General features: G+C 45.1%; 55 protein-coding genes, 1 pseudogene and 1 other annotated feature (2 of these 57 cut by a window edge). Of the genes and pseudogenes, 4 read left to right on the top strand and 52 right to left on the bottom strand.

Going from position 1 to position 57,671, the window contains the following annotated elements; all coding sequences use genetic code 11:
* The 10 genes from smc to AA84_RS0115225 form a co-directional block, all read right to left on the bottom strand.
* Window positions 1-1,436, bottom strand: the 5' portion of a protein-coding gene (gene smc, locus AA84_RS0115270; protein WP_028977929.1) for a chromosome segregation protein SMC. The gene continues 2,134 nt to the left of window position 1, outside the view; only the first 1,436 of its 3,570 coding nucleotides appear in the window; it begins with the start codon at window positions 1,434-1,436; its stop codon lies beyond the left edge, outside the window.
* Window positions 1,437-1,600: 164 nt separating this feature from the next.
* Window positions 1,601-2,329, bottom strand: a complete 729-nt coding sequence (gene rnc / locus AA84_RS0115265; RefSeq protein ID WP_028977928.1) for a ribonuclease III — start codon at window positions 2,327-2,329, stop codon at window positions 1,601-1,603.
* A 115-nt stretch (window positions 2,330-2,444) separates the two neighbouring features.
* Window positions 2,445-2,687 carry an acyl carrier protein gene (acpP, locus tag AA84_RS0115260; RefSeq protein WP_010023240.1) on the bottom strand — a complete coding sequence of 81 codons (243 nt, stop codon included), beginning with the start codon at window positions 2,685-2,687 and terminating at the stop codon, window positions 2,445-2,447.
* 114 nt (window positions 2,688-2,801) lie between these two features.
* Window positions 2,802-3,548, bottom strand: a complete 747-nt coding sequence (fabG, locus tag AA84_RS0115255) for a 3-oxoacyl-[acyl-carrier-protein] reductase (RefSeq protein ID WP_028977927.1) — start codon at window positions 3,546-3,548, stop codon at window positions 2,802-2,804.
* Window positions 3,549-3,550: 2 nt separating this feature from the next.
* Window positions 3,551-4,498 (bottom strand): ACP S-malonyltransferase, encoded by a 948-nt coding sequence (gene fabD / locus AA84_RS0115250; RefSeq protein WP_028977926.1) that lies wholly within the window; start codon window positions 4,496-4,498, stop codon window positions 3,551-3,553.
* A gap of 63 nt (window positions 4,499-4,561) precedes the next feature.
* Window positions 4,562-5,137, bottom strand: a complete 576-nt coding sequence (gene fapR, locus AA84_RS0115245) for a transcription factor FapR (RefSeq protein ID WP_028977925.1) — start codon at window positions 5,135-5,137, stop codon at window positions 4,562-4,564.
* 258 nt (window positions 5,138-5,395) lie between these two features.
* On the bottom strand, window positions 5,396-7,444 hold the full coding sequence (gene recG / locus AA84_RS0115240) for an ATP-dependent DNA helicase RecG (protein ID WP_236628103.1): 2,049 nt from the start codon (window positions 7,442-7,444) through the stop codon (window positions 5,396-5,398).
* A complete protein-coding gene (sdaAA, locus tag AA84_RS0115235; RefSeq protein ID WP_028977923.1) occupies window positions 7,444-8,343 on the bottom strand; it encodes an L-serine ammonia-lyase, iron-sulfur-dependent, subunit alpha in 900 nt (299 codons plus the stop codon). The genes recG and sdaAA overlap by 1 nt, the downstream gene beginning before the upstream one ends.
* 33 nt (window positions 8,344-8,376) lie before the next feature.
* Window positions 8,377-9,039 (bottom strand): L-serine ammonia-lyase, iron-sulfur-dependent subunit beta, encoded by a 663-nt coding sequence (sdaAB, locus tag AA84_RS0115230; protein ID WP_028977922.1) that lies wholly within the window; start codon window positions 9,037-9,039, stop codon window positions 8,377-8,379.
* 15 nt (window positions 9,040-9,054) lie between these two features.
* Window positions 9,055-9,453 carry an Asp23/Gls24 family envelope stress response protein gene (locus AA84_RS0115225; protein WP_028977921.1) on the bottom strand — a complete coding sequence of 133 codons (399 nt, stop codon included), beginning with the start codon at window positions 9,451-9,453 and terminating at the stop codon, window positions 9,055-9,057.
* 250 nt (window positions 9,454-9,703) lie between these two features.
* Here AA84_RS0115225 and rpmB point away from each other — a divergent pair, with 250 nt between their 5' ends.
* Complete coding sequence (gene rpmB / locus AA84_RS0115220; protein WP_010023250.1) at window positions 9,704-9,892, top strand: 50S ribosomal protein L28; 189 nt, start codon at window positions 9,704-9,706, stop codon at window positions 9,890-9,892.
* Window positions 9,893-10,021: 129 nt separating this feature from the next.
* Here the strand turns inward: rpmB and spoVM are convergent, their stop codons facing one another.
* The 16 genes from spoVM to AA84_RS0115140 form a co-directional block, all read right to left on the bottom strand.
* On the bottom strand, window positions 10,022-10,102 hold the full coding sequence (gene spoVM, locus AA84_RS18100) for a stage V sporulation protein SpoVM (RefSeq protein WP_010023251.1): 81 nt from the start codon (window positions 10,100-10,102) through the stop codon (window positions 10,022-10,024).
* A 100-nt stretch (window positions 10,103-10,202) separates the two neighbouring features.
* Window positions 10,203-10,844, bottom strand: coding sequence for a thiamine diphosphokinase (locus AA84_RS0115210; protein ID WP_028977920.1), 642 nt, complete (start codon window positions 10,842-10,844; stop codon window positions 10,203-10,205).
* Window positions 10,845-10,888: 44 nt separating this feature from the next.
* Window positions 10,889-11,779, bottom strand: a complete 891-nt coding sequence (gene rsgA / locus AA84_RS0115205; protein ID WP_028977919.1) for a ribosome small subunit-dependent GTPase A — start codon at window positions 11,777-11,779, stop codon at window positions 10,889-10,891.
* Between the two features lie 32 nt (window positions 11,780-11,811).
* Window positions 11,812-13,785: a Stk1 family PASTA domain-containing Ser/Thr kinase gene (gene pknB, locus AA84_RS0115200; RefSeq protein ID WP_028977918.1), complete on the bottom strand. Its 1,974-nt coding sequence runs from the start codon at window positions 13,783-13,785 to the stop codon at window positions 11,812-11,814.
* A complete protein-coding gene (locus AA84_RS0115195) occupies window positions 13,782-14,531 on the bottom strand; it encodes a Stp1/IreP family PP2C-type Ser/Thr phosphatase (protein ID WP_028977917.1) in 750 nt (249 codons plus the stop codon). Before AA84_RS0115195 ends, pknB begins: the two co-directional genes overlap by 4 nt.
* Window positions 14,532-14,553: 22 nt before the next feature.
* A complete protein-coding gene (gene rsmB, locus AA84_RS0115190; RefSeq protein ID WP_028977916.1) occupies window positions 14,554-15,909 on the bottom strand; it encodes a 16S rRNA (cytosine(967)-C(5))-methyltransferase RsmB in 1,356 nt (451 codons plus the stop codon).
* A complete protein-coding gene (fmt, locus tag AA84_RS0115185; protein WP_028977915.1) occupies window positions 15,906-16,850 on the bottom strand; it encodes a methionyl-tRNA formyltransferase in 945 nt (314 codons plus the stop codon). The genes rsmB and fmt overlap by 4 nt, the downstream gene beginning before the upstream one ends.
* Before the next feature lie 90 nt (window positions 16,851-16,940).
* A complete protein-coding gene (gene priA, locus AA84_RS0115180; RefSeq protein ID WP_028977914.1) occupies window positions 16,941-19,361 on the bottom strand; it encodes a primosomal protein N' in 2,421 nt (806 codons plus the stop codon).
* A complete protein-coding gene (gene coaBC, locus AA84_RS0115175; protein ID WP_028977913.1) occupies window positions 19,358-20,554 on the bottom strand; it encodes a bifunctional phosphopantothenoylcysteine decarboxylase/phosphopantothenate--cysteine ligase CoaBC in 1,197 nt (398 codons plus the stop codon). Before coaBC ends, priA begins: the two co-directional genes overlap by 4 nt.
* Window positions 20,555-20,640: 86 nt before the next feature.
* On the bottom strand, window positions 20,641-21,018 hold the full coding sequence (locus tag AA84_RS0115170; protein WP_028977912.1) for an iron chaperone: 378 nt from the start codon (window positions 21,016-21,018) through the stop codon (window positions 20,641-20,643).
* A gap of 147 nt (window positions 21,019-21,165) precedes the next feature.
* Window positions 21,166-21,360 (bottom strand): DNA-directed RNA polymerase subunit omega, encoded by a 195-nt coding sequence (rpoZ, locus tag AA84_RS0115165; protein WP_028977911.1) that lies wholly within the window; start codon window positions 21,358-21,360, stop codon window positions 21,166-21,168.
* Window positions 21,360-21,983, bottom strand: coding sequence for a guanylate kinase (gmk, locus tag AA84_RS0115160; protein WP_028977910.1), 624 nt, complete (start codon window positions 21,981-21,983; stop codon window positions 21,360-21,362). The genes rpoZ and gmk overlap by 1 nt, the downstream gene beginning before the upstream one ends.
* A 34-nt stretch (window positions 21,984-22,017) precedes the next feature.
* Complete coding sequence (locus AA84_RS0115155; protein WP_028977909.1) at window positions 22,018-22,905, bottom strand: YicC/YloC family endoribonuclease; 888 nt, start codon at window positions 22,903-22,905, stop codon at window positions 22,018-22,020.
* Window positions 22,906-22,980: 75 nt separating this feature from the next.
* The gene (locus AA84_RS0115150; protein ID WP_028977908.1) at window positions 22,981-24,708 is read right to left on the bottom strand and encodes an Rqc2 family fibronectin-binding protein; all 1,728 of its coding nucleotides are present in this window, start codon (window positions 24,706-24,708) and stop codon (window positions 22,981-22,983) included.
* A 114-nt stretch (window positions 24,709-24,822) separates the two neighbouring features.
* A complete protein-coding gene (locus AA84_RS0115145; protein WP_028977907.1) occupies window positions 24,823-27,018 on the bottom strand; it encodes a sensor histidine kinase in 2,196 nt (731 codons plus the stop codon).
* A complete protein-coding gene (locus AA84_RS0115140; protein ID WP_028977906.1) occupies window positions 26,996-27,688 on the bottom strand; it encodes a response regulator transcription factor in 693 nt (230 codons plus the stop codon). Before AA84_RS0115140 ends, AA84_RS0115145 begins: the two co-directional genes overlap by 23 nt.
* Window positions 27,689-27,892: 204 nt before the next feature.
* Here AA84_RS0115140 and AA84_RS0115135 point away from each other — a divergent pair, with 204 nt between their 5' ends.
* Together AA84_RS0115135 and AA84_RS0115130 are read left to right on the top strand one after the other, a co-directional pair.
* Window positions 27,893-28,675, top strand: a complete 783-nt coding sequence (locus AA84_RS0115135; RefSeq protein ID WP_028977905.1) for an RDD family protein — start codon at window positions 27,893-27,895, stop codon at window positions 28,673-28,675.
* An 11-nt stretch (window positions 28,676-28,686) separates the two neighbouring features.
* The gene (locus AA84_RS0115130) at window positions 28,687-29,010 is read left to right on the top strand and encodes a PadR family transcriptional regulator (protein WP_028977904.1); all 324 of its coding nucleotides are present in this window, start codon (window positions 28,687-28,689) and stop codon (window positions 29,008-29,010) included.
* 1,943 nt (window positions 29,011-30,953) lie between these two features.
* Here AA84_RS0115130 and AA84_RS0115120 read toward each other — a convergent pair.
* The 23 genes from AA84_RS0115120 to spoIIGA all read right to left on the bottom strand — a co-directional run bounded on the left by AA84_RS0115120 (window position 30,954) and on the right by spoIIGA (window position 53,958).
* A complete protein-coding gene (locus AA84_RS0115120; protein ID WP_328286239.1) occupies window positions 30,954-31,328 on the bottom strand; it encodes a hypothetical protein in 375 nt (124 codons plus the stop codon).
* Window positions 31,329-32,285: 957 nt separating this feature from the next.
* On the bottom strand, window positions 32,286-32,930 hold the full coding sequence (gene pyrE / locus AA84_RS0115115; protein WP_028977901.1) for an orotate phosphoribosyltransferase: 645 nt from the start codon (window positions 32,928-32,930) through the stop codon (window positions 32,286-32,288).
* Window positions 32,912-33,640 (bottom strand): orotidine-5'-phosphate decarboxylase, encoded by a 729-nt coding sequence (gene pyrF, locus AA84_RS0115110; protein ID WP_028977969.1) that lies wholly within the window; start codon window positions 33,638-33,640, stop codon window positions 32,912-32,914. Before pyrF ends, pyrE begins: the two co-directional genes overlap by 19 nt.
* Window positions 33,637-34,545 carry a dihydroorotate dehydrogenase gene (locus AA84_RS0115105; protein ID WP_028977900.1) on the bottom strand — a complete coding sequence of 303 codons (909 nt, stop codon included), beginning with the start codon at window positions 34,543-34,545 and terminating at the stop codon, window positions 33,637-33,639. Before AA84_RS0115105 ends, pyrF begins: the two co-directional genes overlap by 4 nt.
* Window positions 34,542-35,327 (bottom strand): dihydroorotate dehydrogenase electron transfer subunit, encoded by a 786-nt coding sequence (locus AA84_RS0115100; protein ID WP_028977899.1) that lies wholly within the window; start codon window positions 35,325-35,327, stop codon window positions 34,542-34,544. Before AA84_RS0115100 ends, AA84_RS0115105 begins: the two co-directional genes overlap by 4 nt.
* Window positions 35,324-38,563, bottom strand: a complete 3,240-nt coding sequence (carB, locus tag AA84_RS0115095; RefSeq protein ID WP_028977898.1) for a carbamoyl-phosphate synthase large subunit — start codon at window positions 38,561-38,563, stop codon at window positions 35,324-35,326. Before carB ends, AA84_RS0115100 begins: the two co-directional genes overlap by 4 nt.
* Window positions 38,556-39,647, bottom strand: coding sequence for a glutamine-hydrolyzing carbamoyl-phosphate synthase small subunit (gene carA, locus AA84_RS0115090; protein WP_028977897.1), 1,092 nt, complete (start codon window positions 39,645-39,647; stop codon window positions 38,556-38,558). Before carA ends, carB begins: the two co-directional genes overlap by 8 nt.
* 54 nt (window positions 39,648-39,701) lie before the next feature.
* The gene (locus tag AA84_RS18095; RefSeq protein WP_037563895.1) at window positions 39,702-40,625 is read right to left on the bottom strand and encodes an aspartate carbamoyltransferase catalytic subunit; all 924 of its coding nucleotides are present in this window, start codon (window positions 40,623-40,625) and stop codon (window positions 39,702-39,704) included.
* A 266-nt stretch (window positions 40,626-40,891) separates the two neighbouring features.
* On the bottom strand, window positions 40,892-41,431 hold the full coding sequence (gene pyrR, locus AA84_RS0115080) for a bifunctional pyr operon transcriptional regulator/uracil phosphoribosyltransferase PyrR (protein WP_028977896.1): 540 nt from the start codon (window positions 41,429-41,431) through the stop codon (window positions 40,892-40,894).
* Window positions 41,432-41,674: 243 nt separating this feature from the next.
* On the bottom strand, window positions 41,675-42,595 hold the full coding sequence (locus AA84_RS0115070; RefSeq protein WP_028977895.1) for an RluA family pseudouridine synthase: 921 nt from the start codon (window positions 42,593-42,595) through the stop codon (window positions 41,675-41,677).
* Entirely contained in the window at window positions 42,592-43,050 is a 459-nt protein-coding gene (gene lspA, locus AA84_RS0115065; RefSeq protein ID WP_028977894.1) for a signal peptidase II, read from the bottom strand. The genes AA84_RS0115070 and lspA overlap by 4 nt, the downstream gene beginning before the upstream one ends.
* A gap of 115 nt (window positions 43,051-43,165) precedes the next feature.
* The gene (locus AA84_RS0115060; RefSeq protein ID WP_028977893.1) at window positions 43,166-43,834 is read right to left on the bottom strand and encodes a TraR/DksA C4-type zinc finger protein; all 669 of its coding nucleotides are present in this window, start codon (window positions 43,832-43,834) and stop codon (window positions 43,166-43,168) included.
* 116 nt (window positions 43,835-43,950) lie between these two features.
* On the bottom strand, window positions 43,951-46,722 hold the full coding sequence (gene ileS / locus AA84_RS0115055) for an isoleucine--tRNA ligase (protein ID WP_028977892.1): 2,772 nt from the start codon (window positions 46,720-46,722) through the stop codon (window positions 43,951-43,953).
* 60 nt (window positions 46,723-46,782) lie between these two features.
* Window positions 46,783-47,012: a binding site (T-box leader), on the bottom strand.
* A 69-nt stretch (window positions 47,013-47,081) separates the two neighbouring features.
* On the bottom strand, window positions 47,082-47,606 hold the full coding sequence (locus AA84_RS0115050; RefSeq protein ID WP_028977891.1) for a DivIVA domain-containing protein: 525 nt from the start codon (window positions 47,604-47,606) through the stop codon (window positions 47,082-47,084).
* A gap of 36 nt (window positions 47,607-47,642) precedes the next feature.
* A complete protein-coding gene (locus AA84_RS0115045; RefSeq protein WP_028977890.1) occupies window positions 47,643-48,416 on the bottom strand; it encodes a YlmH family RNA-binding protein in 774 nt (257 codons plus the stop codon).
* A gap of 9 nt (window positions 48,417-48,425) precedes the next feature.
* Window positions 48,426-48,689 (bottom strand): YggT family protein, encoded by a 264-nt coding sequence (locus AA84_RS0115040; protein WP_028977889.1) that lies wholly within the window; start codon window positions 48,687-48,689, stop codon window positions 48,426-48,428.
* 19 nt (window positions 48,690-48,708) lie between these two features.
* Entirely contained in the window at window positions 48,709-49,134 is a 426-nt protein-coding gene (locus AA84_RS0115035) for a cell division protein SepF (RefSeq protein ID WP_028977888.1), read from the bottom strand.
* Between the two features lie 15 nt (window positions 49,135-49,149).
* A complete protein-coding gene (locus AA84_RS0115030) occupies window positions 49,150-49,830 on the bottom strand; it encodes a YggS family pyridoxal phosphate-dependent enzyme (protein WP_028977887.1) in 681 nt (226 codons plus the stop codon).
* Window positions 49,831-49,833: 3 nt separating this feature from the next.
* Window positions 49,834-50,661 carry a peptidoglycan editing factor PgeF gene (pgeF, locus tag AA84_RS0115025; protein WP_028977886.1) on the bottom strand — a complete coding sequence of 276 codons (828 nt, stop codon included), beginning with the start codon at window positions 50,659-50,661 and terminating at the stop codon, window positions 49,834-49,836.
* Between the two features lie 80 nt (window positions 50,662-50,741).
* On the bottom strand, window positions 50,742-51,008 hold the full coding sequence (locus tag AA84_RS0115020; protein WP_028977885.1) for a YlmC/YmxH family sporulation protein: 267 nt from the start codon (window positions 51,006-51,008) through the stop codon (window positions 50,742-50,744).
* 338 nt (window positions 51,009-51,346) lie between these two features.
* Window positions 51,347-52,126 (bottom strand): RNA polymerase sporulation sigma factor SigG, encoded by a 780-nt coding sequence (gene sigG / locus AA84_RS0115015; protein WP_028977884.1) that lies wholly within the window; start codon window positions 52,124-52,126, stop codon window positions 51,347-51,349.
* A 173-nt stretch (window positions 52,127-52,299) separates the two neighbouring features.
* Complete coding sequence (sigE, locus tag AA84_RS0115010; protein WP_028977883.1) at window positions 52,300-53,010, bottom strand: RNA polymerase sporulation sigma factor SigE; 711 nt, start codon at window positions 53,008-53,010, stop codon at window positions 52,300-52,302.
* 24 nt (window positions 53,011-53,034) lie between these two features.
* Window positions 53,035-53,958, bottom strand: a complete 924-nt coding sequence (gene spoIIGA / locus AA84_RS0115005; RefSeq protein WP_172968964.1) for a sigma-E processing peptidase SpoIIGA — start codon at window positions 53,956-53,958, stop codon at window positions 53,035-53,037.
* A 329-nt stretch (window positions 53,959-54,287) separates the two neighbouring features.
* On the opposite strand from spoIIGA, the pseudogene AA84_RS18090 reads away from it, so the two are divergent.
* Window positions 54,288-54,530, top strand: a pseudogene (locus tag AA84_RS18090) (IS30 family transposase); the annotation flags it as partial.
* 117 nt (window positions 54,531-54,647) lie between these two features.
* Here AA84_RS18090 and ftsZ read toward each other — a convergent pair.
* The 3 genes from ftsZ to AA84_RS0114985 all read right to left on the bottom strand — a co-directional run.
* Window positions 54,648-55,808, bottom strand: coding sequence for a cell division protein FtsZ (ftsZ, locus tag AA84_RS0114995; protein WP_028977881.1), 1,161 nt, complete (start codon window positions 55,806-55,808; stop codon window positions 54,648-54,650).
* 37 nt (window positions 55,809-55,845) lie between these two features.
* A complete protein-coding gene (gene ftsA, locus AA84_RS0114990) occupies window positions 55,846-57,132 on the bottom strand; it encodes a cell division protein FtsA (protein WP_028977880.1) in 1,287 nt (428 codons plus the stop codon).
* A 401-nt stretch (window positions 57,133-57,533) separates the two neighbouring features.
* Window positions 57,534-57,671, bottom strand: the final stretch of a protein-coding gene (locus AA84_RS0114985) for a cell division protein FtsQ/DivIB (protein WP_028977879.1). 645 nt of this gene lie beyond the right edge of the window; only the last 138 of its 783 coding nucleotides appear in the window; its start codon lies beyond the right edge, outside the window; it ends in the stop codon at window positions 57,534-57,536.

Genomic DNA, 57,671 nt, shown 5'->3' with positions numbered 1-57,671 from the left:
ATTTGATCCACGGCATCACGCTCTTTCACATAGCGTTTTTGCCCTTTGTCAAGTCGTGTTTGACACCGCTCATAGTCCACTTGCAGCTGTTTCCCATTTCTTTGCATTGCTTCCAGTTTCTCAACAAGCGCCTTCTTTCGCTTCCCTGCTTGTTCAGCAACTTTCTTTACTTCTTCAGTATTCGTTTGAATGCGAGTCTTTTTCGTCTTCAAAGATTCAATTTGGTCCGTTAGGTAGCGGCGCTCATTGCGCATCGATGCTTGTTCATTCAGAATTTCAATATAGTCGCTTTTCAGTTTCTCGATTCGTTCATCTAAATTTTGTTCAAAGCCATGAAATTTTTTTTGTTTTTCAGACAGCTGCTTTTGAAGTTCTCTCTGAATCGATGCTTCTTGTTGATCCTTTGCAAAAGCCTCTTTGACGTGTCCTTTTTCGCGGACTAATTGTTCCTTTAACCGGGTGATCCGATCCTTCAATTCTTCAGCACTGCTTTGTGCATGTTTATTCCGTTCATTTAATACTTGCCGATTTCCAAGCAGCTTTTCCAGTTGTTCACCTGCCTCTGCCCATGCGGTTTGCTTTGCTTCAATCGTTCGATCAATTTGCTCAAGTGCCAAGCGATTGTCCCGATACATGTGATCATGCTGATCGATCTCAGTACTCAAAGCTTCTTTTTTTGTCTTTAATTCGTCAACCTGCTGCTTTGTTTGTGTCCATTCACGATGAAGTGTTTCAATATCATGAGCGAGCAGAGCAATATCAACCTCTTCAAGTTCGCTTTTTTTCGCTAAATAATCCTTGGCTACAGAGGCCTGCTGTTCTAGAGGTTCGAGTCGTTCCGCTAATTCATGCAAAATATCCTCAACACGATTCAAGCTGTCTTCAGATTCATTGAGTTGTTTTTCTGCAGCCTGTTTGCGTAATTTATATTTAAGTACGCCTGATGCTTCTTCAAAAATGCGCCGCTTCTCATCGGCTTTACTATTTAGAATTTCGTCAATTTTTCCTTGGCCGATCACTGAATACGCTTCTTTACCTAATCCGGAATCCATGAACAAGTCAACAATATCCTTTAAGCGGCAACTTTGGCGGTTGAGTTGAAATTCACTTTCCCCGGATCGAAAAACTCTCCGCGTTACACTAATTTCGCTGTAATCCATTGGAATGTAGCGATCACTATTCTCTAGAGTAAGGGTAACCTCAGCCATATTAACCGCTTTTTTGGCATCGCTTCCTGAAAAAATGATATCTTCCATCTTCGACCCGCGCAGGGATTTGGCCGACTGCTCCCCAAGCACCCAGCGGATCGCTTCAGTAATATTGCTTTTCCCGCTTCCGTTCGGCCCGACAACTGCAGTCACGCCTGGAACAAATGCAACCGTTGTCTTATTGGCAAACGATTTAAAACCTGAGACATCCAATCGTTTGAGGAACATCTCAATCCCTCCGTTTCATTCCGTCATTCATCTTCATTGATTTCGTCTGCTTCTTTCTTCCATGTGACAGAGCAAGTTGGGCTCACCATCAACTGCTCCTTTGAGCATACCCGATTCTCGCTTATCCTGTAACAAAAGCAGCCGAGATCTCCCGGCTGCTTTTGTTACTCGGCGAGATTTCTCAGCGCCTTTGATGCCGCGCTCTGCTCCGAGTCTTTCTTTGAGTGTCCCTTGCCCTTCCCGATCACTTCGCTATTGAGCAACACATGAGACGTAAACTCGCGATGATGGGCCGGGCCCTTTTCTGAAATCAGTTCATAATCCAGTTCACCAAGATTTTTTCGTTGAACGGTTTCTTGAAGCTGACTCTTGTAATCCATCACATGGGAAAAAGAACCGTCGCTGATTCTTGGATATACGACTTTTTCTAAAAACCGCTCAACCTCTTGAAGTCCCTGATCGAGATAAAGCGCACCAACAAATGCTTCGAATACATCCGCGAGCAACGAAGGACGTTTTCTTCCCCCGGTTACTTCTTCACCTCTGCCAAGAAAAATCATTTCTTCGAAGGAAAGCGAAGAAGCAAATTGAAACAAGCCCGTTTCGCAGACGATTGCAGCGCGAAGTTTTGTCATATCTCCCTCAGACAATTCAGGATAGTTCTTAAATAAGTGCTGCGAAATCAGTAGCTCTAATACCGCATCCCCAAGAAATTCGAGTCGCTCGTAATCATCCTGAGACTCTCGACGGTGCTCATTCACATAAGATGAATGCGTAAATGCTTGTTTTAATATTGATTCATTTTGAAAGGAAAAGGAAAAATCATCAAGAAAATGATGCAACCTTTTCGTTACTTCTTTTTCGTGGCTCAGTTCTTTTTTTGAACTTGGCACACACATCACCTCCGATAACAAACGCAAAATCCATTCTTCCCAATTCAATAAAAAATAAGAAGTCCCGCCCTTATAAACGGATTTATAAAAACGGGACCCATGGGTTTAGAGAATCTCAGGATTTATGGTTCTCTATGTAAGATACGACGTCACCGACGGTTTGAATCTTTTCCGCATCTTCATCGGAGATTTCCAAATTAAATTCATCTTCAAGTTCCATGACAAGTTCTACAATGTCAAGTGAATCTGCGTCGAGATCTTCTTTAAATGAAGCTTCAGTCTTCACGTCTGCTTCGTCTACGCCCAATCGATCAACAACGATCTTCTTGACACGTGTCAAAACATCTTCTGCTGCCATGTCTTCACCTCCTCTCGAGGGGCACCTTCCACCTGGAAAACATCTGCAGTTTCTTTCAGTGCGACATTTCTTCTGTTGCCCAAGCCTCTTTTTTTCAAGCATACCTCAATTATTTTATTGCATTGACATACCGCCGTCAATACTTAATGTTTGCCCCGTCATGTATTTGCTATCTTCTGATGCAAGGAAGGCGACAACATTAGCGACATCCTTTGGCGTGCCAAGTTGGCCAAGCGGAATCTCCTGTTTCATCTTGTCTTTTACTTCTTCAGGCAATTGATCCGTCATATCGGTGACGATAAAACCAGGTGCGACGGCATTAACCGTTATCCCACGAGACGCGACTTCCCGCGCTGTAGATTTGGTTAAACCGATGACACCCGCCTTTGCGGCAACATAGTTCGCTTGTCCGGCATTTCCTAAAATGCCGACGACAGAAGCTACATTAATAATTCTTCCCTGTTTTTGGCGCATCATTGGCCGAATAACCGCTTTTGTTGCTAAAAATACACCTTTTAGATTGGTATTCAAAACCGCATCCCAATCCGCTTCCTTCATGCGCATCAACAATCCGTCGCGCGTAATTCCTGCATTATTAACGAGTATATCGATCTTTCCAAAATGCGCTATCGCTGCTTTTATCATTTTTTGAACCGCTTGCTCATCGGCTATGTCACATTGCCAGACAAGCGCTTCGCTGCCTGTACTGCGGATTTCTGCTGCGGTGTCCTCTGCTCTTGTTTTGCTTCCTGAATAATTGACAATGACAGAAGCGCCGAGTTGCGCAAGCTTTAACGCAATTGCTCTGCCAATACCTCTAGAAGCGCCCGTGACGAGGGCAATCTTTCCTTCAAGTGCCATGTTTAGGATACACGCTCCTTCAGTTTTTCAACTGCATTTTGCAAACTTTGAACGTCATGAACTTGGATGGTCGTTGCTTTACGATTAATCTTACGAATTAAACCGGAAAGTACTTTCCCGGGACCAACTTCAACAAATGTATCAACGCCCAATTCAATCAGCCGCTCAACGCTTTCTGTCCAGCGTACCGGCGAATAAATCTGTTCAATTAAATGATGACGAATTTCATCCGCTTCCGATTCTTCTTTAGCCGTGCTGTTTGCAATAACAGCAATTTTCGCATTCTGAACCGGAAGGTGATCCAGAACGGCTCGCATGTTTTCGGCTGCCGGTTTCATTAAAGCGGAGTGAAAGGGACCGCTCACTGAAAGGGGAATCACGCGACGAGCACCGGCTTCGACTGCACGTTTGGACGCTTGCTCAACGCCTGAAACCGTTCCCGAAATGACAATTTGTCCCGGACAGTTAATATTCGCCGTTTGTACAGATTCTCCTGCTTTTGATACATCGGCACAAAGGGTGGATAATTGATTTGCATCAAGTCCTAAAACGGCTGCCATTGTTCCTTGACCTGCAGGCACAGCGGCCTCCATTAAGCGTCCGCGTTCTCTTACCGCCTGCACGGCATCCTCAAATCCAAGAACTCCGCCGGCAAACAACGCACTGTATTCTCCAAGGCTGTGACCGGCTAAGTAATCCGCTTTAATGCCTTGCTTTTTCAGCAATGTATATAGCACTGCACTTACAGTCAGTAGTGCCGGTTGTGTATTCTCGGTTTTCTTTAATTGATCATCGGGACCGTTCATGATCAGCTCGGTTAACGGAAAGGATAAACGTTTGTCGGCCGCTTCAAACATTGCTTTAGCTTCTGGATAAACATCCAACAAATCTGCACCCATGCCCACTGACTGTGATCCTTGCCCCGGAAAAACAAATGCAATCTTACTCACAACACATCAACCTCCACTAGAATGATTCATCGTGGCAAAACAAGCGAAAGAGCAGCTGAACGCTCACTCTTCCGCCCGCTCTTTTCCTCCGTGCGCACGAAACATCGTAAATACACCTTTAAAAACATGATCTCGACCAGAATAGCTATTGACTTCAACGATTGTTCGCACCCGTTCCTTACGCATGACCTTGGCTTTCGCGACCACGCGCTCACCGGATTTTACTGGCCGCATAAATTGAATTTCAGCTTTCGATGTCAGAGCCAATGCGTCATTAATCACTGCTACAGCAAGCGAATTGGCCTGTGCAAACAAATGATGTCCACGCGCGATCCCCGTTCTTGAAAAAACAAAATCAGGGGTAATCTCAAGAATCGAAATGGCACTTGCATCCAACTGTAGATCAAGGATATCTCCAATCACTTCTTCTTTATGAAGGGCTTTAACATCATCGAATTGCCGTTTGGCGACGTGTTTAATTCGCTCCCTGAGTTCAGGGATGGATAGTTCCATTCGATCAAGGCGAATCGTCTGTACACTCACCGAAAACTTCTTTGCCAGTTCATCATCAGTAATAAACGGATTCTCATCAATCGTTTTTTTTAACGTTTCCTGTCTGTCTTTCTTGCTTTTTCTCATCAACTGGCCACCGCCGTCTCGTCCTAACTGCCAGCAATTTGGAGTTAAGACTAGGTAATAATAGTTAGTATATCATAACAAGCGTACCGGTGACAGATTTCCAGTAAACAAGAAAATCTATCAACTATACGATACGCTTCCTCTATTGGTTTCATTTTTACCGGGCATTTTATTGATCCGTCGTGATTCTAAAAAGCTTTTCCACTTTACTTTCGCAAGCAGAGATTTAACTGGAACGTAAAAAATCTACGGATAGGCTTAATCTAAATGACTGGATTCCCCGAGGCCCATTTTTATGAGTGGCTCGCGCAGCAAACGAAAGGTGTCCGACTTCCAAAAAGCTTCAGAATGAACCAACCGGGCCGCATCATCTCGTGCCGCACTCAACGTTCGATAGTCATGTACGAGATCCGCAAGTTTAAAGGATGGCACGCCGCTTTGCTTTGTTCCAAAAAAATCTCCTGGACCGCGCAGCTTCAAGTCATAGCCGGAAAGCTTAAATCCATCCGTTGTCTCGGTCATCATGCGCATCTTTTCTCTACTCGTCTCAGATTTAGCATCTGCAAGCAGAACACAATAAGACTGTGCGCTCCCCCGTCCCACGCGCCCGCGCAGCTGGTGCAGCTGCGATAGGCCAAAACGGTCTGCATCATAAATGATCATAAGTGACGCATTTGGAACGTTGACACCGACCTCAACAACAGTTGTTGATACAAGAACTTGCGCTCGATGCTCTTTAAACGCTTCCATCACTTGATCCTTTTCTTCAGGAGTCAGTTTTCCATGCATTAAGGCAACCGAATAATCAGGCAGTGCCTGAGTCAGATACCCATGTACATCGAGTGCATTCTGTACATCGAGCTGCTCTGACTCCTCGATTAATGGGCAAATCACATAGGCTTGTCTGCCTTGATCGAGCTCGTGTTTCATAAAACGAATCACTCGGTCCATCGCATTGTCTTGGACCCAGTACGTTTTAATTGCTTTTCTCCCGCCAGGCAATTGATCGATGGTCGAAACATCCATGTCGCCAAATACCGACAAGGCAAGCGTACGAGGAATTGGGGTTGCAGTCATATAGAGAATATCCGGCTCTTTGCCTTTAAGCCGCAAAGCCCCTCGCTGGCCCACGCCGAATCGATGCTGCTCATCAGTGATTACAAGTCCCAACTGATGAAACTGAACCTCCGGCTGGATCAAGGCATGGGTGCCAATCAGAACTTGAACCGTTCCCGAGCGCGTCTGTTCAAGCAGTTCCCGTCTCTTTTTCCCGCGAACGCTCCCAGTCAGAAGACCAACAGAAATGGAAAAGGGACGGAACAGTTCACGCAGTGTTTCCGTGTGCTGCTCCGCAAGTATTTCAGTTGGCGCCATTAAAGCGCCCTGATATCCGGCACATACCGCCGCGTAGAGCGCTATGGCAGCAACAACCGTTTTCCCTGATCCAACGTCACCTTGAAGCAAACGATTCATCGGCGCAGCATGGGCCATATCGTGCAGTATTTCAGACAGCACCTTATCTTGCGCTTGCGTTAAGGGAAAAGGCAGAGACGTTATGAATGCCTGCAACCGTTTTGAATCGATAGAAAATGTAATTCCTGTTTCTGAAGCTCGCTTTATCCGTTTGTAGGCTTTCAATTTCAATTGATAGCTGAGAAATTCCTCATAGACAAGTCGTCTTCGCGCCTGATGTAAATGCTGCTGATCCTCGGGAAAGTGGATTGTATGGACCGCCTGCGCTTTTCCTGCTAATTTATAGGCTGCGCGCAGTGAAGCCGGGAGATTTTCCTCTATGAGGTCTGGAAATTGTTTAAATGCCTGTCTCACTAATGTACGGATGCGTTTAACAGAAACCCCTGCTTTTACCGGATAAACCGGAGCCCATTGGGCGTTTTGATCAGGTTCACCTTTGTGAAAATCAGTTGCAGTCAGTGTTGCACGATTGCGCTCCCATTTACCAGTAATTGTTACCTGATCGCCGATCGATAACATTCGTTTCAGATAAGGCCGATTGAACACGATTACCGATATCAAATAGCGCCCGGTCAAGACACGAACGCTCAATCGAGACTTTTTCTTCCCGTAATAATTGAGCAGCGGGTTGCTCTGCACTTTTCCTAAGACCGTGGTTTGCTCCTGATCTTGAACTTCAGCAAGATCTTTGATTTCATAATTGTCATAGCGATAGGGATAATAATTAAAAAGATCGTCAACGGTTCTGATTCCGAGTTGTTCCAGTTCTTCCGCCAGCCGCGCCCCGACACCGCGAAGCTCTGTAATTGGACATTTAGAACGCATCGCTTTCATTATTCTTTTGGCACAGACCGCTTGGCATTGATCCCGAAAATTCGTTCTTTCAGAGCACGGCCGGTCTTGGTGTCGGCAAGTCCTCCTAGCGCCGTCTCTCTCAAAGCGGTAGGCATCATTCGACCCACCCGGTACATCGCATCAATCACTTCATCACAAGGAATCACGCTTTTAATTCCAGCAAGTGCCAGGTCAGCGGCAACAAGGGCACTAGACGCACCGATTGCATTACGTTTCACACAAGGTGCTTCGACCAATCCAGCAACCGGATCGCAAATCAGTCCAAGCAGATTGCCTAATGCAATTGCCATTGCATGGGCGGATTGTTCCGCAGTTCCGCCAGCCATTTCGACCGCCGCTGCAGCAGCCATGCCTGTTGCCGATCCGACTTCTGCCTGACAACCGCCGGCCGCACCGGAAATGGACGCATTATTTGCGACAACAAAACCAAACGCCCCCGCCGTAAATAAAAAAGCGATCATTTGATCTCTCGTCGGATTTAGTTTAGGCTGCAGACCAAACAGAACGCCCGGTACAACGCCGGCCGAACCCGCCGTAGGTGTTGCACAAATTGTTCCCATGGCTGCATTGACTTCATTGGTCGCCATCGCTTTGCTCACGGCATCCAGTACAACCGATCCGGATAACGACTCATTGTGCTCGATATAGTGTTTCAAGAGTCGTGCATCACCTCCGGATAAACCGGAGCGTGACTTGATTTCTTCATGCAGCCCTCTCTGAACTGCTTTTTCCATAACGGTTAACTGACTGGACATTTTTTCGATAATTTCCGCACGATTTTTACCGGTTGTTTCAATCTCCGTTTGAATCATCACTTCAGATAAAGGCAAATTTTGACTGTTTGCCTCTTTTACTAGTTCTTCGACCGTTTGAAACATTGAAACATCTCCCCCTCCCGATACAACTCATGATCAAGTTAAAACAGCAACATTCAATATATTGGGAAGATGCGAAACCCCGGTAACTAAATCATCCCCGATTTCTTCATCCGTTTGAATCACCATGAGTGCTAAACTTCCTTTTTGTTTCCGTGACACCTGCATATAAGAGATATTCATTTCATAGGTTGCGATCATTCCAGCAACTTCAGCTACAGCACCGTAACGGTCATGATGCAGGACAAGCAGCGCCGGATTGCTCCCGGACAGGGAAACGGAAAAACCGTTCACTTCATTTATTTCTATTTTTCCGCCGCCAATTGATACCCCGACGATCTCCATCATTTCACTGCCATCAGTCAATGAGATGCGCACTGTATTCGGATGGTCAACAGGGGTTTGCTTATCTGCTGTAAATGTAATCTGCATGCCCTGTTTCTCAGCAATGCTTAATGAATCAGGAAGGTTTGGGTTACGCTCATCAAAGTCGAGCAGACCGGCCGCAATCGCCACATCCGTTCCATGTCCTTGATAAGTTTCAGCAAAAGATCCATAAAGGGTCACCGCTGCTTTAATGGGTACCGTGCCAAGCAGCTTTCTAGCAACTCGCCCTATTTTTGCAGCGCCCGCAGTATGGGAGCTTGATGGTCCCACCATTACAGGTCCGATAATATCAAAAACACTTCGATAGTTCATCTTATTTGACGCTCCTCATGCTTGCAAAGTCTGATTCTCTGACTGTTCTTGCTTCTCAACCAGTCGAACCCCTTGAACGAAGATGTTGATGGAGGCGGCATTGAGGCCGAGCATCTCGTTCAAACTTTCCTTTACTTTCGTCTGAACATTGCCCGCCACCTCTGAAATTCGCGTTCCGTAACTAACAATAATGAACATATCAATTAATAAGTTCTGTTCCTCGTCAAAACGGACAACAATCCCGCGGCTTAAATTATCTTTTTTTAACAGTTCTGTAAAACCATCTTTCAATTGGTTCTTTGATGCCATACCAACAATACCATAGCAATCCATTGCTGCGCCGCCGACAATTTTTGAAATGACATCAAGCGAAATGTCGATCTGGCCGTAGTTATTTGTTATTGAAACACTCATATATGCTGCCTCCAAATTCATTTTGCACTAAAACAAATGCGTCGGTCCACCGTGATTGGTGCGTTTCATCCACAAACCGATTTTACTTAACGTTATTTTACACTAGCCCAGACAAATTTTAAAGCAAAGGTCCCAAGTCCCCCGCTTGTCATCGAAAACAAGCGGACAGATTCAGTTGCGTGACATCTGCGATCGTGTTAGTATAGAGTTATTGCTTTATTGAATTGCTATGGTCAAGGAGGTCATATTAATGGGACGTCGATGCTTTGTAACCGGCAAAACAACGAAGTTTGGTCAAAACCGTTCATTTGCTGAAAATAAATCGAAGAGAACATTTAAAGCGAACTTGCAAAAAGTACGTATCTTGGTTGACGGAAAACCAAAACGAGTTTATGTTTCGACAAAAGCGCTTAAATCAGGCAAAGTTGAACGTGCTTAATCTGTAACAATAATGCATTGATGATCGTCAAAAGAGCCGAATCTTTTATAGCATTCGGCTCTTTTGACTAGTTGCTTTAGCAAAAAAAGACACCTCGTTTGAGATGTCTTTTTTTGCTCTGCGAGCCGATTATCCCTTCTTAAAAGAACCGAGGAGGGCTCTCACAATACTCGCTAAGAATCTTGGCAGCTTAATCGTATAAAATTTCATTGCACTGCTCCTCCTTGTCTCATGCGCCGACATCCATAATCACGTGCTTCTAAACTATATGAGTGGATGAGAAAAAGTATGCCCGGCTCCGGCAGCTCTTCTAATCGCGACATTGCATCATCAGCAGACAGCCTTTCGAAAAGGAAACGGTAAACGAATCTTCTTCGGTCTCATTGCTGATGCATCGGCTTGATCCCAAAGGAAGTACAGCATCTTGAAGCGGATACTTTAAACCGGACAATGTCAGCCCCACAACTTTTTCAGTCAGCGCAAGAAATGAAAGATAACGATATGATGAATTGCTCCTTATAGGGTATGTGCCCGGAGTCAATAATGTGATTCTGTTGTTCTTATCGACAATCGCCACATCAACCGATTGACTGACCGCCTTCATCAATAATTGCACGCTTGCCAGTGTATGATCCATTCGTCCGCCCGTCGCACCGAAGATTAAACAGTGCTCAGGCTTTCGGTTTAATGCCCAATCAAGCGCCAGCTCGAGATCCGTCTTGTCTTTTTCCGGAGCATAGGAGACAAGCAGCACGTGTTGTCCATTGACTTCCTCCCGCTCCTCGTCACTGAGTGAATCAAAATCACCGAATGCAATCATCGGTTTGATTTTCTGCCTTAATAAGACGATCGTCCCATGGTCCGCACCAATCCAATCATAATCCGAATATTCCGGTGCACGTAAATCGGGTACTAACACATCCGGTCCGCCAGCAACAATTGCTAGTTTCATACGTGTCTGCATCTCCTTATCGCAAATTCAAAAAAAACGAAGAATTATTGATATTTCTTTCGCTCACGCTCTTTAAGTTCCTGAAAAAATACACCGTAATGCGCATAGCGTGTTTGATCGATTTCTCCCGCAGAAACAGCTTCTTTCACGCGGCAATTCGGTTCCGCCAAATGGGTGCAGCCTCTAAAACGGCAGCCGTCCCGGTAAGCGGAAAATTCTGGAAAGTAGTTTTCCAAATCAACGGATGCAATCTCTGGAATTTCAAGGGAACTGAATCCCGGTGTATCGGCAATGTAGCCGTTTTCTGCAATTGGAATTAATTCAGTATGACGTGTCGTATGCTTTCCCCTGCCCAAAGCTTGTGAAATCGATTGGGTTTCAATGTTTAAGGAGGAATTAAGATGATTGAGCAGCGTTGATTTCCCGACACCGGATTGTCCGGTGACCACACTGATTCGCTGAGCCATTTGTTTCTTCACCTCGGAAATTCCTTCATTAGTGACACTTGAGATAAAAAAAACAGGATACCCGATACGTTCATATCGATTTATCTGCGCCTTGAACTTGGATAAATCATTCGCGGATAACAGATCCTTTTTTGTAAAACAGATCAGCGAATGAATTGCATGTGCTTCCATAGTAACGAGAAATCGGTCGAGCAGCTGACAGTCAAAAGACGGTTCCATTACTGAAAAGACAAGAATGGCTTGATCAATATTAGCAATTGGCGGTCGTTTCAATGCATTTTTTCGTGTCTGGATCGATAAAATGTAGCCATCGGTCGGCTTCTCTGCCTCATACGTAACGCGATCGCCAACAAGCGGACTAACCCTTCGTTTTCTGAAAATGCCGCGTGCTCGGCATTGAATATCCTGATCTCCATTCTTAATGTAATAAAAACCGCTTAAGGCTTTATAGATTATTCCTTCAGGCATCGGTAATCTCCTAACTTTTCGCTTACGCCCCATTAACGTGATCGCGGATAGTCAACTGTTCCTGTTTTTTGCTCTTTTTCATCAATTAATACACGGTAACTTCCTTTTTCATTCGGATTGATGGTGAACGGAATTGTATAGGTTTTCGTTTCCGTAATTTCTTCATCAATGAATGGAAATTCAGTATGGTTGGCATCGGTATAGTAGATCTGTACCCGGATCGGTGACGGGTTTTCTGATTGGTCGCTACTGTTTGGGTAAACCACTTTGATTGGCTGATCGATCTCTTTAGGCTTCAATTCGCTTCCTTTAGAAAGTGAAACATTGATCTCCGCTCCCTGGTTCACCTTACTTCCGGCATCCGGATCCTGTTCAAGCACACGGCCTTCTGCAACATCATCGGAATAGTCCCCCTCGGAAAAGTCGGCGACTAATCCCCGGTTTTCTAAGAGTTCAGAGGCTTCTGCTTTGGTCTTGCCCCGCAAATTCGGCACGGTTGCTTGCGGTGCTCCGGTGCTATACGTGAGCTCTAAAATTGTTTTTGACGGAATCACTTTTGTTCCCTTAACAGGATTTTGACGGATAATCTGATCAACAGGAATGCTTGTCGACTCCTCTTCATGCCAGACAACATCCTTATAGCCGGCATCTTTCAGCGCTTCTTCAACCGTTTCCTTGCTGTAGCCGACATAGTTATCCATCGCGACTTTAGAAGCTCCTTTACTTACCGTCAGCGATATTTCCGTGTTCTCCTTTACCTCAACACCTTTCCCAGGACTTTGACTGATCACCTTGCCCGATGCAATGGTTTCACTGACACGGTCCGTACGAATCACCTTTAGCTTCCGATTCATTAGCGTTTGCTTGGCTGTTCCATAAGTTTGTCCGGTAACATCAGGGACCTGAACATTGGATACATAGAATAGTTTCGGAAGGACTGTAATCCCAATAATTAGTCCAGCTGTGATCAATAAAATCAGTATTCCCGAAATGGTCAGCCATTTCTTCGCTCCTGATTTCTTTTTTCCTTCATCCTGCGTCTTTTTGGATGAAGGCTTCATTTTCTGTTCTCGAAGCGCGCCCGTACTGTTATTAATCGGAGTCATCTTAATTGTTTTTTCTAAGTCTTCTTCCGTGCGCTCCTTATCTGGTAATGGGTCAGCGATAACTAGCCGTTGCTCGTTAGCACGGTCCGGATTTAGTGCCGTTGTCAAGTCGTCAAGCATCTCTGTGACCTGCTCATACCGATCATCCGGGTTTTTAGCCAACGCACGAATCATTACGTTTTCAATGGATTGCGGTATATCTGAACGAAAGTCGCTTGGATAAGGCATCGGCGAATTTAGGTGTTTTAAAGCGACGGAAACCGGTGACGCCCCTGGAAATGGAAGTTTTCCGGTCAAAAGTTCAAACATGACGATTCCTAACGCATAAATATCGGATTTAATTGTCGCTGTGCCACCCTTCGCTTGTTCAGGCGACAAATAATGTGCTGATCCCATAATTGAATGCGTGTAGGTAATTGTCGCTCCGCTTACTGCAAGCGCAATGCCGAAGTCAGTCACTTTTACTGATTCTGACTCATTGATTAAGATATTCTGCGGTTTAATATCGCGATGAACGATTCCGTGCTCATGCGCATGACCAATGGCAAGCAGAATTTGTTTCATTATATAAATGGAATCATCAATAGAAATCGGCGAATAATTTTTAATGAACTCTTTAAGCGTCATTCCCTCGATGTATTCCATGACAATATAGTAACAATCTTCCTCTCCAATATCGTAGATCGCAACAATATTGGGGTGCGATAAACTCGCAACCGACTCTGCTTCTCGATGGAATCGGCGCACGAATTCTTCATCACCGGCCAGCTCTGGGCGAAGGGTTTTAACTGCGACAAGGCGGTCCAAAATTAAATCTTTTGCTTTGTATACTACGGCCATCCCGCCTTCGCCCAGACGGGAGATGATTTGATAGCGTCCACCTACTCGTTTACCAATCATTGTTTTTCACCATCTCTGTCATTGGAGATGAGAATCACTGAAATATTATCCTCGCCGCCGGCGTGGTTTGCTTCCCTGACCATCATCTCCGTTTTCTCCTCCAAATTCATTGACTTACTCATGATTTCTGTTAATCGTTCATCCGTTAATTTATTTGACAAACCATCCGAACAGAGCAGCACATGCGACCAACTTGACCACTCTACAATCGCCGTATCTAGTGCAATGGTTGGTTCGGTCCCTAGCGACCGCATTAATATATTCCGTTTTGGATGGCCTGCTGCTTCATCCTCAGTAATTTGACCTGTTTTAAGCAATTCATTGACAAAGGTATGGTCTTCAGTAATCTGCTTCAGCGGTTGAGAATGCTTCCATATGTATATCCTGCTGTCGCCAACAGACGAAACAGCAATAAATTCATTCGTACACAAGGCCGCCGCAAAGGTTGTGCCCATCCCTTTGCACGTGTCATGTGATTCTGCATGTTCATACAATCGTAAATTAATGCCGCGAACCAGATGATTCAGCCAAATTTCAGCTTCCTCACGTGTAAAGGTGCCCTCATGTTCCATAAATCGCTGAGCCGACAAGTCAACAGCCATCTTGCTGGCAACCTCTCCGGCAGCGTGACCGCCCATTCCATCTGCAACAACCGCTAATAAGCAGTTCTCGCCCTTATAAACGCCTACACTATCCTCATTATGCGATCTAATCTTGCCGGGATGCGTGCAGTAAGCTGTTCTCACCTGAATCACCTCTTTACGCAAATCAGTTATCCTTACGTTCAAGACAGCAGATAAAAAAGCCGTCTGTATCAAATTGATATGGGAAAATCTGAATCATTCCCGGCTTACGCGATGCTCGATCATCACTTAAAACACTTGGCAAGCGTTCGAATAAAGTAGAGTCTGTTCTGTACTCTGGATGCCGCTTAAGAAACGCAAGGATTTGCTGTTCATTCTCTTCTTTCTGAATCGTACAGGTACTATAAATTAATCGACCACCCGGTTTAACCAAAGGCGCAGCTTCCTCTAAAATTGTTTGTTGAATGGGGAGGAGTCCGCTGATTTCCTCAGCCGTTTTGCTCCATTTAATTTCCGGCTTTCGCCGAATGACACCTAACCCGGAACAGGGCACGTCAAGCAGAACGCGATCAAATGCAGCTTCACCAAAGGTATCTCGAGCCGCTCGCGCATCCATCGCACGTGTCTCAATGTTCTCAAGGCCCAATCGCTTGGCCGCCTGATCGATCAGCTTTGTTTTATGCGGATGCAGGTCAAGGGCAAGGATTTTGCCTTTATTGTTCATCCGCTCGCCGAGATGCGTTGTTTTCCCTCCCGGCCCGGCACAAGCATCCAAAATAAGCATACCGCCTTCTGCCCCCACACAATCGGCGACCAGCATCGAACTCTCATCTTGAACCGTGAACCATCCTTTTTGAAACGCTGCGGTTGCAACGGCATTCCCGCTTGTAACAACGACACAGTCCGGAGACAACGTTCCGGGAATCGTCTGGATCCCCTCTTGAGCGAGATGTTCCATTAATTCTTGACGCGAAAGCTTCAAACGATTGACGCGCAGACACAGATTTGGCGGTTGATTATCTGCTTGAGCCGTTTTAACTGCTGTATCCAGACCCCACTGCTCCCGCCAAAGTTTAAGCAGCCATTCGGGATGACTGTATTGAATGGAGAGCCGTTTTTGTTCCGGGGTAATTGAAGATAAGCGAGGCACCCCTTCCCGCATGAGTCTGCGCAATATCCCGTTGACAAATCCGGAGATCCCGCGATGTCCACGTTTTTTTGCAATTGTTACCGATTCGTTAACGATGGCATGATCCGGAATACGGTCTAAAAATACTTTTTGGTAAATGGACAGTAAGAGCAGCACTTCTACCCATGCATCTAATTTCCGTTTGCGATTAACAAATGACGATAAGTAAAAGCGCAACACAGATTTCTGCTGCAGGACGCCATAAACCAGTGTGGTAACAAGCCGTTTGTCATTCTCCCGCAGCTGCCCCGCATTTAGCGCTTCATTCAATGCAATCTGACTATACGCATGCTTTGTTGTAATCGACAGGAGCAGGTCCAATGCCATCTCCCTAGCCGTTTGATGACTCATGATGGTCCCCCAAGCACAGTGCCTACAGACAACGGTTTCCCGCGCAAGAAGTCTGCCGCGCGCATTCTTTTCTTTCCCGATGGCTGACACTCCGTTATTTTCACAGTACGTTTGTCACCAGCGGCTACGAAAAATGCATCAGCATGGCATGCAACAACGGTACCGGGGCATTCGTCAGTTGTTCCGTCCGTCATCTCAGCTGCGAAAATTTTAAAGTTTTTTCCATACAAGCTTGTAAATGCGCCGGGAAACGGATTCAGACCGCGAATTTGATTGCGAATCTGCTCGGCGCTGCGCATCCATTTAATTTGTTCGTCCTCACGCTGAATACTTGGTGCATAGGTTACACGCGCCTCATCTTGAGGTTGCGGTGTCAGTTCTCCTGCTGCAAGTTTTGGAAGCGTCTCCATGAGAAGATCAGCACCAGCAGCGCTCAATTTGTCATGCAGGCTGCCGAAAGTGTCGGCTGATTCGATTGGTACATGGACTTGAGTCAAAAGATCACCGGCATCCAATTTTTTAACCATGTACATAATGGTAACGCCGGTCTCTTTTTGACCATCAATAATTGATTGTTGAATTGGCGCTGCACCACGATAAGCCGGAAGAAGGGAAGCATGAACATTTATGCAGCCAAGCCTTGGTTCTTTCAATAAAGATTCAGGCAAAATCTGTCCATAGGCGGCCGTGATGAAAAGGTCCGCATGATAAGCTAAAATGCTCTGAACCGCCTCTGGATTACGCACACGTTCCGGCTGTAAGACCGGAATGGAATAGTTTTGAGCAAGAAGCTTAACCGGCGGCGGGGTTAATTGATGTTTCCTTCCTTTTGGGCGGTCCGGCTGCGTGACCACGCATACGACTTCATTATTCGGGTCCTCAATCAAACGCTGAAGAACAGGAACTGCAAAATTCGGTGTTCCCATAAAAACGATTCTCATTAAATCATCCTCTTTATTATTCAATCACATTATGATCATTTCGTTACTGCACACGATCGTAACCATCTGCGCCACTGCTTGCATCTATACTTACATTAAGGTGACGGGATTAAGGTCAACCGTCAGCTGCAATTGTGCTTTGCCTGAATCCTGAAAATGCTGCATAATTTGATGCAGCACAGGCATAAGTTCAGGTTCTCTTTTGTATTTTACCATGCACTGATAGCGATATCTATCCTTTATCTTAGCCACAGAAGGGACGACCGGTCCATAAATTTGCGAAGTATGGGACAATTTTCGCCTCAATATCGATGCAATACGTTCTGCAGATTCAGCAGCCTTCGCCGGTTCCGGATGAGACAGGCTGATCAGAACTAAATAGTAAAACGGCGGATATCCGGCTCGCTTTCGCAACAGCATTTCTTGCTGATAAAAGGCTCCGTAGTCATGATGGGCTGCATCTGTCACTGCATAATGATCGGGCGCATAGCTCTGAATGACCACTTCGCCAGGTAACGCATGCCTGCCTGCTCGACCGGATACCTGTGTTAAAAGTTGGAACGTTTTCTCAGAGGCGCGAAAATCAGGAAGATGCAGTAATGAATCAGCCGCCAGCACGCCGACCAGCGTCACTTTGGGAAAATCCAGTCCCTTTGCAATCATCTGGGTGCCAAGCAGAATATCGGCCTCTTCTTTGCCGAAACGACGCAGCAGCTTTTCGTGACTGCCTTTTTTTCTCGTTGTGTCAACATCCATTCGAATCACACGCGCTTCCGGAATCAGCCGATTGAGTTCTGCCTCCACCTTTTGAGTACCCGTACCGAAAAAGCGCATGGCATCACTGCTACAATTTGGACAAGCCGCAGGAACCGCTTGTTCATAGCCGCAATAATGGCATTTAAGCAGTTGCTGGGCACGATGGTACGTGAGCGAGATGTCGCAATGCGGACATTTGACAACCGCACCGCAGGAACGGCACATCATAAATGTAGAGTAGCCGCGTCGATTTAAAAACAACACACTCTGCTCTTGTTTAGCTAACCGATCTTTTATTTTTTCAAGCAGTTCTTTTGAAAAGACAGAGCGATTCCCTTCGCGAAGCTCTTCACGCAAATCGATGATATGCACCGATGGAAGCGGACGATGATTCACCCGCTCTTTTAAACTTAATAATGTATAGACATTCTTTTGTGCGCGAGCGAATGACTCTAATGCAGGCGTCGCACTGCCAAGCACGACAGGGCAATGGTGTTTTTTAGCGCGATGGATTGCCACGTCCCGTGCATGATAGCGCGGCATGTCCTCCTGTTTATAACTGGATTCGTGTTCCTCATCAATAATGATCAGCCCTAGTTTTTTAAAGGGAGCAAATACCGCGGATCGCGCGCCGACAACCACCTGAACTTTTTCTTCACGAATCTTGCGCCACTCATCATACTTCTCGCCTCGACTCAATCCACTGTGCATCACAGCTACATGATCACCGAAGCGCCCTTTAAATCGGCTCACCATTTGCGGTGTCAACGAAATTTCAGGAACAAGGACGATTGCTTGTTTTTCCTGCTCGATGACGCGCTGTATCGATTGCAAGTAGATTTCCGTTTTACCGCTTCCCGTAACCCCGTGACACAAAAAGACCTTGTGTTCTTCATTTTGCATCGTCGTTAAGATCGGCTCAAGCGCATGCGCTTGTTCTTCCGTTAAAGAAAGTGGCTTTGTTCGGTCGACCGGACGATTATAGGGATCACGAAATTGTTCGATGTAGCCATGCTTTAACAGCCCTTTTTCCGCCAATTTCATGATTGCTTCTCGACTCAAGCCATGCTTGACTAATTTCTGGATGGTTTCATGAAAGTGCTGAAGATCGGGCTGCTTCAGTAAAAATTCAAGCACTTCTTTCTGACGGTAGGAGCGCTTGCCTAATTGATTCAGTTCGTCTTCCAACAATGAACGAGGGACCTCCACCGTAACAGCAGCTGCTTTTTTTGCTTTTGCTTGATTCTTAACGAGCTGTTGAACGGAGATCAGCCCATGCTTGATTGCCCGCTGCATCCGTTTCGCCCATTCAGGATGAGCCTTTATGATTTCAGACCAAATCGGCTGTTTGACCGACTGAAGAAATGCGGCAAGTTCAGGGTCCTCCTCAAGCAGCCGTTCAATCTGATCGATCACAATTAATTTTTTATAGTCGGCTTTCATCGCAGCCGGAAGCATTGCCTGAAAAGCGGTCACCGTCGAACACAGGGTCTGGTTTGCCAACCATCCGCCTAACTCAATCAGTTCCGGCGTAAGCACCGGAACATGATCTTCAACCGAATCAAGCCCTTTTAATTGTTTAAACTCGGATTTCTCCTTTAAGGCAGTTACAAAGCCAAGCCTTCGCGTCCTTCCAAACGGAACGGTTACCCGCACGCCTGGTCTGACAAGTTCAGCCAAGTCGTCTGGAATACGATAGTCAAACGGGCGATTTACCGGCTTTGCAGGAATATCAATATAGACCTCAGCAATCACTTTGACCCACTCATTTCGAACAGACCTGAGAGCGCATTACAGATGTGCCGAGCAACCTGCTGTTTTTGCATCCTTTCCAACGCCTGTTTTCTTCCGTCAGCAAAGTAAAGGGTTACTTTATTCGTTTCTGAGCCAAACCCATCAGAAGCATGGTTTGCCACCAGCATGTCCAAGTGCTTTGATTTAAGCTTTTTCTTGGCATAGTCCTCTAAATGATCCGTTTCCGCTGCAAATCCGACCAAGAGCTGATCTGTCTTGTGCTCACCAAGTGCCTTCAAAATATCGGGATTGCGTACCATCGTTAGGGTCATCGGTCCGTCCGACTTTTTAATTTTCCGAGATGCCACATGCTCAGGGCGATAATCAGCCACTGCAGCCGCCTTAATGACAGCGTCACACGTTGCAAACCGCTGCATTACCGCGTCATGCATCTCCTGTGCTGAAGTCACATGAACAACCGTCATCCCTTTTGGGTCGGCGAGCGATGCGCCGCTGATAAGCGTCACCTCGGCACCGGCTTGGCGTGCCGCCTCAGCAATTGCGTAACCCATTTTCCCACTGGATTGATTGCTGAGAAAGCGGATCGGGTCGAGTGCTTCCTTCGTTGGTCCAGCGGTCACCAATAGTTTCTTTCCGGATAGCTTTTGAATTGAAAATTGGCTTTCGATTTCATGCACGATATCGGCAGGTTCCGTCATTCTTCCTGCCCCTACCCAGCCGCAAGCAAGATGCCCCTCATCGGGACCGATCACATGATAGCCATAGCTCTCAAGCAACTGAAGATTGTGCTGAACAGCAGGGTGTTCATACATATTAACATTCATCGCCGGTGCAACCCATATCGGAGCCCTTGTAGCTAACGCAACAGCGGTAAGCATATCATCAGCGAATCCTTGCGCCAATCGCGCAATGGTTTGAGCTGTCGCCGGTGCAATGATCATTAAATCTGCTTCATCCGCTAAATCAATATGAGCAATCTGTCCTTCTTTTTCATCTAAAAAAACGTGATCATAGACCCGATGCCTCGTTAGGCCTTGGAACGTGACAGGTCCAATAAATTGCTTCGCCGATTCAGTCATTACAACGGAAACATCTGCGCCGGCTTTTTTTAGCCGACTTGCTAAATCAGCTGATTTATAAGCGGCAATGCCGCCGCAAATGCCAAGTAAAATCTTTTTTCCTTCCAAAGTCATTTGATCACTTCCGTTATTTTATGTGCTTTCTATGCTAAAAGATCCATTGAATGGTTGATTCTTACAAGATCTCGAAATGCTCTTCGTTATAAAGATTTTCGCCAAAACGTTGCACAGTCCGCCTTATCTGAAATATTGAATGCAATGATTTTCTGGAGCAATGAGAAATCAACTGGATGATCCCATGGGATGCGCACCAATTCCTTGCTGTGCGTATAACCGGCTTGCACAATTTCATCAGAGAAACGATCAATCGCGATCCGCTCTGGAGCAACGGCTAAATGACGCTTGGCTGTGCTAAAGCCAACAATAAATGTACCATGATCAGTATACATCGGCTGATTCCATGCAATTTTGTGCTTTAACTGTGGGAATTGCTGCGTGACCCAATCTAGAATCTCTTTTAATCGTGCCTGATGTTGCGGATGATCGATATGTGCCAAATAGTCTGCAAAAGTGTCCATGTTGTACTCTCCTAAGTCATAAATGATATACACGAATTGCACAGTTTTTCTGCCAGTAACGCAGAGAGAATCGTTCTCCAAGGTTTGTTATATATAAAAGGCAACAACCTTAAACCGGTTGTTGCCTTAAGTGTGCAGAACACAACATTAGCGTTTGCAAGTCAGCAAACCCGCATTGATTTCTTCCAATGCCTGGCCAACTTCCTTAACCGAACGCGGATGTTCCACCATTAAATGACCGCTTCCCTCTTGCAACTGGCGCGCGCGTTTTGCAGAAAGCGTCACAAGCGTATACGTTGAATCAATCTTTTCAAGCAAGTTGTCGATGGACGGATAAATCATCATTTCCCGTCAACTCCTTCTTTGTTCATATATTTCTCAATCAGACGGTCCACCCTGCAATGCTCGGCGAGTACAATCGCTTCAATACGGTCGCAGGCTTTCTGTACTTGATCGTTTTCCACAACATAATTATAATTCTGCATCAGTTCCATTTCCGACTTGGCGACATTCATCCGGCTTTCAATTAATTCGGCTGTTTCGGTTCCGCGGCCGATGATTCGACTTTTTAGTTCGTCCAAGTTCGGCGGAGCGAGAAAAATAAACAGTGCCTCCGGAAATTTCTTTTTTACCTGAAGTGCTCCTTGAACTTCGATTTCAAGAATAACATCCTGACCCGATTCAATCATTTTGTGCACGTAGTCCACCGGTGTACCATAGCAGTTGCCAACATATTCGGCCCACTCAAGTAACTTTTCCTGTTCAATCATCTTTTGAAACTGCTCACGCGTCTTGAAAAAATAGTGAACACCGTCAATTTCGCCTTCGCGCGGTTTACGCGTCGTCGCTGAAATGGAATAGTTTAATTGTGTGCCGCGTTCGCGCAATGTGCGGCACACGGTACCCTTGCCGACACCGGATGGTCCGGAAAGAACCACCAGCAAGCCTTTCTCTTTAAAACTCATCACTTTGCCTCCAAGCAGTCGATCAAACAATCATTTACTCTATATTTTGCACTTGTTCGCGTAATCTTTCAATCTCATTTTTAATCGTCACAACAAAACGCGTCACTTCAGCATGATTGCCCTTTGAACCAATCGTATTCACTTCACGGTTCATTTCCTGAATCAAAAAATCAATGCGTCTTCCAACCGGTTCCTGCTCATCCTCAGACAAGAGATCGGAGCATTGTTGCAAATGACTTTTCAATCGTGTCGTTTCCTCGTTAATCGCTGTTTTGTTTATAAATAAAGCCATTTCATTCATTAATCGGTCTTCATCAATCGCTTGATTTTTTTCCAGAAAAGCAGCAACAGAAGAACGAAGTCTCTGCTCATACTGAGCGTGGATTTGTGGAACAAACGCCTCAAGCGCATCAACAGCGTGATGAATCGTCTGCACACGCTGCAACAGATCCAGCCGCATTGCCGCCCCTTCTTTTTCACGCATACGGATCAAACGCTCGCAAGATTCGTGAACGGCTTCTAGAATAAACGGTTCAATAACCTTTGCCGACTGATTATCCGCTTCCCTTAGTGAAAAGACGCCCGGCAGCTGAAGAAACGCATTTGCATCTGAAATGGATAAGCCGCTGCGCTTTTCAATTTTTTTTGCTGCACGGATATATTGGTCGACGACGTCCCAGTTGGTTTCAACTCGGGAAGCGATTGCCGAACTGCCCGCCACAGACAAAAATAATGAAAGCGAGCCGCGATGCACATAGAAGCGTATGATCTTTCGTACTTGATCTTCAAGATAAAGGAGCGGCTTTGGCGCGTTGAACGTACACTCAAAATAGCGGTGATTGACCGATTTAATCTCGCTATGCACTTGTGCGGAACCTGCATATTTTTCGCTCAACCCAAATCCGGTCATACTCTTAATCATCCGATCACTTCCACTTGTTTATTGTATACAACTTTATAGAAATGAAGCAAGTCCCAAAACGACCGTACGAGCCATTTATTTCGTTTCGCGTGCCGGCTGATTGCGCATTTTTAGCACAAATGATTCATCCGGAGTGATGTAAACCGTCTTTTGATCCGTATAGATCACAAATCCTGGCTTTGCACCACTTGGCTTTTTCACATACCTTACTTTTGTATAATCGACAGGAACACCGCTGCCCATTCGTGATTTACTGTAAAATGCAGCTAAATGAGCGGCCTCCAACAACGTTTCTTCACTCGGATCCTGAGACCGGATCACAACATGGGAGCCTGGAATGTCCTTCGTGTGCAGCCAGATCTCGTCACGCGCTGCTGCTTTAGTCGTCAAATAATCATTTTGTTTATTATTCTTCCCGACTAGGATTAAAGTTCCGTCGGAAGCATAATAGTGATCGAGCACCGGTTTATGCTTGCTTTTCCGCTCTTTCTGCCTGTGTTTCTTTTTCAAATAGCCCCCATCAACCAATTCCTCACGAATTTCCTCAATATCTTTTAGTGAAGCGGATTCGATCTGCTGCACCAACCCTTCAAAATAGGCAATTTCACGTTGGGTTTCGACCACCTGCTCGGCAACCACATGTTTCGCCGTTTTCGCCTTATTGTATTTTTTAAAATAAGCTTGCGTATTTTCAGAAGGTGTACGGTTCGGATTCAGTTTAATGGTCACTTTTTCTTGATTCGGATCATAATAATTGACGACTTCAGCGCGCTGATCGCCGCGTTTGATCTGATGCATGCTTGCGGTCAAAAGTTCGCCATACAACCTGTACTTGTCCGCATCCTCAGCATCCCGCAGCGTTTTATTTAGTTTTTTTAATTTCGTTTTATATTTTTTTAATTCGTTTGTAATAAAATGACTGAGATCTCCGGCCTTTTGCCGAACGGCGTCCGTCTGCGCTTTAACCATATAATAGCGGTTAAGCATTTGATGCACCGACTTGAAAGTCTCCGTTCGATCTGAATTCAAACTGAGACGCAGAACATGAAAGTCATCTTTTCCACGTTCATTGAAGAAGATTGTTGGCTGATACTTGTGCCCTCGGATTTCCGACTGGATCTTCTCAAAGGCCGCTGCAATCGCATCCTTGTGCGGGAGACCTGCTCGACGAACCACTTCAGCCGCGATTTGAGGCGAAAAACCGCTGACAATACCGACAATCTGCCGATCAATTTTTCCTGTGTTCCATTCAATTCTGCTCGTTAAATCGCTGCCCGTCATCTCAAGCGGGTTTAGTTTAGCTTGGTCGGGCGGCGACACGTAGGTTTCACCAGGAAGCACGGTACGAAAACGGTTGACTGCCGGTGTCAAATGTTTCATGCAATCAATAATCCGCTTGCTTTCTTTATCAATCAAAATGACATTGCTGTGGCGCCCCATCAATTCGATAATGAGTTGTTTTTCCGTTAAATCACCGAACTCATTGCGCGACCGCGCGTCAATGTGTACAATCCGTTCAAATCCCAGCTGCTCAATCCGCTGGATCACACTGCCCTCAAGATGCTTGCGAAGCAGCATGCAGAACATCGGCGGTTCTTGCGGATTGTCGGCAGACTGTTCCGTCAAATGCATTCGAGCAAATGCTGCATTTATCGAAATGAGCAACTTGCCGCGCGCGTGTCGCGAGCGGAGATGAAAGATCAGATCTGTGGGTGTCGGCTGATAGATTTTGGCAATCCGTCCGCCTGTAAAGTCCTGAAGTTCTTCAACCGCAGCATGCGTAACGATACCGTCATAAGCCATGGCGTATTCCTCACTTTCAAAAAAAAGCGGGGCAGAGCCCTCGCTTTTCAACTTCCGATTAAATATCGAATTCCATTGTCTCACTCATAATGCCTATGCGTCAAGGTTGAGCAATCATGAAACAAGCGGGAGTTTGATCATCACTTTAAACAAGTCCCCGTCTAAATCCAGTTCGAAAATTCCATCATGCAGATCGATAATCGACTTGGCGATGGCAAGCCCGAGTCCCGATCCTTCGGTATGTCTTGACGCATCTCCGCGTTTAAAGCGCTCAAAGAGTTCATCGACATTACGTCCAAGTTCATATTTTGTGATATTTTTAAACGTAATCACCGTCTGATTCTGCTTCTTTTCCAATTCGATATAAACGCGCGTTCCTTCCATTGAATATTTCAAGATATTGCCGATTAAATTATCAAACACGCGCCAGATTTTTTGACCGTCGACGTTAACCGGGATTCGATCATCCGGCGTCTTTATCCGGAATTTAAGGGACGATTTTTCGATGGCTTCATCGTATTCAGCAAGCGCCTGAGTAAGCAATTCACTTAAATCAACTTTTGTTTTTGTCAACTCAACCGCCCCGCTCGCCATTTTCGAGGCCTCAAACAAATCGTCAATTAAGCGTTTCAATCGTTTCGCTTTACGGTCAATGATCGCTACATAATCGTGCCGTTCCGATTCACTTATACCTGGTTTTCTCAATAGATCATTATAGGTGATGATCGACGTCAGCGGTGTACGCAGGTCGTGACTGACATTGGTAATCAGTTCGGTCTTCAAGCGCTCACTCTTAAGCTGCGCATGCCGTGAAGATCTGATGCCGCCCTGCATCTGATTGATTGTGCGGCTCAGCCTGCCTACTGTCCCTTTTCCATGTGTCGAAAAGTCGATTGGATCACCACCTGCAGCTACAACCTCTGCCTGTTTGATGATACGATTAAGCTGAGCAGCGCGGTGCAGAATGAACCACATCAACGGCATTGCGGTGCAGAAGAGAATGAACAGAGTAAAAGCAAACACATTGTAGACAAAACAGAACATTGTAAACATGCCAAGAAGGAACAGCGCCGCAAGGGATACAAGTACTTTTAAAACAGTAAATGGCGGCCGCAGCAGTTCTTGAAAAATCATACCGGTTTGCTTGACGATGCTGTTGTTCCAGCACACCTGCCGTTTTAATGGATCGCGCAGCATCTCTGCCAGCCATTGTACCTGATAGAGCAACGTTGCGACAGCTACAGCAATTCCTAACCCAATCGAGAAAAACCCAGCTGAGAAGCCGATGCCGCCAATGACCCCAAAATAATAACTACTCGAATAGTTTTGACCCTTAATCATTTCCAAGATGCCAAGAAAGATATAGCTTTCTATGGCAAAGAAGATCAATCTGAGTTCGATTGGTATGCGCGCATACCAGTGATGGATTAGCTCAATATCAGCAAGTGAACGGATTGATCGTTTGAAGCCAATGAAAAGTGCCGCAGCAATCATCAGCACCCCTAATACAAGTAAGCTAAAACCTGTATTTTTTTCAGACTGGTACTGTGCATATCCACGCAACAGTTTCAACGGTGCATTTTCTGCGACAAAGATCCTTCCCTGATAGTCATCAGCAGAAAGCTTCAACACGCGATCAACAATTTTATCACTGTTCCCAGAATTTTGATAAGCGGATAAATCCGTAAACTTTTTCTCAAAACGGGTTGGTGTTTCCGTCCCTTGATCTGCAACATGTCGAACATTCGTCATTCGTTCACCTGTTCGTTTATTGACAAAATCGTAGTGAAATACCTTCGTCAATTGCTTAAAGTGCTGCCGTTCTTCATCAAGCGATTGATCATACTCATCCATTTTTTCCACACGCTCATCGCGTATTTGTTTAACCACATGCTGGTCGCTTTTAAAGTTTTGTTGAATCGCTTTTACTTTGCGACTTTGTTCTTTCTTATAATAACTGACCACGTCTTTATCATTATTTTTCTCTGCTTTTGCAATCACATCTTTATATTGACCGCGCACGTTGGCCAACTGTTTTTCCAGGCTTCCGTAGCGGTAGCGGAACTCGTGGATATCCGAATCGGTTACCGGCAACTTTTCGACAGTTGCCTTAAACGGATAATTAAGCTTCAGCAAAGCCAAATGGTGCTGAAAGTCATAATAGCTACTCATAAAAGCATCTGTTTTTTCAAAAGAACCAAACATGGCGTTGTGACCTGTTGAAAAAACAAAAACCAACAAAGAAAGACCAACAATCAATAAACCAGTAACGAGCTTCGCAACCGTATTATTTTTCCATTTTGTAGCCAATGCCCCACACCACCTTCAGGAATCTTGGATTTTTGGGATCAATTTCGATCTTCTCACGAATCTTGCGAATATGTACTGCAACGGTATTTTCCGCATGGTAGCTCGGTTCCTGCCAAACCCGTTCATAGATTTCGTGAATGGAAAACACGCGTCCGGCATGGCGCATCAAAAGATCAACAATCCGATACTCAATCGGCGTCAGGCGAATGGGTTCACCGTTGACCATCAGCCTTTTTTCCGCTTGCTCCAAGACTAGCCCATTTAAATTGATCGTTTCCTTCTTCCCTTCATAGGTCCCCAGCGTGACATAACGGCGCAGCTGCGATTTCACGCGAGCAACAAGCTCCAATGGATTGAACGGTTTGGTCACATAATCGTCCGCTCCGACTTGAAGGCCGTTAATCTTGTCCATATCCTCACTCTTTGCGCTGATCATAATGATCGGTATATTCTTTTGTTCGCGTATTTTAAAGGTTGTCTGAATCCCGTCCATGCGCGGCATCATAATATCAAGTAATATTAAATGCACCGTCTGACTGCGCAGAAGCTCGATCGCCTTCAGCCCATCCTCTGCCTTGAGTACATTCATCCCTTCATTCGTCAAATAAATCGCGATGACATCACGTATTTCTTTATCGTCATCGACAACAAGCACATTATATTTTTCCAATTGCTTCGCTCCCCCGCGCTAAATCTTACTCCATTCATTGTAAAGGGCGGTTCTTAAAAAAGACAATGGGAAAAAATGAAGGATTTCTTAAGAGAGGCCGTGTGAGAAAAAGAATCGAAGCGATGTAGTTCCAGCTATTGCGCATTGATTAGTAGCATGCCATAATACTACTATTCAATAAATAGTAACTTAGGGGGATAAAACGTGAACCAGTCTAATTACATTCGTGAACTCAAGCAATTGCTTCAAGATCGAATGCCTACTGAAGAGTTAAAAGAAGTGCTTTCTGATTACAGCAGTTTTTTCATTTCCGGACGGGAAGAAGGGCGAAGCGATCAACAAATCGCTGAAGAACTTGGAACGCCAGCCATGGTCGCCCAATCGCTCATTGAGGATCAAGAAAAACTTGATCATCGAGCAACAAAGAAAATAGCTGATCCCGGTCGACGTTTTTTCGCTTTTATCATCGATGCCTTTATTTCCATTTGTCCATCGATTCTCGCTTCTTTTTTTATCAGCTCAATCATCGCACCGGCACTGTTTGTACTGTTTACTTCTTATCCAAGCCCCGCTCTCGGACTGTCCGTTTATGCTGGAACAGCATCCTATTATCAAGATAAAACGGTTACCGTGCATTCGGATTCTGATCAACAAACAACAACGACCAAGCGTGAGTACGGCAAGCCGTCCACCTCCGTCATCACCATCAGCTACATGCTTATTGCATTCTACTTGCTCTATGGACTCATTTGCACATGGCTAATGCACGGACAAACAGTCGGAAAAAAACTGATTTGCCTTCGCGTACGTGCTGCATCCGGAGAACCGGCATCGAAGTCGGCTATCTTTTACCGAGAATTTTTAGGAAAAACGGTCATCAATTCCATTCCGATCATTCCACTGATTTCGCTGTTTACATTGCTGTTCACAAAAGAACACAAAGCACTTCATGATATGCTCGCAGATACTCGTGTTATAAAATTTTGAGGGGAACACTAATGGATACTCAGATGAAAAAAGGCATCTTAGAGATGTGCATTCTTTTTAAGCTGAAGGATGAACCGCTCTACGGCTATGAACTGATGAAATCGGTACGTGAGATTTTCCCCGATGTTTACGAAGGTTCTGTTTATACGATTTTGCGACGGTTAAAAACTGCGGGGTATACGGCCATTACTCAAAAAAAGTCCGCTTCCGGACCGACAAGAAAATACTATGGGATCACCGATACCGGTCAGGAATACCTGCGCCGGAGTATCGAAGAATGGCGGACGGTTGTATCTGGAGTGTCACAATTTGGGATTAAATTTAAAATCGAGTAGCTAATTTTGATTATCATGATGACCAGAGGTTTATACACCTGTGTCAACTTTATTTTAAAAAATATCAACTTATTGGTTACTTCGTTCGATTGCCCATCAATGGCGATAAATGTTGCAATTTCCGTCGCCTCACCAATCGATAATAATAAGCATACAACCCGGTTTTTGTTTCGAGCTGCCGTCGAATCGGTCAACCCAATTAATCTATTTTTCATAGGTTTTTTCACCTATGTGCAGAGTGTTCCATTCGCTTATTCCAATAACGTCCACATCGAACTCGCACTGTAAAGATTTGTCTTGGGAGGTAGTCAACTCATGTTGTCTCCCAATCCTATATTCTTAAAATTCAAGTATATGAAAAATACCTATAGATAAAATGCTCTTTCTCAAATGTCCCAACAACAGGTACCATTTTATAATTATCATTTTTTAGTTAGCTTTCTTTTAATATTTTGTGACCTACCAAAGATCACTGAACAAACAGGATATTCCTGAAATCCAAAGCACCGCCGCACCAACTAACCACAACAATAATTTAGCTCCTTTACTGAAGCAAAAGATCCCATAGCAAAGATTTCCAATTGTTATACCCAGTATAAATAGTGGATTAAAGATAAATTCTTTTTTATAAATACTCAATAACACCAGAACCAAAATTGAGACTAATAAACCAAAACAAGCTACTTTCACTGAATCATAAAATACTTTTTTTGTCATTTGCGGAACCTACTTTCTCACGCGAAATTATCAAGTGCACCGCCTTGACTATTCTGTATTTTAAAAAAACTATCGTATTTTATTCTTACTACATAACTTACTGCTATATGAAACGTGCCAATCCATATCGACGGACTTTAACCCACACCTCATGAACCATACCGGAAATTGCAGCAGTTAGTGCACCTACAGCACCCAGTAACAGGGTTTACGGAAAACTTTTTAAGATAAAATCCGCTTATATATTATTTACGATTTTCGATCCCCAAGTTTCAACAATGTTGGCAAGTAGCCTATGAATAAGATAAAGTACATAATGATATCCGGAACTTTTGAACCCGTTAAGGCATTGATAAAAACTACTGCAATTGTAACCAATATTAAAGCTAAATTTAAATATTTTTTAAGAGGCGTATTAAATTGTGGCGTACGGATTATAAAGGTTATCAATAATATAGTGTATAATAAGATAGTAAACATACATATTGTCTCCTCTTCAATGAAAAGTCCATTTTGAAAATTTGTTAATAATTCCTCCCTAAGGATCTGTCTTAATTAATATATTGGGTTCAAAAACAAATCGTTTTAAACAATTGCTTTATTATATCATCATTCTTGAAATACAGTCTTATTCTATAGGAATCAAAAAAGAGAATGCTTAATTAAATAGCAAACTCTTTTTTATCTACTTTTACTTATTTATTGAGGCACTACTTTTGAAGGCAATACAGCATAGTTAAGATCCATTCTAACTCCTTTACCGCGATTTACTGATAACATTAATTCGCCTAACCCAACTAAAGCGCCGCCCGAAAGCCCTACAAGTGTTGATGCAATTAATGCAGGCGGATATTTAATAACTCTTGAAATTGCTGCAGCCGCAGCATAAGAACTGCCGCCAAAAATTAAAAGTTCAGCAACAGTAAATGTATTGGTATCATTTAACCATACTCTAATTCCCCACCAATATAATTGATAGCCATTTTTACCTGCTGAATAGTCACTCTTATATTTTTTGTTTCAAAGTAGTTCCTCATTAAAAGTCCTTTCCAATAAGTCTATTGAGATGACCCGTAAATTGATTGTAGTTTCATCCTGCTCATCAACTTTAGAACAAAGTTAATTATTCTTCCGATCGTTCATACCGATCATCATAAAGAACGCCATGAGCTATGCATATTTGCCAGTTAAATAGTCATACCACGTTCACCCCTTTTTCCATCCACTCAATTGTTATCCTTGGCTTGATATAAGCCAATTCGATGCTTTTGTGACTCGTGACGTTTTTGTTGTTGAATGCTGTTCGAGGCCGGATCTTTTGTCCATTTTCTGTAATCCTTCGCTTCTGCAATCGAATCCTTCTTTAATCGCATGAATTCTTTTTCATTGTAGACTTCACGAATTTTCGCATCTTTATAATTTCTAAAGTCGCTGTCCTTAAAAGCAGAGAAAATCAATAATTCATGTGCGTCAAGGTTATAACTATAGGTATATTTGCTGTCCTTTTTAAAGTGGATCTCATAATAATAACCGCCCATTTTCAGATCCGGAAATGCCCTGTATCTGGCAATGTCTGCGGTGGAAAATCCTTGCTTTGCCAGGTAATTTATGAAGGATGGATAGGTTTGAGTAGCTTCCAGGGATAAACATATAGCCAGTTAACATAGGGAATCGCGGATAGAATGAGGCCAATCAGCCATTTCCAGCATTGCCTCCAGGAGCGATAACAGTAAATCGTCAGTCCGTTAATGAACAAGAAGAGAAGTGTGAAAATAATGGTTGCTGCAAGCATACTGTTAGAAAAATCAATAAACGAATTCAGGCCAACATAATTGTTTAACGAGAAAAAATAAAGGGTGAGCAGGAGAAATAGAATGAGGAGGCGTTTAAATGGTTCACTATCAGTACCTTCCGTTCTTTTTCTTTTATTGTAATCTATTTTTCACGAGGAAAACCCGCATACTTTATCGATAAGTCCGCATATTTTGATGCGCGGTCACGCATCAATCCGCACGTCATTCAAAACCACCCGAGCGAATGGGTGGTTCGCTTACTCCAAATGCGGCTTTGAATCATCAACCTTGTGCTTAAATGGACACTTCGGCTGCGCGTTTGATGCACTGTCTTTTGCCTGATCAGAAATCACATTCTTTCGTTACCTGGAACAGAATCGAGGCGCAAAATAGTGTTCGTCCGTCTTATGAGTCTTTAATTAAATCTGGCGAGAGTAAATAAGCGGAGATTTTCCGGTTATTTGTATCCTGGCACTTGTTTCACAGGTACATAAGGGTAATTTTTCCGCTTATGCACAGAAAAACCCTCCATTTTCACGTTTTTCGATTCGATAAGCGGAATTTTTCCGTCTATTTCTCAGATTGGGCGCTTAACTGATCGCCCAACCGTACAGTACGAACCGGGAATTAGCACCTTATATGACTGATCATCATACCAGCAAGGCACAACCTAAATTTTCTTTCCTTGTAAAAAAAAGTGTCTCAAAGTCAAAAACGGACTTTAGAGACACCTTTTCCTAAATGATTATGTTTCATTAACTTATATTATTTCTTTTGCGTGCGCCAATCTTCTGATGTTGGATCCGCATACCACAGTTTAAGCTGTTCAAGCTGTGCACCGCTGATCTTGCCCTGTTCCTCAGCCAGATGAATCAACGTATCAAAATCGGTAAGTGTATTTAATGCTACGTCCTCATTTTCAAAATTAATGGTTGCTTGCGGTAATTGATATGTAAAAATAGCGGCAACGCCAAGCACTTCTGCTTCCGCTGCTTCAACCGCTTGAACTGCGGTTAATACACTTCCGCCGGTTGAAATCAGATCATCAATGACAACGACTTTCTGTCCCGGATTAATGATTCCTTCGATTTGTTTCTTACGGCCATGTGATTTTGCTGAAGAACGAATATAAGCCATCGGCAGATTCATTTTTTCAGCAATCAGTGCCGCATGCGGGATTCCTGCCGTTGCTGTTCCGGCAATCACTTCTGCATCCGGATAATTCTCTTTAATGAGTGCCACAAATGCATCGATCACATCGCCGCGAACGTCTGGGTAAGCCAGTGTTAATCGATTGTCGCAATAAACCGGGGATTTGATGCCGGATGCCCATGTAAATGGATCGTCCGGACTCAAGACGACAGCGTTTATTTTCAAAAGATCTTGTGCAATTAGTTTATTGTTTTCCATGTTTGGTTCCTCCAATCATCAAGTACCCGCTGATAAGCCTCTGCGGGGTCGGCCGCGGCTGTGATGCTTCTGCCGACAACGATATAGTCGCTTCCAAGGTTTCGTGCCTGCGAAGGTGTCGCGACGCGCTTTTGATCACCTGCATCATCATCGGTCAATCGAATGCCCGGTGTCACCGCGAGAAACTCGGGAGAAGTTTGATTCTTTATCTTTTGTGCTTCCCAAGCCGAGCAGACAACGCCGTCCATTCCGGAAGAATAGGCAAGCGAAGCATACTGAGTGATGACCTCGTCAATCGGTCGTTTAATTAACAACTCATTTTCAAGCATTGTCTGATCGGTGCTCGTCAACTGTGTGACGGCGAGGCAGATCGGACGGCCTGATCGTGCGCCTTCGCCGAGTCCTTCAGCAGCTGCGCGCATCATTTCAGCGCCTCCTGCAGCATGGACATTAATCATATCCGCTCCAAGAAGAGCCAGCCCCTTCATTGCCCGGTAGACCGTATGCGGAATATCATGCAGTTTCAAATCAAGAAAAACCGAATAGCCTTCTGACTTGAGTATACGAACGATGTCCGCACCATTTTGAAGATAAAGTTCCATGCCCACCTTAACATAGCAGCCGGGACGATGGATCTTCTTGAGCATCTGTAACATCTCATCATTCGATGCCACATCCAAAGCAACGATCAGCTTTTTTTCCTCATTCATTTCTTCCAACTCCTTCCAATGAGTTCATTTATATCGGTAACACCCATTGTATTCAGTTTTTCAGGCAGCTCTTTAATAATTTTCGGGCAGACAAAAGGATCGACAAAATTCGCTGTCCCTACTGCGACTGCACTTGCTCCCGCCAGGAAGAATTCAATGACATCATCGGCATTCTGAATGCCACCCATACCGATGATTGGAATCGTCACTTTTTGGCTGACCTCGTAGATCATACGAATCGCGACCGGTTTAATTGCCGGTCCGCTCAATCCTCCGGTTAAGTTAGCGAGCACCGGCTTTTGAGTGTGCAAATCGATGCGCATGCCAAGTAGCGTATTGATCATGGATAATCCATCGGCTCCCGCTGCTTCCACGGCTTTCGCCATCGCGACAATATCTGTAACATTTGGAGAGAGCTTCACATATACCGGTTTCTCCGATACTGCTTTTACTTTATAGGTCAGTTCTGCGGCAACCTCAGGCACCGTTCCAAATTGAATGCCGCCGTGTTTGACGTTTGGACAGGAGATGTTCAGTTCCAACGCATTAACCGCCGGATGCCGCGATATCTTTTTCGCCGTCGCTATATAATCGTCAACTTCGCTGCCGGCAATGTTGGCAAGCACCGGCACCTTTTGTTTTTCCAGTCGAGGAAGCTCATTTTTAATGATCTGATCTGCCCCTGGATTCTGCAAACCGATTGCGTTCAACATCCCACTAGGCGTTTCAGCAACGCGTGGTGTTGAATTGCCGAAACGTGGTTGCAAAGTTGCCGCTTTAATCGTCACCGCGCCCAATTCATTCAAATCATAGAGCGCGCCGTATTCAGCACCAAAGGCAAAGCAGCCGGATGCGGGCATGACCGGATTCTTCAAATCGAGTCCAGGCAAGTGAACTTCTATCATAATTCGACCTCCCTTGCTTTGAAGACCGGGCCATCACAGCAAACGCGCCGGTATCCTTTAGCGTCGTTCGGATCCGTTGTCTGCGTGACGCAGGCCATACATGCACCAATGCCGCAGGCCATGCGCTGTTCGAGTGAAACAAACAGCGGTTTGTCGGTAATTGTTTGTTCTAGAGCACGCAGCATTGGTGTCGGTCCGCATGCATAAGCAATGTCAAATGGAACCGTCTCAAGTAGGTCGGTGACGCGGCCGCATCTCCCGTAGGTTCCGTCTTCAGTCATCACAAACGTTTTGCCCAATTCTTCAAAATTCGTTTGATAAAAAACATCTTTTGCCGAACGAAAGCCGAGCACATGGGTAACCTGGATGCCACGTTTTGCCAATGCTTGAGATAACCCGTAGAGTGGCGGAACACCGACACCCCCGCCGATAATCAGTGCGCGAGCCGGTGCCGGTGCTTCCGAGACAGGAAATCCATGTCCAAGCGGTCCGAGCACATCCACGGTATCGCCAGTTCGCGTATGCGTCAGAAGCTCGGTTCCGGTCCTTAAACCGCCGCTTCGGTAAATCAGTGTCAACGTGCGGCTTTTTACATCGGCCGAACAAATGCTGATCGGCCGCCGCAAAAGCGGTGCTACGGCATCAGTTTTTCCACTGATCCGAACGTGAACAAACTGACCCGGCTCAGTGATCTGCTGAACCATTTGCCCTTGTAGCTTTAATTCAAAAATATGATCCGCTATTTCTTCATGCGCCATAACACGCATGTCTTCCTGTATCATTCGCCGACACCCGCTTTTTGTTCGATTCTCTTCGATGCCGTATGGTCTTCCATCTGCGGCATACACTCGGTTTGAAACGCGAGCGATTCAAGAACCGTCAGCAGAGCCTCGGTTGTATCCAGCGACGTAAGACAAACCACACCGTTTTCAACAGACTCGCGCCGGATTCGGAATCCGTCCCGCGCCGGACGCGAGCCGCGCGTCAAGGTGTTCACGACAAATTGCGCACCGCCATGGCGGATGACGTCCAGCAGATTCGGCGCTTCCCCGCCAATTTTATTGACAGCGGTCACCGGTAGATGCCGTTCAGAAATCAGAGCAGCGGTGCCTTCCGTTGCCAAGATGTTGTAACCAATATCATAGAAGCGTTTAACCAACGCCAACGCTTCTTCTTTATCTTTGTCGGCAATCGTAAACAACACCGATCCATGCGACGGAATCGTCATTCCGCTGGCCAGCAATCCTTTGTACAATGCTTTTTCGAGAGTTACGTCCTGACCCATTACTTCACCGGTTGACTTCATTTCAGGACCGAGCGTCACATCAACCCTGCGCAATTTTGCAAAAGAGAATACCGGTACTTTTACAAACACGCCCCGCTGCGGTTGCGGATGAATCCCCGTCTTATAGCCAAGCGACTTCAGCGTTTCGCCGAGAATCAGTTTGGTCGCCACCTTGGCCATTGGTACTCCGGTAATTTTGCTTAAGAATGGGACGGTACGGCTGGCACGCGGATTCACTTCAATGACATACACATGCGCTTTGTGAATGACAAACTGTATGTTCAGCATACCGACAACCTTTAAGCCGCGTGCGATTTTAATCGCTGTATCGATGACTTCTTGCTTCACAGCCTCACTCAATGTTTGCGTCGGATAAACGGCAATCGAGTCTCCGGAGTGTACACCGGCACGTTCGATATGTTCCATGATGCCGGGGATATAGACGTTCTCACCATCCGACAATGCATCAAGCTCTATTTCTGTGCCAACAAGATAGCGGTCAACCAGTACCGGATGATCCGGATTTATCAAAACGGCATGATCCATATAATGCTTAAGCGAGGTTTCGTTATAAACGATTTCCATCGCGCGGCCACCCAGCACATAAGAAGGACGCACCAGTACCGGGTAGTCGAGCTTATTAGCGATTTTTACCGCTTCTTCTGTGGAAAATGCCGTATCTCCGGCAGGATGATCGACATTCAGCTTAAGCAGTAATTGTTCAAATCGATCACGGTCTTCAGCCTGATCCATCGCATCTAAGGTCGTTCCAAGAATCTTTACACCATTGGCTGCTAAACCTGATGCAAGATTGATGGCCGTCTGGCCGCCGAATTGGACAACGACGCCCTTCGGTTTTTCCAAATCGATCACGTTCATGACATCTTCAAGGGTCAGTGGTTCAACGTACAGTTTATCGGAAACACTGAAGTCGGTCGAAACGGTTTCCGGATTGTTGTTGATCATAATTGCTTCGTAGCCTTGTTCTTTAATTGCCCAGACCGCATGCACCGTCGCGTAATCAAACTCGACTCCTTGCCCAATCCGAATCGGTCCCGAGCCGAGCACAATCACACTTTCCCTTTTCGAAACAAGCGATTCGTTTTCATCTTCGTAGCTGCTGTAATAATAAGGGGTTTCCGACTCAAATTCGCCGGCACAAGTATCCACCATCTTGTATACAGGAATAATGCGGTGTTCTTTACGCCACTTTGTAATCGCTGTTTCCGTTGCTTTCCAGCACTGAGCGATTTTCCAATCGGAAAAACCGTGTTCTTTTGCCAGACGCAGCACTCGTTCATCATAAGGAGCTTCTTTAAGCTGCCCTTCAAGCGCGACGATGTTGGCGATTTTGCTGAGGAAGAAGCGATCAATATGCGTGCATGCCCAAATTTCTTCAATATCGGCACCGCGCCTCAATGCTTCTGCAATGAGAAACAGTCTGCGATCATCTTTTTTCTTGATGATATTGAACAAGTCTTCCATGCTCATTTCGTCGGTTTCTTTCAGTTCCAGATGTAGCGTACCGTTTTCAAGTGAACGGACCGCTTTTAAAATCGATTCTTCAAAGTTGCGCCCCATGGCAAGCACTTCACCGGTCGCTTTCATCTGTGTACCGAGGGTTCGTTTTGCATCATCAAATTTATCAAATGGCCAACGCGGAATTTTGGTCACAACATAATCCAAGGTTGGTTCGAAGCTCGCATAGGTCGTTCCGGTCACCGCATTCTTGATTTCGTCGAGATGATAGCCGGCGGCAATTTTTGCTGCGACTTTGGCGATCGGGTACCCTGTCGCTTTAGAAGCGAGTGCCGAAGAACGGCTGACGCGTGGATTGACTTCAATAATGTAATAGCGGTCGCTGCTGGGATCTTGAGCAAGCTGTACATTGCACCCGCCTTCGATTTTCAAAGCACGCACAATCTTTAGCGATACACTTCTTAAGTGCTGCAAATCGCGATCGCTCAATGTCTGGCAAGGCGCAGTAACGATCGAATCCCCCGTATGAATCCCTACAGGATCAATATTTTCCATGTGGCAGACGGCTATTGCGCCGTCATTTGCATCCCGCATCACTTCAAATTCGATTTCTTTGTAACCGGCAATGCTCTTCTCAATTAAGACTTGATGAACCGGGCTCAGCTTTAATCCATTTTCTGCAATCGTATTGAGTTCTTCATCGGTTGTCGCAATTCCGCCGCCTGTACCGCCTAGTGTAAATGCCGGGCGGATGATCACCGGAAGCTTCACCTTCTCAACGAAAGTCCGTGCTTCTTCAAGGCTCGTAACAATCTCACTTGGCGGAACCGGTTCACCAAGCGCAATCATCAGATTGCGGAATTTCTCGCGATCCTCCGCCTGTTCGATGCTTTCGAGATTGGTACCAAGCAGTTGGACATGCAGTTCATCTAGGATACCGGTTTGATGCAGCTGAACGGCAAGATTTAATCCGGTTTGGCCGCCTAATGTGGCTAGCAGTCCATCCGGGTGTTCTTTCCGAATAATTTTACTTACAAATTCAACCGTCAGCGGTTCAATGTAGACACGGTCAGCGATGTCAGTATCCGTCATAATCGTCGCTGGATTCGAATTGACGAGAACAACTTCAAAGCCTTCTTCTCTTAATGATTGACACGCTTGTGTTCCTGAATAATCAAATTCTGCAGCTTGTCCGATGATAATCGGCCCGGACCCAATGACCAGTACTTTTTTTATATCTGTACGCTTAGGCAAGCGAAGCACCCTCTTTCTTGTTCGATTCGATCATGCTGAGAAATTCATCAAATAGGTCTTGGCTGTCGTCCGGCCCTGGCGATGCTTCTGGATGGTACTGGACGCTGAATGCCGGATATTTTGTGTGGCGAAGTCCTTCAATCGTACCGTCATTGATGGCGCGATGGGTAATTTCCAAATCAGTGCCGACAAGAGATTCAGGTTCTACGGTGAATCCGTGATTTTGTGAGGTGATCACAAATTTTCCAGATCGAAGATTCTTAACCGGATGATTGACACCGCGATGTCCAAAACGCATTTTCACTGTGTTTGCACCCGAGGCTAGTGCAAACAGCTGATGACCGAGACAGATTCCAAAAAGCGGGACTTTCCCGAGTAGTTCATGAACAGTATCAATCGCTTCGGGAACTTCCTTAGGATCTCCAGGTCCGTTGCTTAAAAGCACACCGTCAGGATTTAACTTAAGAATATCGTGAGCTGAGGTTTGATAAGGAACAATGACCACATCAAGATTACGCTTGATACACTCGCGAAGGATCCCTTGTTTTGCGCCAAAATCAACGAGAACGACCCGTGCACCTGACCCAGGTGCCACGTATGCTGATTTTGTTGATACACGACTGATTTGATCGGTCGGGAGCGGCCATTTTTTCAATTGTTCTGCTACGGCTGACGGATCTGCATCCGCAGAGACAATTTTTCCGCGTAATGTACCATGCTCGCGAATGATCTTGGTTAATTTTCTTGTATCAATTCCCTCAATGCCTGGAACATCATACTCATCCAGCCACTCGCTCAATGATTTTTCCTTTTGCCAATGAGAAGGCGTCTTTGATACTTCCTTTACAATAAGCCCTGAGATGCTTGGTCGTGCTGATTCGTTATCTGAGCGATTAATCCCGTAGTTGCCGATGAGCGGATAGGTCATGGTCACAATCTGACCACAGTAAGACGGATCAGTAATTAATTCCTGATAACCGGTCATTCCTGTATTAAAGACGACTTCGCCTTTCATTTCAGAGCTGCTTCCAAATCCTTCACCGATAAATGATGCACCATTTTCCAAAACCAACTGTCTTTTCAATGAATTGTACTCCTTTCGAATAACGAACTCAGAGGTCTTTGTTTCAATGACCACTTAAAGCATTTCAGGGACGCGTTCAGCATGCCGTGAAGTAGCAGTGCTGTTGAGCGTCCACTCTAACGCAGCCATACGCGCGGATACACCGTTTCGAATCTGCTTAAAGTATCGGGAGCGGCTGCATTCAACCAGTGCATCATCCATCTCTACGCCACGGTTGATCGGTCCCGGATGCATAATAATACTGTCCGGTTTCATTCGCAGTGCACGGTCTTGCGTGAGTCCGTAACGCGCGTGGTATTGTTCTTTGCTCATCTTCATGGTGTGTTGGTGACGCTCGTGTTGTATACGAAGCATGATCACCGCATCAGCTTCCTCAACCGCTTGATCGACCGTCACATAGGTTCCGGGCAGCGCAGAATTGCTCCATTCTTTTGGGCCGGAAAGCAGGACGCGGCAGCCGAAGCGTTGCAGCACCTCGGCATCAGCATTTGCAACTCTGCTGTAGCGCAGGTCACCAATGATCGCGACTGTCCGTCCTTTTAAGTGAGTGAACGCTTCGCGCAGAGTCAGTAAATCCAGCAAGGCTTGAGTCGGATGATTTCCTGTACCGTCTCCAGCATTTAGAATCGGAATATTAATCGTTCTAAGCTGCTCGTAGTATGCCTCCTGCTGATGGCGAATGACTACGGCTTTTGCACCGAGTGATTCCATCGTCCGAACCGTGTCGTAAAGGCTCTCGCCTTTTTGTGCACTTGACGTTTTACTGCTGAAATTAAGGACTTGGAAGCCAAGACGTCGTTCAGCCGTTTCAAAGCTGAAGCGCGTACGCGTACTCGGTTCGTAAAACAGATTAGCAACTAATGTATGGTTTGGTTCAAGCCATCCTTCATCACTCATGGCATTGATTTGCTCTGCACGGTCCAATAGTGAATGGATTTCTTCTACCGATAGATCATTCAAGCGAAGTAAATGAGCCATTTGAAAATCCCCCTCTAAGCGTTATTCTGCTTCTTAACACATGCAACCATGTGCCGTTTTCCCCTATAAAGAAACCTCGGCGAAGCCTCAGTTGCCCTTATACTGTAATCCATAGCCTTTTCCTTTCTTATCGTACAAAAAAACCTCTTTGTCATTTTTCGACAAAGAGGTTTTGCAAATAAGCCGTATCGTTCGCTCAAGCCACTCTTTGTCAGTCTCACGGGACTGCCTTTTAAAAGGTGTTCGATGTGCTTCCATGGATCTCTTTATTCATTTTTTGATTCAATCGTAACCTTATCACTGCCATCCACTTCACTGAGTTGAACCGCAATTGCTTCTTCTTTGGAGGTCGGAACATTCTTACCTATATAATCGGGCCGGATCGGCAATTCGCGATGCCCTCGATCAATCAGTACAGCCAGCTGGATACGTTGTGGTCTTCCCACATCCATCAGAGCATCCATAGCGGCGCGGATTGTCCGCCCTGTAAACAGGACATCATCGACAAGAATCACTGTTTTCGATTCAATGGACATTGGCAGAATGCTGCCAAGCAATGTAGGGTCTAGCATTTTATCCTTAAGGTCATCTCGATAATTCGTGATGTCCAGTTCGCCGACGGCAACTTCTTTTTTTTCAATCGATTTAATTCGTGCAGCGAGCCGATTCGCCAGGTAGATGCCACGCGTTTTAATCCCGACTAGCACAACGGAATCGACACCCTCATTACGCTCAATCACTTCATGCGCAAGCCGTGTCAGCGCTCGGCTTATTGCCTTTTCATCTAAAATTTCTTTTGCATCCACGAATCGTCACCTGCCAATTGTTTGCGATTTCTTAGCGGATCACTTTTCCATTTTTTGCCTCTGACAGCATAAAAAAAGTCTTGCTGTTTCGAGCAAGAGACCGCAGTGTTGTCAATCATTGACAAACATCACCTTTCTTAGTCTCTCTGGACTAAATTTAAAAGGAATTCATTCAATTCATTTAGGCTACGAATAGTATCGCAAAACCGCTACAATTTGTCAACGTAAAAAATAATTCTTTTTCTATGAATAACGCCCGCTGCGCAACTCTTCCAACAAACGCGCCATATCGTCCGGAAGCGCTGCGCAAAAGCGCATCTGTTGGCGGGTCACCGGATGGATAAAACCAAGTTCTGCTGCGTGTAGTGCTTGACCGTTGATCGGCAGCGTTTTTCGCGGTCCGTACTTCGGATCTCCTGCAAGCGGGTGACCGATATAGGCCATATGAACGCGAATCTGGTGTGTGCGGCCCGTTTCAAGCCTACACGCAACAAATGTATAATTCGAAAATCGTTCAAGAACTTTAAAATGGGTCACTGCATGTTTACTGTTCTTCTCAGTGACCGCCATTTTTTTTCGATCTTTTTCCGAGCGGCCAATCGGAGCATCAATGATTCCTTCGTCATGAGGAAGATTTCCGTGAACGATCGCCAGATATTTGCGTTTTGTTGACTTATCTTTCAGCTGTTTCGCTAGCGAGCGATGGGCTTGATCCGTTTTAGCGACCATCAACAGACCCGAGGTTTCCCGATCGATTCGATGAACAATCCCCGGACGCAAGATTCCATTAATCCCAGAAAGATCCTGGCAATGTGCAAGTAAAGCATTGACAAGCGTGCCGCTCATATGTCCCGGCGCCGGGTGAACCACCATTCCTCTCGGCTTATTGACCACAATCACTGACCCATCCTCAAAAACAATGTCGAGCGGAATCTGCTCAGGTGCGACATCCAAGGGTTCAGGCTCTGGCAGGTGGATTAAGACTTGATCACTAAAACGCAGCTTATAACTGGTTTTTACTTGTGAACCATTCACGCGAATGTCACCATTCTTAATTAATTGCTGGATCCGATTTCTCGATTCTGAGGCAAGCTTCCCGCTCAGCCAACGGTCAATTCGTTTCCCTTCATCTTCGACTGTAATGGTGTTAGTCATCGCCTTCATTGACGCTCCTTCTTTCCATCAAGGAAAAGATAGATGATCAGTAGGATCACCCCAAGAAACAACGCGGAGTCTGCGAGGTTAAACACAGGAAAGTTATAACGGATCAGATAAAAATGAAGAAAGTCGACAACTTCACCGCGGAAGAGTCGATCGACGAAATTGCCAAGTGTCCCACCAATGATCAAGCCTAATGAAGTACCCAAAAGTGGTTGTTTTCTGCCAAGTTTCTGCATGTAATAAGTGACAATGATTAAAACAACCGCGGTGATGATGAAAAAGAACACAAATTGACCTTCTAAAATACTCCAGGCAGCACCATTATTGCGTATCGAAGTCAAATAAAAAAAATTGGGAATCATCGTGATACTTTGACCCAGAGCCATATTATGTACAACCAACCCTTTTGAACATTGGTCAATAATCAAAATAATAAGCGCAAGTGCATAATAAACCATTAATGAATTCCTCCATTGCGTGAAAGTATGCGTTAATCCAATTTATTTTAGCATAATTATCACTAAAGAGATATGTACACAGCGGGCTTGGAAGCTGCCCGCTGTACAGAGCACACTAATCGTTGTCTTCATTCTCCGCAGCCCAATGGTCATAATGATGATTTTTCAGAACCGTTATTTCATCATCACCCGAAAATCCGCCGATATCTGTTGCGGCGAATGCTTCAAATTCTTCGACAAAACCGATCCCTTCTTCATCATCACTGTATGGTGCGTCTTCAAAAACGCCTTCTTGATCGTTGAATTGTGCAACAAGATCAAATGCATTTTCTTCATTAAAACGGTTGCTCTGAAAATCGTTCACATCTTGTTTTTCCAAATCTGCAATGACCGATTCCTCCACGGGACGAAGCCGATTATGATGTGTACGGTCTGAATGACTGACCTGTGTACGTGCGGTTGGGAAAGCATTTAATCGTGCACGGGGAATTCTTTCGCCGGTTTTCTCATCGTACCCATAGATACCCTTCTCGATTTTTTTCAGTGCATGATTGATCTCTTCCAGTTCATTCCGTTCCATTTTGTGAAATGCCAGATCCTTTTCCCGGTCATAGAGCTGCGTTGCCGACTCTGCCGGATGATTGTCGTACTGTGACAGTTCTCCAGAAGCGATATCCGAAACCGATCCGAGTTCAGCGGCTGTCTCCTGATCACTGTGCAGTTTGTGCTCCAGTTCGGATTTGCGTTTCATAAGTCTTTTTCTGATTCTTCGATAGCCAAACATCACTATAAAAAATCCCCCTTTTTCACCCGCGCACATCAATTAGTGTGGAGTAAAGGAGGATTTTTAGCCCGCGTATTTTTTAGATGTTTTGGGAAACATTTACTTAATCATTACATTTAGTCAAGCGATACGCCGGGGTAATCATGTTGTACCGTTTCTGCACAATGTGCACACAAAGTCGGATGTTCAGGATCCTCTCCGACACTCGGCAATACAGCCCAGCAGCGTTCGCATTTTTGTCCTTCTGCTACTGAAACCAAAACAGCAAGACGATCGTACTGATCTGCAGATTCAGGAGCACCCTCACAATCCTTAACCAATACTTGAGAAACGATCAGCAATTTGTCTAGATCCTCAATGTTTTTAAGAAAAGCTGTTTCCGGTTTCGCATAAAGGGTTACTGAAGCCTCCAGAGACTTGCCGATTTGTTTAGCATCACGCGCTTTTTCCAGTGATTTAAACACATCATCGCGTACAGCAAGTAATGCTGTCCATTTCTTTTCCAGTGCTTCTGCATCGGCAATTGGTTCTTTTTCCGGCATATCCGTCAGTTGAACATATTTGGAGGCATTCAACGCATCCGGGATATGTTGCCAAATTTCCTCAGCAGTATGTGGGATAATCGGCGAAAGAAGCTTTGTCATCGCAACAACGGTTTTATAAAGAACGGTTTGTGCTGAACGGCGTACCAGCGAATCCTTAGGCTGAACATAAAGCGCGTCCTTCGCGATATCCATGTAAAAAGCACTGAGATCAAGCGAACAGTAGTTCTGCAATGCTTTATACACATTCAGGAATTGATAGTCATTGTAATTGTTCAGGCATGTATCAATAAAATGATTCAATTTCACGAGCATATATTGCTCCAGTTCCGGCATATCTTGTGTTGAAACGATTTTGTCAACGGTAAAATCATTCAGGTTTCCGAGCATGAAACGAACGGTATTTCGAATCTTCCGGTAAACTTCTGCAACCTGACCAAGAATTTCATTGGACACGCGCGCATCCGCCTGATAGTCAACGGAAGCAACCCATAGTCGGATGATGTCGGCGCCATACTGCTGCATCACTTTCATCGGGTCGATGACGTTGCCCACCGATTTGCTCATTTTAAGTCCTTTGCCGTCAAGCGTAAATCCATGACTCAGCACTTGTTTGTAGGGTGCATGGCCGGTGACCGCTACCGAAGTCGCAAGCGATGAGTTAAACCAGCCGCGGTACTGGTCGGATCCTTCGAGATATAGATCTGCCGGGCGCCGCAGACCTTCGCGAGTTGTCAGAACGCCTTGGTGCGAGGAACCTGAATCGAACCAAACATCCATAATATCCGTTTCTTTCTTGAAGATACCGTTCGGACTATGTTCTGAAGTAAATCCTTCCGGAAGCAAATCTTTGACATCCCATTTAAACCAGACATTCGAACCGTGTTCACGGAACAAGTCCGCCACATGCTGGATGGTTTGATCAGTGATGATCGCTTCTCCGTCTTCTCCATAAAATACCGGAATCGGAACGCCCCAAGCGCGCTGGCGAGAGATGCACCAGTCTTCGCGATCCTTGATCATGTTCGTCATCCGGACATCGCCCCATGACGGGATCCAATGAACTTCATGAATTGCACTGAGAATATCATCTCGGAATGCTTTGATCGAAGCGAACCATTGTTCCGTCGCTCGCCAAATCACCGGCTTTTTTGTTCTCCAGTCATGCGGATAGGAGTGGGTAAACGTGCCGACTTTCAACAATGCGCCGACTTGTTTTAGTTTTTCGATGACCGGTTCGTTGGTTTTCTCATAGAACAGCCCTTCGAAACCAGGCGCTTCATCAGTCATGCAACCGTGATCATCAACCGGGCACAAAATATCCAATCCATACTTTTTGCCGACGTAGAAGTCGTCGGCACCAAAACCAGGTGCGGTGTGCACACATCCGGTACCGGCATCCAATGTGACATGATCGCCAAGAATCATCAGTGATGGGCGATCATAGAACGGGTGTCGGCATACGACGTGTTCCAATGCTTTGCCGTTCACCGTTCGAAGTACTTTTGGCTCATTCCACTCAAAGGTTTTCGTCAATGTCTCCACAAGCTCGGAAGCGACCACAAATTTGCGATCCTCAACTTGAACAACGCTGTATTCAAATTTCGGATTGACAGCAATGGCTAAGTTCGATGGCATCGTCCAAGGCGTTGTTGTCCAGATGATGACTTCCTCATCATTATTTAAAACACCTTTACCATCCGTGACATGAAACGTAACATAGATCGAGTATGATTTAACATCCTTATATTCGATTTCTGCTTCAGCAAGTGCGGATTCAGAAGAAGGCGACCAATAAACCGTTTTCTTATCTTTATAGATATATCCATTTTTCGCCATTTCTCCAAAGACCTTGATCTGTTCCGCTTCAAATGCTTTATGAAGTGTCAGATAAGGATGTTCCCAATCCCCGCGAACACCCAGTCTTTTAAATTGCTTCTTTTGCTGTTCAACTTGACCCAAAGCATATTCTTTACATTTTTCACGAAGATCAGCAACGGACATTTTCTTTCGATCAATACCTTTTTTCGCCAATTGCTGCTCGATTGGAAGTCCATGTGTATCCCAGCCGGGAACATAATAAGTTTGATAACCGCTCATCGATTTGAATCGGTTAATGATGTCCTTGAGTACTTTGTTTTCAGCATGACCAATATGGATATTTCCGTTTGCATACGGAGGGCCATCATGGAGAATAAACGTTGGTTTGCCTTCGTTTACTTTTAATGATTGTTCATAGATATGTTCTTGATCCCATTGTTCTTGCATTTTGGGTTCTTTCATCGGAAGACCGCCGCGCATTTTAAATTTTGTTTTCGGCATCAATAATGTCTTCTTGTAATCCATAGAAATACGCCTCCAGCTTTCTGTTATCTATTTTTTACTATATAAAAAATCCTTCCATCCCAAAGGGACGGAAGGACCGCGGTACCACCCTAATAGCAGAGCAAAGAATAGTCTGCCACTCATGATTATCTTAACGCGAATCAACGTCAAGTACTACTCGATCTCACTCAAGATCGTTCATACCCGAACTCAAGGGTGATCTTCCTTGCTGCCGTCCACACCGGGCTTACACCTTCCCCCGGCTCGCTGAGTGGCCATGCAACAAGTACTCTCCCTCTCACAGATTTATTATCCTTTTCATTCCATGTTGCTCATAAAAAATGGATTTAAGCACAGTATATGCAATTCGTCGTGCTGCGTCAAGCCTGCGTTTGAATCATTCCGCTGCCTTCTGCTTCATTGTTTGCGTCTTCATCGTCTGATTTAATGCTCATGCTTTTCCAATCATCACTTTTCAGCAGTTCTAATTGCGCTTCAATAAGCATCTGGAAGCGTGTTCGGTAGACATTGGCTTCCTTCTTCAATTCCTCAATATTCAGTGTCACTTTACGTGATTTCTCAAGTGCCTCATTGATGATCCGATCAGCATTTTTTTTCGCTTCCATCACGATCAGCTTTGCTTCTTTGTTTGCGTTTTGCTTGACTTCTTCTGCCGTTTCCTGAGCAACGAGAATACTCTTATTCAACGTTGTCTCAATGTTGGAAAAGTGGCTCAGTTTTTCACTTGTATTTTTGACTTCCTGCTCGAGATCCTTCTTTTCACGGATCAGCGCTTCGTAATCCTTGATGATTTGATCAAGAAAATCATTAACTTCATCTTCATCATAGCCGCGAAAACCGCGTGTAAACGTTTTGTTATGAATATCCAAGGGTGTCAATGGCATCCTGGCCACCTCCGTATCAATTTACAAATAATTCGTTTAGTTTAGTCTACCATATTGTAACCGAATTTTGTTCTTCTTTGTCAAACCTCCGCAAGATATAATTTTACTTCGCCCATGTCCCCTGAGCGAGATCACATCGCCCTCACAAATATCAAAATTACGTTTTTCAACAATTTCCCAGTTTACTTTTGCCCAGCCGCGCGCAATCGCTTCGGACGCTTTCGCTCTTGGCAAATGATAGATTTCAGAGAGCAGCGTGTCCAGTCTTAACGAAGATACGGTCCCCTCTGAATAAGTCCAAGCATCGTCGGTATGTAACAAACTTTTTTGGGAAATTGATCGGCATGAAACGCTCATCCTCCCAACGGATGTAAGGTGAAGCATAAAATAGGGTTCCAGTTCTTTAACACAAATAAATTGCGCCTGTCCGTCTCCAATCAAAAGATCGCCGATTTTGTTTCTGGAGATACCCGAACCTAAGAGTGCGCCAAGCAATTCAGGGTGAGCAATTGAGCCAAATTTAGCAGGATAACGAACGTCCAGGTAAGCAAGCTGAAAGGGATCTGTATCCGGTTCAACATAAGGCGGAAGTAACAAAGCACGTGCACGCTCCGCATGTCCATATCCTCCGAAAAAAGACAAATGAACAGCATCGTTTTTGCCAATTAAAGACTTCAATATTGTCTGCTGTCTTGGATCCATAAAGTCGGTTAATCTCGGAATATATCGCTGTGACACCTGGTCGATCAAATCAAGGAAATGATCGATCAGTGCACGTTCTTCGGGACGAAAATGTTCATAAACAGACATAGAACGGCCTCATCCGAAAAGATACGCCAAATAAAAGATTCCGCGCGTTGCAAGCTTTAATATAAGGAACGCAATAATTGGCGACAGGTCAATGACACCGCCGATTGGCGGTATGATGCGCCTAAACGGCTCAAGAAACGGCTCGCATACTCTGGCAAACAATCTGCCGATCGACGAATCCTGAACACTCGGGACCCAAGACATTAAAATGTAAATAATTAAAATCCAAGAATAGATATTAATAACTTGTGCAAGAAAAGCTGCTATGATCAAACGATTCACCTCAATGGTATTAGTGTTCCGGCCAGTTGCTGATCATGCCGGATATATCAACCTGTTCCGGAGCAAAAAGAAATGTATTCTTTCCAATTTTGCGAATCTGTCCATTCAGAGCGAAGGCCGTTCCCCCGATGAAATCCAAGATACGCTGCCCTTGATCTTTACTGGTTCCTTGAAGGTTGCAAATGACCGTTTGTTTGCTTTTCAAGTAAGCAACAATCTCTTCAACCTCTTCAAAACGCTTCGGTTCAACAAGCACGACCTTGGTTTGCTGATGGACGTTCTGTATCGCAACAATTTTTCCGTTTTTTTCCACAGAGCGCTGATTTTGAACCGGTTTTTCCTTTTCTTTATCAACAGTTGCTGCTGCAAAGTCTTCTGAGCTGTCCACGGTTTCCTCAAGATCAAAGAATTGTTTCAATTTCCCTTTCAGACCCATGCTGCTCTTCTCCTTTCATGCGTTTCCCACCAATGCCGTGCCAATTCTGATAAATGTTGCCCCTTCTTCAACAGCGATCTCATAATCATGCGACATACCCATGGACAGTTCCGAACACGGTGCATAACTAATCTTTCGGTCGCGAATCTGATCACGCAGCTCACGCAGTCGACGAAAAACATGGCGGATCACATCGATATCTTCTGTATTTGGTGCCATGGTCATTAACCCAATCACGCGCAGATGTTCAAACTGCGCCAATGCATCAATAAAAGTATCCAACTGGTCTTCCGTAAGGCCATGTTTCGACGCTTCGCCGGAAACATTTACTTCGACAAAACAATTCAGGATTCCTTCCTCAATCCGTTTGTTTAACTCATTCGCTAATTTTAATCGATCTAAAGCATGAAAATAATCGATCTTCCCCACAATATCTTTCACTTTACGCGTCTGCAGGGTGCCGATCAAATGCCAAATGATGCGATCGTCCTGAAGGATCGTTTGTTTCTCAAGCAGCCCTTCCTTACGATTTTCTGCAAGGTGATAAATGCCGCAATCAACCGCTTCTTGTGCTCGTTCTAGCGACACATATTTTGTGACTGCGATAAGCGTAACATCCTCTGTACTGCGCCCTGATCGTTCGCAAGCACGGGCAACCGCCGTTTGTATGTTTCTTAAGTTATCTGCAACTCTCACGACTCAATGCTCCTTCTTCTTCATTCCGACATACCCCATCATGCGACCTGTTTTTCCAAGATCATGCCGATAAGAGAAAAATAAGTTTGGATGGGCGTATGTGCTGTATTCGGTCATCTGAATCTGCCGCTCAGGGATTCCGCTCTCAGCAAGTATGGAACGGTTGAGCAATTTGAGATTCAGCAAATAATGGCCATTGCCGCAATTACGAACAGAAGGTGTCCAAAGGGATTTTCTGAGTTTCTTTACCTTATCAATCACCTGCTGATCAACCTCGTAGTCAGAGCCGATCGAAGGACCGATCACAACATGAAGTGCATCAGGTTTTATGGATACCGCGCGGCAGATTTGCTCAATCATTTGGCCGGCAGCGCCGGCTACTGTACCGCGCCAACCTGCGTGCATGATGCCGACAACATCCGGATCTTTCGCATAGTAAAAGATTGGAACACAGTCCGCAAAACATAAAGCAAGCAACAGATCCGGCTCGGTTGTAAACAAACCGTCCACTCCGGGAATGACCGTGTCGAGGGATTGTGCCCCTGATCCGGCCGATGTCGCATCGACCTGAGCAATTTCAATCCCATGAACCTGCTCAGCACATACCCACTGCTCAAGTGGAAAGCCGGTTTTTCCAGCAATAATGCGGCGATTCGCAACAACATGTTCCGGATGATCGCCGACATGAAGCCCTAAATTCATTGAGTGAAACGCGCCTTGACTCGTCCCACCGGAGCGCAGCGTAAAACCCGCATAAAGCGCATGGCTTTTGGACACGACCGTCTTTAAACAAAGCAATGGATCTTTTTGAAAAGAAAAGGGTTCACTCACGATTTGCCATCCTCTCTCATTCAAAGGACCTTCCTTTAGCTTTCATTTTACCATAGACGGCAAAAAATCTCTTTAATTGTTTAATTTTCGCCCTGAATTGAAGAATCATGCTCGTTATAAAAGCGTACCAAAATCACATCAGCACCGATGCGTACAATGTTATTCCAAGGAACGACGATGTCCTCATCTTTTCCGAAGATCCCCATTATTTTCCCGGCACCTGGTATAATCAAGTTATCAATTTTCCCTGATGACAGATTCACATCAAGATCGCCGATATGCCCCAAGCGCTTACCGTTCTCAACATTCACCACTTCTTTTGTTTGAAAATCCGATATTCTAGGCATTTTATTCCTCCTCTACGGTCCCATCCTTAATATATATGGCGCTGCAGGCGTATTGAGAAGTAAAAAATTGCCCCGATCATTGCCTAGGAAATAGTGTTTATCCGATTCAATTCGACATAAACCGGGCAAAGACCGGTCTTATATAAATGATTTGAACTTTTGTTTTATGTAGCGTGTAGCGAAAGTTCCTACTTCCGCAGGATGCGGTGACTTTCGCGTTGCATACAGGACGTATGTGCAATTAGCGAAAGTTCCTTTTTTATGACGCTAATCGTCGTACCACAAAGCAACATCACACTTTCTTTGCTTGCAAAAAAACACTTGCATAGCAGCAAGTGTCACGGTCCAATTTCTGCGTTCATTTCCTTAATCGCCATTTTTTCCAGTCGGGAAACTTGAGCTTGTGAAATGCCAATTTCCCGAGCAACTTCCATCTGCGTCTTTCCATAAAAAAAGCGCATCGCAACAATCCGCTTTTCTCGATCATGCAGCTTGTTCATTGCTTCTTTAAGTGCGATATTATCGACCCACTCTTTATCCTTATGCTTTTCATCGCCGATTTGATCCATGATAAAGATTGGATCTCCGCCATCGCTGTAAATTGGCTCAAACAACGAAACTGGGTCTTGAATTGCATCTAAGGCAAAAACCACATCTTCGACAGGAAGATCAAGTATTTTTGCGAGTTCCTGTGTCGTTGGTTCTTGTGAGTGTTTCGCAATATAGCGTTCTTTTGCCTGAAGCGCTTTGTAAGCCATATCCCGCAGAGAACGGGAAACACGAATCGGGTTGTTGTCCCTCAAGTAGCGACGAATTTCACCGATAATCATCGGCACCGCATAGGTTGAAAAACGAACATTTTGACTTAAATCAAAATTATCAATAGATTTCATCAATCCAATACATCCGACTTGAAATAAATCATCGACCGATTCGCCGCGATGATTGAAACGCTGAATTACACTCAAAACCAATCGTAGATTACCATTCACTAATGTTTCCCTTGCTTCAAGTGTTCCTGACTGAAGCTCAGTGAACAGCTTACGCATCTCTTCATTTTTCAGAACCGGAAGTTTCGATGTGTCCACTCCGCAGATTTCCACTTTATGCCGTGCCATAAAAATGACCTCCCACTGTCGAAAACTTGCGATAGCGGGCTGATGAAAGAATGTTTATCGATGATTGCATCATCTTGAACGGCTTCTTTTTCAACCTTGCTATATCCTCAAGTATTTCCGCAGGCGTCCATTTTATGCACGTGAAAAAATGTGTGTACGGCGAATGCGTATTGCTAAGCCATTTTGCTGAATTCTTTCTTTAACCGTTTAATAATCCGCTTTTCAAGACGTGAGATGTACGATTGCGAAATACCTAACTCATCAGCGACATCTTTCTGTGTTTTTTCTTTGCCTCCTGCAAGGCCGAACCTCAAGGTCATGATCTCTTTTTCGCGATCATTAAGCATCAGCATCGCTTTTTTCAGCAATGTCCGGTCAACCTTTCGCTCCATATTTTTCGTAGTCACGTCATTTTCAGTGCCCAGCACATCGGACAAAAGTAATTCATTTCCATCCCAATCAACATTTAACGGCTCATCTAAGGAAACCTCAGAACGCGTACGGTTGTTGCGGCGCAAGTACATCAATATTTCATTTTCAATGCAACGTGACGCATAGGTTGCGAGCTTGATCTTTTTTTCCGGATTAAACGTATTGACAGCTTTAATGAGCCCGATGGTTCCAATACTGATCAAATCTTCAATGTTAATCCGCGTGTTGTCAAACTTTCGAGCGATATAGACGACCAGACGAAGATTTCGTTCAATTAACGTTGCGCGCACCTTTGGATCACCTGAAGGAAGCTTTTTCATTAATGCTGCCTCTTCTTCTTTGCTTAGTGGCGATGGCAGTCCGTCGCTTCCTCCAATATAATAAATCTCATTAGGCTTGATCCCTAGCTTTATTAATACCCAGCGCCATAACTTTAAAAAACCGAATTTCATACAGACTCAACCTCCCCGTTTTTGTTATGAAGCCGTTTTAATGATTTTTCCGTGGAGCAGCATGTCCGGATGCAAAATACTGTTAAAATCGCCTGATGAACTCAGCGCATGATCGGTAAAAGCGACTAAGGCTTTCCTGCAGGCCATTTGCTTATTGTCCTTATAAATCACAACCTCGTCCGGACGGATTGCAAGCGTCAGCTGGCTGGAGCCGTCAACCGCTCGGTAAGGAATCCACGCCAGACGATGTCGCCACTCTTCCGGTATCGACTCAAGCTGAAGAGGCTCTGAGGTCTGTCGATTTTGAATAAGCGCCTCAGGAATACAAGAGCTGCATACACTCTTCTCAAGAAACATAACCGGCGTTTGTGTCAATGGATCAACCAGTTTGTTCCCGCTGTCGATCATTGCTTTAGCATGGATCCAGTCGTCAAAGAAACGTATGGACACCTGGGCAATGGTACTGCTGTGCCACTTTCTGACAACCGTTTGATCCAAACGCTTTTTCGCAAAATACCACAATAAAGGAAAGCCAAGGACGACGAAAATCCAGCTGATTGGATCCCCATAATTCATAGTGTTTAAAAAGCGACTGTTCGCATAAAATGAAGCGTCCTGAAAGAAGTAATGGGCCGCGAACAAGCCACCGCCAATAGCGAACGCAGTAAAATAAAATGCTGCAAGGTTTTGCATAAAAACCGAGAGACGGCGGTAGCCGAAAGCCGTGAATATAATCAGCATCGAATAGACGAGTTTTCCCAGCGGATGCTCGACAATGAAGGCTGCTGGCGTAAACAATACGAGAACGATGGTGGAAGCAATGAGCGCGCCCAGCCATAGACGAAGCCAGGTCATTTGACGTTTCAGCATCAGCGCCGTTAATTTCAGCAGACAAGCATCAATAAACAGGTTAAGCGCCCAAACTGCATCTAAATAAACGACCAACATCCCACCTTCTTTGCGTGTTTAGGAACAGTATACGGGCTTTAGTGAGGAAAGTCTGTCAATCTGTGGTCGGAAATTAATTGTTATTTTGGCTGGTTTTGTCGCACGCTGAAGGAGAAAGAACAGAACTTCCGCAGGATGCGGTGACTTCCGCGTTGTGCACAGGACGTACACGCCTTTAGCGGAAGTTCCTTTAAATTAGCGAAAGTTCCTTTGGGAAAGTTTCTTCATACACGTGTGATGGGCTCGTGTCTTGTTCGGTGGTTGAATCATCGCTCCGATTGCTCGCTTGCCGCGGGCGCACCGCGAGCCTCCTCAGACAGGCAGGACGGATCACTGAAAAACTGGGCGTTCCCTTTTATTTTCCAGCACCGCATGCGCCCTGGCAACGCGGCAGCAATGAAAATACAAACGACCTGTTGCGCGAATACTTTCCTAAGGGTCAAGACCTGAAGCAAGATGCCGATGCCGACGTCCAACAGAGCGCTGATGAACTGAATCACCGTCCGCGCAAATGTCTGGGATGGCGCACGCTTTTTGAGGCTTTTTATCGTCGGGTGTTGCACTTAGTTTGACAATTCAAGCCTGTAAAAAAGCCTGCGAACAGGGGAACTATGCTTCCTTGTTCGCAGGCTTATCTGCTTGAAATCATGGATTAGGGAGAAAACAAAAACGTGTTTCGCGATACCGTATTACTCGTTTCTTCTGCGGCGATTGCGCAAGAACGTCGGAATATCCAAAGTATCTTCATCATCAATAACACTGCGCGACCTTCTGCTGGAAGGCTGAACGACAGGTTTTACAGACTCATCATGATGGTCACGTGCTTTTGCAGTACCCTCATTTTCCGAACTTTGTCTTCTCCGCATGAAAAGATCCTCTCCGGAAGAAGACGCGTTGTTCTCTTCAAATCCTGTCGCAATCACAGTAACAACAATTTCATCATCCAGTTCTTCACGGATGACGGAACCAAAGATCATATTGACCTCTTCGTCAGCAGCTGTAGCTACAATATCAGCAGCTTCATTGACTTCATAGAGGCTTAGATTTGTACCGCCTGTAATATTCATCAAGACGCCTCTTGCTCCATCAATCGACTTTTCAAGAAGCGGACTGGATATCGCTTTTTTGGCCGCTTCGGCCGCACGATTTTCACCAGAGGCAATGCCGATCGCCATCAGTGCCGAACCGCCTTCGGTCATGATCGTCTTCACATCTGCAAAGTCCAAGTTAATCAAGCCGGGTACGGAAATCAGATCTGAAATTCCTTGAACCCCTTGACGGAGCACATTATCAGCCTCTCGAAATGCATCAAGCATTGGTGTGTTTTTATCAACAATTTCGAGCAGTCGGTCGTTGGGAATGACAATCAGTGTATCCACTTTTTCCTTCAAATTGGCAATTCCACTTTGCGCCTGTTTTGCCCTTTTTCTTCCTTCAAAGGTAAACGGGCGCGTCACAACGCCAACCGTTAAGGCGCCGACTTCTTTTGCAACTTCAGCAATGACCGGAGCTGCACCGGTTCCCGTTCCACCGCCCATTCCCGCGGTGACGAAAACCATATCGGCACCTTTAAGTACTTCTTCAATCTGGTCATGACTCTCTTCCGCCGCCTTCTTGCCGACCTCAGGATTCGCTCCGGCGCCTAGACCGCGTGTCAGTTTTTCGCCAAGTTGAAGTTTAATATCTGCTTTAGATAATTTTAATGCTTGCGCATCCGTATTGCCGCAAACAAATTCAACACCTTGAATGCCACTTTCAATCATTCGGTTAACCGCGTTATTTCCACCGCCGCCAACGCCAATGACTTTGATTTTGGCTAAATGTTCCATCTCCGTATCGTGATCATACATTGTTCATTTCCTCCCATTTAATCATACCGCCGCCCGATCAGTCAAAGAACAGATTAAACCAATTTTTCACTTTGGTTGTTACGCCTTCACGCTCTTTCGGGGCCTGTTTTGATTTTTTCTGTTTCTGCTGCTTCTGTACAGCCTCATAATGTACTGCTTCAGGAGCGATGGCTGCTGCCACCTCTTTGCCCTGTATTTTGACATTATGATAGGCGAATTGAATGAGTCCGATGCAAGCTGTATATTTCGGCTCGCGTACACCAATGTAGTCCGGTGACGCAATACGGACGCTGGAATTGAAATGATGTGCCGTAAGATCGGCAACGCCGGGCATCGCTGTTACTCCGCCTGTGAGGACAAAGCCTCCCGGTAACTCTTTAATTCCAATCCGATGCAGTTCTTCTTGAACAATGTCAAACATCTCACCCATACGCGCTTGAATAATTTCAGCCAAGTCTTCCTGACTCATGGTTTGCTTCTTATCACTGCCAATTTTTGAAACGCTAAACGTATCTTCATCAGACGCTGCACCAAGATAGGCAACGCCATGCTTGATTTTCGTCTGTTCTGCTTCATCCATTGGAATTTTTTGTATGATAGACAAGTCTTTGGTCACGTGATTGCCGCCAATCGGAAGCTCAAATGTAGAAATAAGCGTCCCCTGATCGAAAACAGCGACACTAGTGGAGCCGCCGCCGATATCGATCAGAGCAACACCCAAATTTCTCTCATCTTCAGATAACGCAACCGAGCCAAGAGCGAGCGGCTGGAGACAGATATCCGAAATGGTCAAACCCGCACGTTCTACGCAGCGCAGCAGGTTATGAAGTAAAGTTTTCGACCCGGTGATGAGTGTCCCTTCCATCTCAAGACGCACACCGATCATACCTCTTGGATCATGAATTTCATCTACGCCATCAACAATGAACTGTTCTGGTATTACATCAACAATCTCTCGTTCAGGAGGAATCGACATCACTTGTGCAGCGTCAATAACTCGCGCGATGTCCTCGTTGCCGATTTCATGGGTTTCTGCTGAAACGGCGACTACGCCGTGACAACTGCGGAGCTGGATGTGGTTGCCTGAGATGCCGACAACCACACTTTTTATATCAATGCCGACCATGCGTTCCGCTTGCTCAACAGCATTCTTGATCGACCGAACCGTTGCGTCAATATCGACAATCGATCCTTTTTTAATTCCGTTCGAGACCGATTCTCCTACGCCAATAACATTCAGCCTTTCTCCTGCCATCTCGCCGATCACGGTTTTTATGCTGGACGTTCCGATATCCAGACTGACAAAAACATCCTCACTGTTCATTCTGTGGCACCCCCTTTTTCTCTTGAATCTCTTTGATGCTTTCTCTATTCAGGGATGATTGGATCGAGCAAGCGACATATAAACATCTGCGATTTGTGTTAAAAGACATTTCAGTCAACCCAACATTTTCACTGTTCCTCGATTAATAGAAACAAACCCTATTGTTTGTATTCTACACATTGGAGCAATTCCCTTTTAATTTAATCGTCTAAAATAACCTGATGCATGACAGCATCTGCTGGTCTTAGCCCTTGCTTTTTAAAGCAAATGCGCTCATAATCAGCCAAAAAGTATTACTCATTACTAATAGTCTTAACTATTTAATAGTCTACACCAAGATGAATAACTAGAAAAGATCTATTTAACTATTTCAACAAAGTATCCGTACTTTGTTGACGTTTTCACGGTTTGTTTGAGCTTTCTTGTGAAGATTGTCCTACGTCTTCTGGAACAAAATAGGAGCCGACACTAAGATGGATCGTTCCGCGCTGATCTTTGGGCAGATTGGCTACAATTTCCGGATACAGTTTAATATTTTT

Source organism: Sporolactobacillus terrae DSM 11697 (assembly GCF_000648615.1).
In the GTDB taxonomy this organism is placed as follows: domain Bacteria; phylum Bacillota; class Bacilli; order Bacillales; family Sporolactobacillaceae; genus Sporolactobacillus; species Sporolactobacillus terrae.
The sequence above is the reverse complement of the archived record's forward strand: the minus strand, read 5'-3'. Positions and strand labels throughout refer to the sequence as shown.

What these genes read in the sequence shown, in the direction of transcription:
- ftsA (WP_028977880.1), bottom strand. Translation starts at nt 57,132, where the DNA reads ATGAACAGTGAGGATGTTTTTGTCAGTCTGGATATCGGAACGTCCAGC.
- AA84_RS0115020 (WP_028977885.1), bottom strand. Translation starts at nt 51,008, where the DNA reads ATGCCTAGAATATCGGATTTTCAAACAAAAGAAGTGGTGAATGTTGAG.
- rpoZ (WP_028977911.1), bottom strand. Translation starts at nt 21,360, where the DNA reads ATGATTTATCCGTCCATCGACAACTTGCTTGAAAAGATTGATTCAACG.
- AA84_RS0115105 (WP_028977900.1), bottom strand. Translation starts at nt 34,545, where the DNA reads ATGATAGAAGTTCACTTGCCTGGACTCGATTTGAAGAATCCGGTCATG.
- sigG (WP_028977884.1), bottom strand. Translation starts at nt 52,126, where the DNA reads ATGGCACGGCATAAAGTGGAAATCTGCGGAGTGGACACATCGAAACTT.
- pyrE (WP_028977901.1), bottom strand. Translation starts at nt 32,930, where the DNA reads ATGGAAAACAATAAACTAATTGCACAAGATCTTTTGAAAATAAACGCT.
- ileS (WP_028977892.1), bottom strand. Translation starts at nt 46,722, where the DNA reads ATGGATTACAAGAAGACATTATTGATGCCGAAAACAAAATTTAAAATG.
- lspA (WP_028977894.1), bottom strand. Translation starts at nt 43,050, where the DNA reads ATGGTTTATTATGCACTTGCGCTTATTATTTTGATTATTGACCAATGT.
- sdaAA (WP_028977923.1), bottom strand. Translation starts at nt 8,343, where the DNA reads ATGTTTCAAACGGTCGAAGAACTAGTAAAAGAGGCAAACAGTCAAAAT.
- sigE (WP_028977883.1), bottom strand. Translation starts at nt 53,010, where the DNA reads ATGAAATTCGGTTTTTTAAAGTTATGGCGCTGGGTATTAATAAAGCTA.
- AA84_RS18095 (WP_037563895.1), bottom strand. Translation starts at nt 40,625, where the DNA reads ATGGCTCATTTACTTCGCTTGAATGATCTATCGGTAGAAGAAATCCAT.
- rsgA (WP_028977919.1), bottom strand. Translation starts at nt 11,779, where the DNA reads ATGCCTGAAGGAATAATCTATAAAGCCTTAAGCGGTTTTTATTACATT.
- spoIIGA (WP_172968964.1), bottom strand. Translation starts at nt 53,958, where the DNA reads ATGTTGGTCGTTTATTTAGATGCAGTTTGGGCGCTTAACCTGTTTATT.
- AA84_RS0115070 (WP_028977895.1), bottom strand. Translation starts at nt 42,595, where the DNA reads ATGAAGGCGATGACTAACACCATTACAGTCGAAGATGAAGGGAAACGA.
- rsmB (WP_028977916.1), bottom strand. Translation starts at nt 15,909, where the DNA reads ATGAGTCATCAAACGGCTAGGGAGATGGCATTGGACCTGCTCCTGTCG.
- fmt (WP_028977915.1), bottom strand. Translation starts at nt 16,850, where the DNA reads ATGAGAATCGTTTTTATGGGAACACCGAATTTTGCAGTTCCTGTTCTT.
- AA84_RS0115155 (WP_028977909.1), bottom strand. Translation starts at nt 22,905, where the DNA reads ATGATTAAGAGTATGACCGGATTTGGGTTGAGCGAAAAATATGCAGGT.
- AA84_RS0115035 (WP_028977888.1), bottom strand. Translation starts at nt 49,134, where the DNA reads ATGGGTCTGAAAGGGAAATTGAAACAATTCTTTGATCTTGAGGAAACC.
- AA84_RS0115060 (WP_028977893.1), bottom strand. Translation starts at nt 43,834, where the DNA reads ATGTTTGGCTATCGAAGAATCAGAAAAAGACTTATGAAACGCAAATCC.
- AA84_RS0115100 (WP_028977899.1), bottom strand. Translation starts at nt 35,327, where the DNA reads ATGATACAGGAAGACATGCGTGTTATGGCGCATGAAGAAATAGCGGAT.
- sdaAB (WP_028977922.1), bottom strand. Translation starts at nt 9,039, where the DNA reads ATGAACTATCGAAGTGTTTTTGATATTATCGGACCTGTAATGGTGGGA.
- AA84_RS0115050 (WP_028977891.1), bottom strand. Translation starts at nt 47,606, where the DNA reads ATGCCATTGACACCCTTGGATATTCATAACAAAACGTTTACACGCGGT.
- spoVM (WP_010023251.1), bottom strand. Translation starts at nt 10,102, where the DNA reads ATGAAATTTTATACGATTAAGCTGCCAAGATTCTTAGCGAGTATTGTG.
- AA84_RS0115130 (WP_028977904.1), top strand. Translation starts at nt 28,687, where the DNA reads ATGGATACTCAGATGAAAAAAGGCATCTTAGAGATGTGCATTCTTTTT.
- pknB (WP_028977918.1), bottom strand. Translation starts at nt 13,785, where the DNA reads ATGATTGGTAAACGAGTAGGTGGACGCTATCAAATCATCTCCCGTCTG.
- AA84_RS0115150 (WP_028977908.1), bottom strand. Translation starts at nt 24,708, where the DNA reads ATGGCTTATGACGGTATCGTTACGCATGCTGCGGTTGAAGAACTTCAG.
- AA84_RS0115210 (WP_028977920.1), bottom strand. Translation starts at nt 10,844, where the DNA reads ATGAAACTAGCAATTGTTGCTGGCGGACCGGATGTGTTAGTACCCGAT.
- coaBC (WP_028977913.1), bottom strand. Translation starts at nt 20,554, where the DNA reads ATGACTTTGGAAGGAAAAAAGATTTTACTTGGCATTTGCGGCGGCATT.
- fapR (WP_028977925.1), bottom strand. Translation starts at nt 5,137, where the DNA reads ATGAGAAAAAGCAAGAAAGACAGACAGGAAACGTTAAAAAAAACGATT.
- AA84_RS0115225 (WP_028977921.1), bottom strand. Translation starts at nt 9,453, where the DNA reads ATGAGTGTTTCAATAACAAATAACTACGGCCAGATCGACATTTCGCTT.
- fabG (WP_028977927.1), bottom strand. Translation starts at nt 3,548, where the DNA reads ATGGCACTTGAAGGAAAGATTGCCCTCGTCACGGGCGCTTCTAGAGGT.
- AA84_RS0115170 (WP_028977912.1), bottom strand. Translation starts at nt 21,018, where the DNA reads ATGGACACTTTTGCAGACTATTTGGCACATATCGATCATCCGCAACAT.
- recG (WP_236628103.1), bottom strand. Translation starts at nt 7,444, where the DNA reads ATGAAAGCGATGCGTTCTAAATGTCCAATTACAGAGCTTCGCGGTGTC.
- acpP (WP_010023240.1), bottom strand. Translation starts at nt 2,687, where the DNA reads ATGGCAGCAGAAGATGTTTTGACACGTGTCAAGAAGATCGTTGTTGAT.
- ftsZ (WP_028977881.1), bottom strand. Translation starts at nt 55,808, where the DNA reads ATGTATGATCACGATACGGAGATGGAACATTTAGCCAAAATCAAAGTC.
- rpmB (WP_010023250.1), top strand. Translation starts at nt 9,704, where the DNA reads ATGGGACGTCGATGCTTTGTAACCGGCAAAACAACGAAGTTTGGTCAA.
- AA84_RS0115045 (WP_028977890.1), bottom strand. Translation starts at nt 48,416, where the DNA reads ATGTCTGTTTATGAACATTTTCGTCCCGAAGAACGTGCACTGATCGAT.
- gmk (WP_028977910.1), bottom strand. Translation starts at nt 21,983, where the DNA reads ATGAGTTTTAAAGAGAAAGGCTTGCTGGTGGTTCTTTCCGGACCATCC.
- pyrF (WP_028977969.1), bottom strand. Translation starts at nt 33,640, where the DNA reads ATGAATGAGGAAAAAAAGCTGATCGTTGCTTTGGATGTGGCATCGAAT.